This window comes from Chloroherpetonaceae bacterium, assembly GCA_025056565.1.
GTDB lineage: Bacteria > Bacteroidota > Chlorobiia > Chlorobiales > Thermochlorobacteraceae > Thermochlorobacter.
Map to the genome: position 1 here is coordinate 57,672 of JANWWA010000010.1, position 56,549 is coordinate 114,220.

Consider the following 56,549-nt stretch of genomic DNA (forward strand, 5'->3'; position numbering starts at 1 on the left):
AGCAATCGTTGGCTCTTGAGCAAAGCCGTCATCGAGTTTTAAGACCACGCTGTATTGTCCGGGCTTGGTGTAGATGTGAGCAGGGTCGGTTTGCATAGATGTCGTGCCATCGCCAAAGTCCCAAAAAAATTTAATTGCGTCGCCATCGGGGTCGTAGCTACGCGAGCCATTGAAGAGAATCGTTTGACCAGTGCAAGCCATCACAAGTGAATCGACAACCGCAACGGGTGGACGGTTGATGAGCACTTTGATTGTCTCACGCGTTCTGCTATTCGGCAAGTTTTGTCCATCGTCCGCTGTAAGCGTAATGAAGTGCACGCCGTCGCTCGGCGCATCCCAAAAAAGCACGGCTCCGTTTTGCTTCGTGCCGTCAGGGAAAAGCCACTCAAACGACAGTGCGTGCTTATCAATGTCATAGCTTCTTGATGCATCAAGCAAAATGCGCCGAGTGTTAGAGCGAATGATGGTTTCGGTTACAATGATAGGCGCACTGTTGATGAGCAGCTCACCCTGAACCGATTGCTGGCTATTGGTAAAGCCTTGACCATCGCTGACCGTAAGCGTGAAGCGCTGCAACCCTGTTTTGCTGAAAGCTTTTTTGACGACAGCACCTTTGATGACCGAGCCATCTGCAAATTGCCAAACAATCTGGCGAATCTTCCCATCTTTGTCAAATGAAGTGGAGGCGTCAAATGTAACAGGTTGATTCGGAGCGGCAACTTCCGCAGAGAGCTGATACTGTGGCACAGGAGCGTAGTTGAGGTGAATTTTCTTCGTAGACACGCTTTGCGCATCTTCAAAGCCAGAGTCGTCTCGCACGACAAGTCGCAAGTTATGGTCGCCTGACTCTGCGATGACAATCGTAGCGGTGTCGCCCTCAGCGACTTTCTTGTCATCTACAAACCACTCAAACGAGGTGATTTTACCGTCGGGCGCAAAACTTTTGCGACCATCAAGAAAAATTGGTCGATTCGGCTCAGCGACGCTCGGAGCTTCAAATTGTGCGGTTGGGTAGCGTAAAAGTCGAAACGTATGCGTAGTGCGCTGAATGCTGTTAGTTTGCCGTCTGCCATCGTCAACGGTAAGCGTAATAGTGTATTGCCCACTTTTTTGAAAAGTGTGCACAACTTCAATGCCCTCCGCTTTTGTGCCATCGCCAAAGTCCCAAAAGTATCGGAGCGTAGTGTCGTCGCCATCTGTAGTGCCACGAGCGGAGAAAGTTTGTTTGGCAGCAGTCGATTTTTCCGCTGCATCAATTTTAGGCACGGGTGGGAAGTTAATGTGAATCTCTTGTGAAAGCGATTGAATGGAGTTTGATACGCCGTGCCCATCATCAGCGGTGAGTGTAACAGTGTAGTCGCCGGGCTGTGCGAACTCAACAGTTACATCGCGTCCCTCAAAAGTCTGACCGTCGGAAATGTCCCACGAATACGAGAGAGTGCGGTCATCTGCATCAGTTGAAGCAGCTGCAGAGAGCCGGATTTTGTCGCTGGGTGCAGCTAAGGCAGGTAGCGAAAAGCGTGGCACAGGTGGTGCATTGACGCGATAACGCACTGTGGTTTGATACGATGAATTAGCTACGCCTGTCCCATCGCTGACGCGTAAAGTCATAGCATAATTGCCATATCGCTCATGCAAAACAGCCACGCTATCCTTCGTGGGGTCGCTGGCAATGCCTGCACCTAACCACTCGTATCGTAGCGAATCACCGTCGCTATCGCGAGCGGCTTTAGCTGCAAAGGTAACAGTTTCCTCTGCGGCAAATTCTTTGGGGTAGTCAATTTCCGTGTATGGCTGCGAATTGACTGTCAGGACAAAAGTGTCGGTTGCTGCTACGCAGGGTGAGTTAGTGGCGTCATCAAGAACGCGCAAGACTACTTGGTAACGATTCGGCTCAGCGCTCGAGAGGCGCAAGCGTGGCTCTTTGCTACGAATACCGCCATTGACAAACCACTCGTAGCGAAGTTTGCCACCATCAGGGTCAAAAGAATTTTCTGCGGAGAAAGTGGCGACTTCATTCGGCGCAATGATGCGTTTATCACTGCTGATTTTGGCAACAGGTGCTTGGTTAATGCGCACGCTGAAAGGCTTGACCCATCGCTTGGGAAAATAGACCCCTTCTGTAGGAATCCAAAGTTCTGCCGTATAAGTGCCGGGCTTGCCAAAGGCGATGCGAGCTGTGTCTCCCACAGCACGCTGAGTGCTGTCAGGCAGTTTTGCAACCCAAGTAAGAGGTCTAACAAGACGTTTAGGCAGCGTCCTATCGCTTAGGCTGAAGCGCACTTCATCGCAGCGGTCGCCCGGCATTTGCTGAATTGTAACGCTTGGTGGCGATTGAATCTTGGAAAGGTTCGCTTGCAAGTTCCAGAGAACAGGCTCTTTTGCGCCAACAACCGTGAAGAAGTTGTAGCGACCTGAGCGCGTAACGGAAAGCCCCCAGTGATTGGGTTCGCCCGAAATGACGGGCTGCCAAAAAGATTGGGCTTCTGAAAGCCGGGCTGAATGGCCGAAATCATCTTTGAGCACAATCAGTGCGCCTTCTTCACCTTCCAGCAGAAGTAGGGGCGGAGGTTCACTTTCAAAGTAAGGCTTCAGTTGCACTTCCTGTGTAAGCCCCAGATTGATAGTGCCGATGGAAAGGTCAATTGCAATTAGTTCCCACTGTGTGCTTTGCTTTGAGGGCTCTGAAAGTTCTGTGGCAGTAAGTTTGAATGCATTCACATCATTGCCATCAGGAGAAACGCTGGCACGCACAATGTAGCCAAGTGAGTCAGGCTCGACTTGTGCCAAAAGCTCCCAACGGTTACGGTATCGCTCTTCATCTAAGACAGAGAGCACAGCGATAGGTTTTGCTTCTGCATTTGCTTGTGCAATGAGACGCTTGCCATTGAGTGTATAGAGGTCAGCAAAGCGAAAGAGTGAAAAGGTTGTGCGCATGTCAATTTTGCCATAGATAACATCGTTGCTTTTGAGCGAAAGCGAAGCATCAAAAATGCGAATTGCGGCGGCATTTGCGTTGGGTTTAGGCTTTATCCAGTAGTCAAAGTAGGGGCGGTAGAGACCACTGATGTTGTTGGGAGTTTTTCCAGCGATGTGCAAAGTCAGTTCTTGCGCAAAGCTTACTGATGTGCTGAGCACCGAGAGCGCCACTATGATGAAAAGAGTTTGCCGCACACTCATTTGACGAAGTAAGTTCGAATGATGATGGGTTCTTTGGAGTCAGGTGATTCAAATGACACAGTTAGGGTTTGGTTTGGAGTAGGCTCAACTGAAATAGCCCAATTGCCTTTTGAGTCGGCGATGGCTGAGTAGATTTTCCCGCTGTGCGTAAGATGCAGCGTTAAGTTTGGATAAGCCAAGCCACGCACCTGAATCGGCAAGCCTTTGGAGAGCAAAGTGTCAGTATTCACGATGCACGACCACGAAAGTTCTCGCAGCTGTTCTATGCGAATTCGCTTTATTCTGAGAACGAGATTGCGGCGATTTTGTGCAGCATCGAGCGCAGAAAGTTGCACTAATTTTTCAGCCAGAGTGTCTAACTGAACTGTGAATTCAAATGTGCCGTTCGGCATCGTGGTGAGCAGTTCGCCATCTTTGAGTAGTGTACTATTCGGTTCGGTTTCACCGCGAAGTGTGAGGCGATTGAGCGTTGTGTAGCGCAGCAATGTATCACCCAGTTGAGTCGGAAAATCCTGAACGAAGAGGAAAGGAGGCTCGGTATCAGGGCTGCGCAAAATGCGGTAAGTGGGACTATCAGCGCCGCGCAAGCCCAGTCGGTCAATTGCTTGAAGGCGCACAAAGTGCGTCTCGTGGGGCAAGTTTTTGAGCTGAAGCGACAGCGCAGTTGTGAAATAGGCCTTCACATGTCGGCTAAAATCGCTCTCGGGACTCACCTCAATGTGATACTTTGCGGCGCTTGGCACGGGATTCCATTGAAGCGTAAGTTCATTACGAAAAATGACAGTGTCTAGGCCATTCCATCTTAGACGTGGCGCAGGCAGAAGTTCCACAGGGGGAAGTGGCTCTTTGCCTTGAAGCACCACAGTGCCTTGATTTTTTTGGAGTGTAACGAGCATCTTGCCGGCCTGCACTTGCATAGTGCCATCGTAGTTTGCAATGCGTGCGATGCGTACAATGCGTGCATCACTGACGCTAGCCCAAAATTTGCCTGAATTGACAATCGCTTCGGAGCTGCCTGCATTGAGCTTGAACATGCCTGCTTCTTGGGCTTGCGCCGAAAGCTGAGAAAGCAAAGTGCCTTTAACCAGCACCACATCTGCGCGCAGCGTTTTGTCTAATCGGTCAATGCGAGCAGTGCGCACAATTGCAGTGGTGTTTTCACTCACGAAAAGGGTGCTGCCATCAACAAAGGCAAGCAAGGCAGAGCTTTGTGCAGCAGTGCGAATGCCATCAGATTCAGCCAAAAGATCGCCTTCCGAAGCTGGTTGCCACACTCCCAGCAAGCCTTTGCGCTTGTCTACGGTGCCCGCTTTCTTTTTAAGTTTGGCTTCAATCGCTTCGGTGCGGCGCGCTTCCACCGTTGAAGAAAGCTCTGGCAAGAGCGAAAGGAATTTCTCCCCTGCAGAGAGAGCTGGTTCAAGCTTGCCATCAGAGACAGCTTTGTCGTGTGCCTGAAGCGCTGCGCTTGCCGCAGAGAACTCCGCTTCTGCTAAAACGGGTGCGCCGCGCTTGATAAGTTGGCTGAGCGTTTGGCGTTCCAGATTCACTTTTCGGCGTAGCTCTGCAAAGGGCTTGAGCGCTTTCTGTGCAGAGGCAGGAAGGCGAAATTCATTGCGAATCAAGTATCGCTCCGATAACCCTACGACCAGTGGCCACGCTGCAGAATCTCCAGCCACCTTTTGCGAGACTTGCATAAGGTCACTGGCTTTGAAGACAAAGCCACTCTCGCGTGGTTGGGCACCTAGCCATACCGCAAGAAACACAAATGCAAGGGTGCTACAAAGATGCCGTAACATCATTTGTGCTCTGCAGCAAATTCAATAGGTTCAGCGGCTTTAGTGGCTTCGACGGGCAAGGTGATGGTAAAGCGAGAACCGATTTGTGCGTTTGACTCCAGCGAAATTGTGCCGCCGTGTCGTGAGACAATTTCTTTCACATATGCTAAACCCAACCCTGTTCCAATTTCCTTTAGGTGCTTGTCGCTCTGCACGCGATAAAATTTTGTGAAAAGCTTGGCTTGCGCTTCAGGTGGAATGCCGTAGCCGTAGTCAGTAATAGAGAAAACAACGCTCTTTGGTGTAGCACGCAGTTCAAGTTCAATTGTGCGGTTTGGGTCGCCGTATTTAATGGCGTTGGTCATCAGGTTCTGAATCGCTTCAGCAATCAGCTCTTCAGATGCGTAGATAGTGGGAATATCGTCATCGCACTTGAAGGCAAATGAAACTGATTTCTCTTCTGCCTGCGGACGCAAAAGGTCAATAAGCATTCGCACAATATCGGGTAAATAGACAGGCACGCGCACGATTTTTTGTCGCCCTGACTCCAAGCGCATCACATCAAGAAAGCGATTGACCAGCTTTAGGAGCTTGTGGCCGCTTTGATGAATCAGCGTGATAAATTGCTGCTTAGACTGCTCATCAAACCCTGAAGGTTGCATTAGAAGGTCGGAAAAGCCAATCACGCTATTGAGAGGTGAGCGTAGCTCGTGCACCACGATGTTGAGTGTTTCTTCTTTGATTTTTTCCAGCTCGCGCTCTTGAGTGAGGTCGTGCAAGATAATAAATGAGCCTAACAAGATTTTTTCCTGCGAGTAGAGTGCAACCGCTTGCGCGCGATAGACTTCGGTTGTCTCGCCTAAAGTGATGCTTATCTCGCGTTGGTCTCGCACAGCTTCAAAGTGAGCGGCGTGCTCGGTCTGCGTGCCATGTTTGACCACCGTGATAGCAGAGTGCTCAAAGAATGCGGTGCGTGTGGGTGGCTCTTGAAATCCTAAGCGCTGGCAAAGCTCAGCAAACCGTGCATTTTGAAACGTAAAGCGGTCGTCGCTGCCTGCAATGCCAATCAAGTCTTCGCTGTAGGTCATTAGCAGCTTGGTTTTCCACTCTTCGAGAATAATCTTCTCGACGTTCATTTTTTGGTATCGGTCGAGCGTTTTGCGCATTGCCTCAATCGTTTGCGAGAGTGTGTGTAGCTCGGGCAGCGCAAACAGTTCAATCTTATGAGAGAAATCCAGTGCCTGCATAGGTCTGACGGCTTCCACAAGCTGCTGAACAGGCTTTGTAACTTGTGCAGAGGCGAGCCAACCTGCAATAAACATCACAGCGCAGACCACTGCAACAAAGACCAGTGAAAACCACATTAGCTGCGCAGCTGGCGCTAGCACAACTGCCTCTGGAAGAACGACCGCAAAGTAAAGGGGCACAGTTTTAAACGGTGCAACGGCAATCAGATAGGGCTTGCCTTGAATGCGCAAGGTGCGAGATTCTGCAACCAGTGCAGGGCGCAAGTCAGCAACAGAGGGAAAATCTGCTGTGCTGGCTAACTGCATCAGCACATCTGCTTTGCTTAGAAAGAGGGCATACTTTGCTTCTTCGCTGAGCGGAAGCGAGAGCAAGGTGCGTACGAGATTGGTGGCATCGAAGTATGCCGTAAGCAAGTATGGCTTTTGTGCCAGCGTGGCTTGCTTCTGGAGGGCGAGCACAAAGCGAACTGAATCGACACGGTGAAAAGCCACTAAAATTGAAGCATCGGACTTTGAGGGTTGCCAGTCTGTTTGAGCAATCACATAGTTCTCTTTTGCGTAGGCACTGCTGTGTGCATCTAACTCATCGCCTGTCTCAAGCGAACGCACAAGGACGCGAATAAGCTCGCTGTGAGTGCCAATCTGGTCTTTAAGCGCCAGTTCGAACTGCTGCGGACGCGATTCAAAGAGAAAGACAAGATACTGCGTAGTGCGCAGCCATTCAGAGAGGTCTCTATCGGCGGCTTCAATTGCAAATCGCTGCGCCTCGCTGATGATGCTGGTGCGCTCACTTAGCAATGCGCGATGATACTGCGGCAGCACAAACGCATACACAAAAACCAGCGATGCAAACAGGAGCAAAGAAGAAACAGCAAAAACGCGAGCACGCAACGAAAGGCGAGAGAAGAGCGATAAACTTCCTAAAGCCACCACCGTTCGACCGTTAGCTGTTTAATTTCGCCGCACAAATTAAGCAGATTAAGCAGTCCTTACAAAATAAGCAACTGACTGCTACCCTGCGCCGCCGAGAGGGTAGGCAAGCGATTTTAACGGTATCATTTTCCGCGTGACCAGTCGGGCAGCGTGCCCAGTGAAATGTCGAAGACAGAAGGGGCTAAAAGAAACACCAGAGCAACGATGATAAGCGTGAAAAGCATATTGAGCCAAAAGCCAGCTTTGGCCATCTCTGGTGCGCTAATAAGCCCACTGGCATACACGATAGCATTTGGCGGCGTGCCTACAGGAAGCATAAAGGCACAGCTCACACCGAAGGTTACGGGAAGCAAAAGTAGATACGGGTTTTCTCCCATTGCAGTGGCAACAGGCGCAACAATTGGCAGCATAGTTGCTGCAAGTGCCGTGTTGCCAATTAGCTCAGTGGCAAAAATAGCAGCCAGCGCAACCAGCAGAACGACGACCAGAATCGGTGCAGTGCTTAGACCAGCAAGCGACTCACTGGCAGCTTTAGCTAAACCTGATTTCTGGATGGCTTGCGCAAGGCTGATGCCACCACCAAAGAGCAAAAGCGTGTCAAACGGCAATTTTTGTGCCTGCCGAAGGCTCATAACAAATTCCCCTTGCTTGAAGTCTACAGGCACAAGAAACAGTAGCAGCGCACCGAGCATAGCAATGCCCGCATCAGAGAGATTGAGTTTTGGGAATGCAGCAGACACAAGTGGCTCAAATATCCAGAGTAGCGCCGTGATGCCAAAAATGATGGCGACTCGCTTCTCGCCCTCTGTCATTTTGCCGAGTGCCCTTAGCTGTGATGCTATAAGATGCTGACTGGTGCGCAGGGGTTCTTTGGGTAGCCTGAAAATGAATTTTGTCATCAGAAGCCATGAAAGTGGGAGTGAAATGAAGACAAGAGGGATGCCAACTAATGCCCACTGCGCAAAGCTGACCTTGACGCCGTAGGTTTCGTTCATATAGCCAGCAAAGTATGCGTTAGGCGGCGTGCCAACCAGTGTGCCCATTCCACCAATGCTGGACGAGTAAGCAATGCCCAACATCATGGCTGTAGCGAAGTTTGTTCGTGTGGATTTGCTGTCTTCCTCGCTAAGCACAAGGTCGACAACTGATTGACCAATCGGCAGCATCATCAAGGTGGTTGCAGAGTTACTAACCCACATTGAAATCAGAGCCGTAACCAGCATAAAGCCGCCGACGATTGTGATAGGCTCAGGTGGAATTTTGGAGAGAATCCAGAGCGCAATACGTCGGTGCAAGCCTCGTTCTTCAATAGCTAACGCAATGAAAAATCCGCCCATAAAGAGAAAGATGATGGGATTGGCATATGCTGCCATTGCATCTTTGGCACTGGCAATATCCAGCATCGGCAGCAGCACTGCAGGCAAAAGCGCCGTCGCAAAAATTGGGATGGCTTCGGTAATCCACCACATCGCCATAAGCAGCGTAAGAGCCGCTGTTTTCCACGCTGCGTCGCTCACTGTGGTAGGCTTTGGCAAAGAGAGCATCAGAACGAAGGTCGCAATGCCTAACAGTAAGCCAATGCGTTGCCGCAAACTGTATTGCACTAAGACTTCTTGCACGGTAAAAGTCAGGTTATGGCCCAGTTTCTTCTTGCAGCGATTCAAGTGCCATGCGCGCTGTCTCATTGCTGGGGTTGAGCGAGAGAGCTTTTTGATAATCGGCTTCGGCATCTTTGTAGCGCGCAAGAGCACGAAACGCTTCAGCACGCCGAACATATACTGCATCGTGCTCTCTGAGCAAAAGTGCGCGTGTGTAGTCCTCCACAGCAAGGTCAAAGCTCTCCAGTCTGAAATACACTTCTGCACGCAGGAAAATAGCCGCAAAATAATCGGGCTTTAAGCGGATGGCTTCGCTAAGGTCATGCAGCGCGCCAATAAGCCGCTGGTCAGCGACGAAAAACTGTGCCCACGCATAATACTCTTCGGCAGAGCTGGGCAACTTTGCGGGGGGAAGCGGTCGCCACACTTCGCCTGAGGGTTGAATTTGACGTGCATTTGGGCTAAGGTCAGGCACAGGAATACCTAGCGTTGCAGTGGTCATTTGCGGAGCTTGTGCCGCAGGATTGGGAGGGCTGTAGCCCGATGGCAACTGTGCATTGCGTGCCGCATAGATGGCTTCCTCACGAATACGATTGAGGTTTTCGGCTATCACTTGCTCTTTTGTGGGCAAAAGCGAAATAGGCACTTTGACCAGTTCCAAAATCCACCAGTCTTTCGGAGGCGGATAAAAAGGCTTGACTTTTTTAAGCAAAGGCATCTCGCTCTGAATCACCGAGGGAGAAAGGCGTTTGGGTTTAAGCCATTCACTCTCCAGCGGCTCGGTTTGAAGCAAAATGCGCTTTGGCTCTTCAGGCTTAGGCGGTCGCACTTGCGCCCAAACGCTGGAGACGTGGCAAGCTGCAATGAGCAGACCGGTAATGGTCGCTACTACACTGACTCTCATCGGCGCAATCTCGTCTGGTTTGAGTGCCTTTCACAAATTACAATTCTTCTGCAACTACGCAACGCATGGTCGCTATGCACCTGTGTAATCACAAGAGGGCAGAGACTTTACTTCATCATTTGAGTGGCGAGCGCAAAGATGCCTTGTTGCAGCAAGGTTGAAATTGTGCTTATCTTGTACAAGACGCTTGATGGTCTGAACCACGATGCATGTGGCTAAAGCGCTTGGCTATTGTTGAAGCAATAGAATCCCATGACCGAACAAAAATGCCTCTCGTGACCGGTGCGAGCAAATTATCCCTAACGCGATCGCAGTGGCATAGCGTTGAAATGGATAACATATTTCTCCATGAAATGAAAAGCACTAAGGATTGCCTTGTTACTTTGCTCCGGCTGAGTGAACTGGTAACGCTGTGCATGGCATATCCAACGCTTCAAGCTGTGTGTGGAAGATGCAGTATCGTTTTGCGCTGCTGTTAGCAGCTATTTTCTCCTTTTCGTGTGCGCCGCCTCCACAAACGCCATACCTGCGCGACCTCCTGCCTGAGCTGCAGCTCATTGCAGGCAGAACTGATTCTGTGCTCATAAGTGACCTGTTCTATGCAGAGCGCTACGATGCGGAGTTTGAACCACACCCTCACATTCAGATTGCTTACGACACGGCTTCGCGCTGGCTGGTGCTTACGCCACAGATGGATTTTGAAGGCTACACGCTCCTTGCGTTTCGACTCGGCGCAGCGATGTATCGCTTTCCTGTCAAAGTCAAGCGACTGGTTGAACATACTTTCCGCTATGTGCCAAAGGGTGTGGCAAAGCAAGTCTCTGTGATGGGCAGTTTCAACGACTGGAATCGCACTTCATTGCCCATGCAGAAAACGCCTGATGGCAGCTTTGTGCTCACCTGCCGTTTCGATGAAGGGCAGTATCAATACAAGTTCGTGGTAGATGGTGAGGAAATAATTGATGAACAGAATCCGCAAAAAGTGCCGAATGGCTTTGGCGGCTACAACTCAGTGCTTAGCATTCCGCCACGTCGCACGGAAAAAGCCTATCTCCACATTGCTTCAATGAAGCGTAAAGGTGATGAGACCGAGCTGGCATTTGTCTTCGAGCGCGACAGTGCCTCAGGCAAATTGCTCTCGCAACACATCATCGCTTTGATAGATAATCAACTGCTGGGAGCGCGTCAGCTAACAATTGTGGAGAATCGCATTGTGGTGCGGCTCAGGGGAAGCGACTTAGTGGGCGAAAAAGTGTTGCGCCTGGCTGTCTCGCAAGACGGAGTTTCAACACCAATGCAAACCGTGTTTCTGCTTGACGGTCTGCCAAAGGGCGCGCCTGAATCCCGTCGCCCCAGAACGGCAAATCTGGCGCGCGAAAACACCGCCAAACCCTTTAACTGGCACGATGCGATTATCTACTCCATCATCATTGACCGCTTTGCAAACGGTGATTCGTCCAACGACCGGCCACTTGTGCATGACAGCCTTTTTGCGCCAGCAAATTACTTTGGCGGCGATTTTCGGGGCATCATTCAAAAAATTGATGAAGGCTACTTTGATTCACTGGGCGTCAATGTACTCTGGCTTTCACCTGTCAATAAACACCCCGACCGTGTGCACCGTGAATACCCGCCGCCGCATCGATACTACACAGGCTATCATGGCTACTGGCCAGTGAGTGCCACAGAAGTCGAGCCACGATTCGGTGATATGGAATTGCTCCGACGCCTCGTTGCCAAAGCGCATCGGCGTGGAATGAAAGTCATTCTGGATTTTATTGCGCATCACACGCACATTGACCACCCCTTCTATCAAGCTCACCCTGAGTGGTTTGGCACGCTGGACTTACCAGACGGCAGGAAAAACTTGCGGCTTTGGGACGAACATCGCTTGACGACTTGGTTTGAACCGTATTTGCCATCGTTTAACTACGCCTCAAAGCCAGCACTGGACACAATGTCTAGCAACGCCGTTTGGTGGCTCAAGCAAACCGATGCCGATGGCTTTCGACACGATGCGGTTAAACACGTGCCAAATGACTTTTGGCGCATTGCGACAAGAAAAATCAAACAAGCGATTCAAATCCCAGAAAAGCGGCGTATTTATCAAATCGGTGAAACCTTTGGCAGGTACGAGCTTGTAAAGTCCTACGTCAATAACGGACAGCTTGATGCGCAGTTTAACTTCAACTTGTTTTACACAGCACGGCGCGTCTTTCTTTCACCAAGTGAATCGTTTGCCTCACTGGAAGCAGAACTGCGCCGAACCTTTGAAGTCTATGGCACGCAAAACTTAATGGGCAATTTGATGGATAGCCACGACCAAGTGCGCTACATTGCGCTGGCGGACGGGGACCTTGACCTGAATGAGCGCACCCCGACAGGACTATCGGCACAAGACGCTGCATGGCTCTCGCCGCCAAAAGTGGATTCGCCGATAAGCTATGAGAAAACAAAACTCTACCTTGCTTACCTGCTGACTATTCCGGGCATTCCAACAATCTACTACGGCGATGAAATCGGGCTAACTGGTGCAGCCGACCCTGACAATCGTCGCCCAATGCGTTTTGGCAATCAACTCAGTGAGCTGGAGCAAAGTATGCTTGCCAGCGTAAGACAGCTCATTAAGCTGCGTGCAGCGCATTCGGCCCTGCGATACGGCGATTTTCAAACGCTGCTGGCAAACGAGTCGTGCTTTGCGTATCTGCGCTCTGATTTCAATGAACGGGTGCTTGTGGTGCTAAATAAGTCTAGTGTATCGCAACCTCTAACAATCCACTTGCCACGTCTCTACAAGGCGACAAAAGCCGTAAATTTGCTAAGTGGTAGCGAGCTGGAGGTAGCCGACAGCAAACTGTCGCTTGCGTTACCAGCGTTTGGCTACGCCGTGCTATCAATTGAGTAAGAGCGGCAAAAATGCCGTGAGCAATTCTCTAAGCAAAACGGTTCGTCCAAGCCTTGAAGAAAATCATCATTGCCATAGATGGGCCGGCTGCATCGGGCAAGAGTACGACCGCCAAAGCACTCGCAAAGCGATTAGGCTACACCTACATTGACACAGGCGCAATGTATCGCGCCATCACACTCAAGTTCTTGCGCTCACCTTTTCTCGACGAACTTTTTTCAAATGAAGCGCGTCTGAGGGAACTTCTGGACAACACCAATGTGCACTTGGAGGGAGAAAAAGTGTTTCTGGACAACGAAAATGTCTCTGACTTGATTCGAAGCAATGAAGTGTCGCGGCTGGTCAGCAAGGTGAGCTCACTCAAGCTGGTGCGCGACAAGCTCACCGAGTATCAACGCAGAATTGGAGCAGCGCGAGGGGTTGTGATGGACGGGCGCGACATTGGCACGGTGATTTTCCCCGATGCAGAGCTTAAAATTTTTATGACAGCGAGTGTCAAAGAACGTGCAAGGCGCCGCTACGAAGAACTCTTGGAAAAAAGTCCAACGGGCAGCTTGAACATCTCTATTGCTGAGCTTGAAGAAGAAATTGCGCAGCGTGATAAAGCCGATGCAGAACGCCCGATTTCTCCAATGCGCCAAGCCCCCGATGCAATTGCACTGGATACCTCCGACCTTTCGATTGACGAGCAAGTAGATTTCATCTATCGCCACGCTATGCGCCTCATTGGTGAGCACAGCTAATCTGAAAGCAGCAGTTTGCAAAAGCACCAGAATCTTGTAAGTTGCTAAGACTTTAACCACACTGTAACGACCAAAGGAGGCAAGGCAATGTTGTGGCAAGCGATTCCAATGATGATGGCACTGGTGCTCTGCACATTTTTCCCGTCACTGGAGGCAAGGGATATTCGCGTCTCAAATGTCAGGCTGCTGGTGCAGTCGCCCGCATCGGAAAGCCCCTACACGGTGGTAATGTTTGACCTGTCGTGGAAAAACTCGTGGCGTGACGAGATTAACTGGGATGCAGCATGGGTATTCGTCAAGTATCAAACCAATGATGGTATTTGGAAACACGCAACGCTATCGGTGCATCCAGAGCATCACTTTGTGCCCGATGCATTTGAGCTATCCACCGTGCCCGATGCAAAAGGCGTCTTCATCTACCGCAGAGCAGAAGGACAAGGCGATGTGGTAATTCCAGACGTGCAGTTACGGTGGTTAAATCGTGAAGACCGAGTGACGGTTCGACCGAACTCTGCAGTGAGAGTGTTTGCGCTGGAAATGGTGTATGTGCCTGAAGGACCATTTCAGATTGGCGATGGCTCGCTGTTTAATGTGGCAGGAAATTTTACCGACCCATTTCAGACGGTCTCTCGCCCGAAGCCCGAGCGCAAGGTAATGACATTTCGAGGACTAAGTCCTGCGCCCACGCGTCCAGAAATGCGAGAGTCGCTGGTGATGACCGCCTCAGGCATTCAAGATGCCTCACGCGTGGAGATGCGTGAAATTAGCCGTCCTGCCCGCATTGAAAGCGAGCGCGAGCTGCTATTCGGTAATTCTACGGCTGATAACTTTGGAAACAGCGATGGGAAAGGAATGCTCATTAGCGACGATGTACCACGCACTTATCCCAGCGTCGCTATCCCTGAGCATTTTCCGAAAGGCTTTGCCGCATTCTACTGCATGAAGTATGAAATTAGTCAGGGCGAGTATGCGGCGTTTCTCAATACGCTCACCGATATTCAAGCTGCTAACCTCGCTCCAGAGGGCAGCGAAGAATATCGCTACACGATTTATGCCGAAAACTTCAGCTTCAAGGCGAAGCGACCAGAACGCGCATGCAATTACTTAGAATGGAAACATGGCACAGCGTTTCTGGATTGGGCAGCCCTGCGTCCTATGACGGAATTGGAATACGAAAAGGCGGCACGTGGCACACGCACCGCAGTCGCCAACGAGTATGCGTGGGGGCGGGATAACCCTGTTGCAGTCGAGAAAATCATTGGCGAAGAAGACGGAACGGAAAAGTTCTATCCAGAAAACGCAAACTGCAATTTTGGAATGCGCTTCTTCGAGGGAGGCGATGGCGGGCGTGGTGCCTTGCGATGTGGATTTTGCGAGAAAGGAAATCTGGGACGCAAAGAACCCGGTGCAAGCTACTACGGCATTGCAGAACTTTCTGGTAACCTGTGGGAGCAATGCATCACAGTCGGCGACCCGCAAGGACGGCGCTTTACAGGCTTGCACGGTGATGGTGAGTTAGATTACGCCGGCAATGCCAACGTAGAGCGGTGGGCCTCGGGCGTGAATGGAATGGGCTATCGCGGCGGTAGCTGGAGCAATCAATCGTTTCGGTTGCGCATCTCAGACCGACAAGTCGCAGTAGGCGGCGCCGTTGCAAACACAACCGTTACCGCCGCAGCACTGGGTTTTCGGGGGGTGCGCACAGCGCCACCTCGCTAAAAGACAACGAACCGCACCACCGATGAGCTTGACACTTGCACATATCCAAGAAGCGGCACAGCGCATTGCACGATATGTGCATCGCACGCCTGTGCTGACCAGCCAAAGCCTGAATGCAATAGTGGGCGCACAAATCTTCTTCAAGTGTGAAAATTTTCAGAAAGTCGGTGCCTTCAAGTTTCGTGGTGCATGCAATGCTGTGTTTTCACTGTCGCCCGACGAAGTTCAGCGCGGTGTAGCCACACACTCCTCAGGCAATCATGCAGCAGCACTGGCACTGGCAGCTAAACTGCGTGGCACAGTCGCAACAATCGTGATGCCCAAAACGGCACCTGCTATCAAAAAGGCTGCAGTAGCAAGCTATGGTGGACGGATTATCTTCTGCGAGCCAACACTTGCCGCACGCGAAAGCACACTTGCCGCAGAAGTAGCGCAGAGCGGTGCAACAGTGATTCACCCCTACAACGATGAGCGCGTGATAGCTGGGCAAGGTACTGCAGCTTTAGAACTGCTGGAAGAGGTGCCTAACCTTGATGCCGTGCTGACGCCAGTAGGAGGCGGCGGTTTACTCTCTGGCACGGCCATCGCCGTTACGGCACGCTCACCTAAGACAAAAGTCTTTGGCGTTGAACCTGAAGGTGCAGACGATGCATATCGCTCGTTCAAAACGGGGTATATTCAACCATCGCTGCAGCCAAAAACTATTGCAGATGGCTTGCTCACTTCATTAGGCGATAAGACTTTCCCTATCATTCAAGAAAAAGTAAGCGACATTGTAACGGTCAGCGAAGAAGGCATTGTGTCGGCAATGCGGCTCATTTGGGAGCGAATGAAGATTATCGTAGAGCCGTCGTGTGCCGTGCCATTTGCAGCGCTGCTGGAAAGACGCCTTGACCTTCCAGGCAAGCGCGTGGGAATTATTCTCAGCGGTGGCAATGTGGATTTGGACAAGCTGCCTTGGCAACATAGCGAGCCTGCAACCTACGGCTTTGCCGTAAGCAGTGTGGTTAATCGATAGAAAGACCTTGCGCCGCTAAGCACAGCGCTTTCGTCTGAGAGAATGCTCGGTGCAAGCAGTTTGGCAAGTTTCAGGAAAGGCAGGGTGCGAAGTTGCATAAGTATCTCAGACTTGCGCGCGCTATCTAGTCGCTCAAACGCATCTGGACGCCAATCCCAGAGGTCAGCTTTCGCAGCAAAGAAACCTGCTGTGGAGAAAGTATCGAAGTGCTTATCTAAGCGCTCAAGGTAGGTGGATAAATGCGTTCCAGCTAAAAGAAGTGAAAAAATGAAGTAGTGCCCATACCAGAACATGGTGCGATAAGTAAAGATGTCGGTTTTACCGAAATGCTTGGGAAAGTCGAGCATCACATATGGGTAGCCTTCATAGTTTTCACCTTTGGCAATTTGCCCACGCACAAAGTCCGTTTGTTCAGGGCAAAGAATGTGCTCAGGTTCAAGTTCAGCCAAGAGCGCATGGCGCACGCGCTGCATTAGGTCTTTGAGTTTTTCAGTTGCTTGGTGTTTCAGCTCAAATGGAGTGCGGCTGGAAACCAGTGCCAGTTCCTCAGGCGTGAGCATATCGTTCAAAAGTTCAGTCCAGTAGGTATGCTTCAGGAATGAGGTTGCCAATGTTGAGAATAAGACGCTCATCAAAGACTTTCTTAATGCGCACCATTTCCTTGATGCCCTCTTCGCCAAACATCATGACCAGATACTCTGCTTTGATTTTGCCGATGCCATGTTCAGCTGAAATCGTGCCGCCAAGTTCAAGTGTCTTTTGAATGAAATGGCGGTAAAGAGTGTAGGCACGTGCAGCTTCCTCTGCATTCTTAGGCAAGATATTGAGGTGCAAGTGCGAGTCGCCAATGTGACCGAAAAGAATGTAGTCCAAGTTGTGCCTGTGGCAGCCTTGACGGTATGCACTGAGCAGTTCAGGGAATCGGGCGTGTGGCACAGCCATATCGGTCGAGATTTTTCGCTGCCTAAAGCGGGCATACCATTCATTGACAAGCACCGGCAAAGCATGTCGGAAGGCGCGGAGTTGCTGCTGTTCGTTAGGCGTGAGTGCAATCCAGCTTTGCTCTAAGAGCGCGGAGTGAGTCTCGAGCAGATGATACCATTCAGCAAGGAGGTGGTCTTCAGTCTCTGCAGTCGTTTCTTGCTCAAAGAAGATGGCGCCAGTTGCATGGGGTGGAATGTTTGGATACTTTTGGCGAAGGAAACGAAGTGAGTGCGCGTCAAAAAACTCAATTGCTCGAGCTGAAATACCTGCTTGCGCTTGTGAGCGCGTGCGAGCCGCCTCGACAAAGCGCAAGAGATGGTCGTCATTGTCAAAATAAACCAGTGCGCTGAAAATTTTTTCGGGCTTTGGAATCAGGCGAAGGTCAGCTTCCAAAATCACAGCCAGCGTGCCCTCTGAGCCGATAAAAAGGTCAATGAGGTCCATCTCTGGTTTGCTGTAGTAGCCTGCTACGTGCTTTGAAGTGTGGGGCATGGTGTAGGCTGGAATCTGAAATCGGTAATGCCGACCGCGCGGCGTCTGAAAGTCTATCCAGCCCGATGCATCGGCGAAAATCTCGCCCCGTCGCACCTCGCAAATTTCTCCGTCCGCAAAAGCCAGTTTCAGACGTTGCACATACGGACGAGTTGGACCGTATTTGAATGTACGCGCACCTGAGGAGTTGTTTGCGATGGTTGCACCGATAAAACAATATCGCTCAGTAGGGTCAGGTGTGTAGAGTAAGCCAAGTTCATCGGCAGCTTGCTGGACATCGTAAAGAAGCGCACCAGCTTGCACCGTAGCCAGTCCAGAGCCATCAGGAAATTTTTGGATATTAAGGATTTTGTTTAACCGATGAAAGGCAAGCGTGTAACCACCAAATGGAATCCGACCGCCTGTTGTGCCAGTGCCGTTGCCTGAAAGTGTGAGGCGAATGCGCTTCTGCCAGCATTCGCTGAGCAGCTCAGCGACCTCGTTATAGGTTTCGGGCAAATACACTGCTTCGGTATGACCGCCTTGCAAGACACTGGTGTCTTCCAAGAATGATTGAATCTCAGCTGGGTCTGTTTTGACGACCATTATTCTAAATGCGAGTTGACTCCATCAAAGTATTAGCTTGCACAGAACGAAACCCTGTGTAGCCCCAGTGCCGTTCCGCAAGTTCCAGCACGGTAAAAGCCATACCGTGCCTTATCTCTGGCTTGGTGAAGATTTGACGCAATGCTGTGCCGCGCTCGCCTGTTATCTCACCAGCAAACTCAATGCCATGCCGTTCCAGCGCAGCAATGGCTTTCTCAATGTCGGCAACATTAACCGCAATGTGATGCAAAATCTGGTCGCCAAAGGTCTCGACCCACTTGGGAATGACGCAGCCTTTGCCGCGCTCGCCGTCGTAGGCTTGGTCAATGAAGACGGCAGGCAAGCCCGGACGACGATAAACCTTTGCCCACCATGTGTCATACTCGACAATACCTAAGTTAATATCTTCCAGAAAGCCAGCTGATAAGAATTCTTCTGCACGGCGCTCCACATCTGTGGTGCGAATAGTAATGTGGTCGATGAGCGGTCGCAAGCCAATGCCAATATCTTCCAGAAGTTGATTGAGCGTGCGAGCTGCGGCGTTATTGTCCAGATACTCTGCAACGTAGCGCTCTACCAGCGCCTCAGCAGTGCGAAAGGCGTCGTGCGGCATTGTGTTGAGCGGGTTTAGTTGAACAAACTGCTTAAGAGACAAACCAGCGTAAGATACGGACAAAGTATGAGAAAAGAGCGATAGGCCCAAAGTGAATCAATCACTTTGGGTCTGGAGAATGAATGCGCACAAATGTTACATCGTAGCACGTATTTTTACACTTGAACACTAAACACAGACGACAATGAAGCCTGAACTGCTGGAAACTTTCGAGAACAAATTTCCTGACCGTGATTACACGATTGAAATTGTCAATCCTGAGTTTACATCGGTCTGTCCGAGAACTGGCTTACCAGACTTCGGCACGGTTACAATTCGCTATGTGCCCGACAAACTCTGCGTAGAGCTAAAGTCGCTCAAATACTACTTTCTCGAGTATCGGAACGCAGGCATTTTTTACGAGAACGTAACAAACACAATTCTCGATCACCTGCAAGAAGTCTTAAAGCCACGCGAGATTACCGTCATTACAGAGTGGCGAGCGCGTGGTGGAATTACAGAGAAAGTAACAGCTGAATACAAGGGCAAGTCCAGTCGTCATCGTCCGGCAGGATTTGTAGTCGAGTCGCGCTCACAAGCGTAGGAGAGTGAGGCGCATATTCTGCAGTGTTACGGGCGGATTACATCGGCATAGAGGTGAGCAGGGCTACCCACCTCTACGCATGTGGGCAGGCTCAGAGCAAGCCACGCTCGTGTGTCCAGCGAACAAATTCTGTTTTAAGCTGCTCAAAGGAATCCAGCACGAAGAGCACATCTTGCAGGTGCCAAACATCATAGTCTTGATGAATCACCCGTGCGACCTCAAAGGGGTAGATAGTTACTTTGCCAGACAGAGCGTGCTCGACTTCTTCGCTGGATGAGAGTGCGCCCGAGCCAAAAATTCTGACCTGACCGTCCTCATAGATGAGGCCAAACTCAACTGTGAACCAATGCAGGCGTTCAAGATAGATGCGGTCTTGTCCTTCTGCACGCAGAGCCGCTTTGCCAAAGAGCTGGTAGAAGTCGGCAAAGTCGGGGTGTGTGAGCATGGGTAGGTGCCCGAAGACATCGTGGAAGAGGTCAGGGGCAGGGGTATAGTTAAGTTCATGTCGTCCACGAATGTAGTCGGTAGAGGGAAAGATGCGCTCGGCTAAAAGGTTAAAGAAATCACGCTCATGCAAAAGTCCCGGAATGCGAGCAACTCGCCACCCTGTTGCTTTCTGCAACTGGCGGCTGAGATTAGCCAGCGCAGGAATCCTCTCCTCACTTAAACCCAGCAGGGAAATGCCTGTTAAAAAGTCACGGCAAGCGCGCCCCGGCAACAGTGCACACTGACGAGTGTAGAGGAATCGCCAAATGTCGTGTTCCTCGTCGGTGTAGGCAGGGTATGCGATTTCATCGCCAATAGGCGGTGGGCCGTCCAAATGCTGGGGAATACAGCGTGGGTCAAGTGCACCGTCCTTAGTAGCTTTCTCATATGCGGAAAGTGGCGCGTCGTTGGTAAAGGCAGGTTCGCTCAGTGAAGCCGTCATACTGAAATCCCCCAAAGAGTTTTTGTGCGCAAGATTAAGACTTGCGCAAAAGCAAAATTATAGGTTTTGAAAATGAAATGAAAAGCACCGTGTGAAAAGAAAAGTGAAATCCAATCCCCCATAGAGACTGCCGCATAGTTGTATCCCTGATGCTTAGACGTAGCGGCAGCGATAAGTGGACAAACCTGACTACACTATTAGCTCATGGCAGTGGCTGAAAACTAACAACTAACAGAGGCACTGCTTGGGACTTCAAACGCTGCCTACATTACCTTTTAGTTACGCACTTGACAAAAAGAAAAAAAAACTTATTTTATGCAGGCAAGCAACAAAACAACAAAGTCGAGTCCAATTAGCTGAGAACAGTGGGAAGGTAGCTACGATGTTTTTACCCTTCCGCTTTTCCTACCCAGTTCAATGACAGTGCTAAGAGCACGCTGCAGGAAAATTCTTTTTTGGCAGTAGGATAAGACTGCAAGCGTCTGCATACTAGCGGCAGGCTTGAAGTGTCGCATTGCCTGCGTAGACCTATGCAGGTGAAAGATCTACATTGCCACCTGCAGAGGACACCAAGGGCAAGGCTTTTGCACGAGGACGCGATTCCTTGTCTCGTGTCAGGATGTATTCTTCAAGCAATTAAGTGAGGTGAAGTTGCTTTTTTTAACCAAACAATGGAGGAGAAGATATGCCAAATCCAACCAGTCAATCTCAGCAAGAAACCATCGACATGTCAGCAGAGCTCGAGGAGTTTGAGCGCTCGGGTCAGCTTTCGCAAGAACAGCTTCAAAGCTATTGGCGGGAGAACCGCAACCTTGTGCTCACGCTCCTTGCAATATGGGCAACCGTCACTTTCCTTGTGCAAGCAATCGGTTCAGTCCTCAACAATGTGGTGATTCTGGGCTTTCCACTGGCTTACTATATGGGCGGGCAAGGGGCACTCATCATTTTTATCGTGCTCATTTACATCTACGCCAAGAAAATGAATGAATTAGATGCAAAGTATAACCTGCAAGAAGAGGAGGACGAGAAATGAAGCTCAGAAATATCTTCACGCTCTACACCGCAGGCTTCGCTGCTCTAGTCATCATCGTGGGCTTGCTGGAAGCAGCAGGCGTGTTGCAGCTGCAGGGTATTAGCTGGATTTTTATGGGCTTTTCCGTGCTGGTCTATGCGATGATTGGTTTTATTACGCGCACCAGCGACCCATCGGAATACTATGTGGCAGGACGGGGCGTCAATAGCATATACAACGGTATGGCAACAGGCTCCGACTGGATGAGTGCTGCATCGTTCATTTCAATGGCAGGGTTGCTCTTCGCACTGGGGCACGCTGGACTAGCCTACATTATGGGCTGGACAGGCGGCTATGTGCTCTTGGCACTTTTGCTTGCGCCTTACCTGCGCAAGTTTGGGCAATACACCATTCCTGACTTCTTAGGCGCGCGCTACGAGGGTAATCTGGCGCGCACAATAGGCATCATCTGTGCAATTGTAGTCTCTTTCACCTATCTCACGGCGCAGCTTACCGGAGTCGGACTGATTGTCAGCCGTTTCATTGGGTTGCCACAGGATGTCGGCATCTATGTAGGGCTAGCGGGCGTTTTGGTCTGCTCTTTTCTTGGTGGAATGAGAGCCGTAACATGGACGCAAGTTGCGCAGTATATCGTGCTCATTATTGCCTACCTCATCCCAGTAATTGTGCTCTCGACAGTCATCTTCAAAGTACCGCTGCCACAGCTCACTTACGGACAGGTGCTGCAGAGCATTACGGTGATGGAGAACCAGATTGCAGGTCGAGAGAATCCAAATTTGGCAAGCATTCCAGAAGAGCGACTAAATAAGCGCATTGACCCAGAGAAGGAAAAAGAGACACGGGCACTTTGGGCAAATGATGTCAAGGTGCTGACAGCACGGCTTTCTAATCCTGATTCGGCACTGCAAGCAATGCGTGCCGAAATTGACGCTCGCCTTGCAGCACTAGCACCCGAAGCAATCGCAGCAAAGAAATCTGCTCTCGAGAAGGAAAAAGCTGACCTAAGTGCACTGTTAGCTGCCGCAGCTCAGCCAATCGATGAAGCAAAGCGCGCAGAACTCACTACGCGCCTTGCTGCAATTGATAAAGAGTTAGCCGCACTGACACCCGAAGCAGTAGCAAAAGCCAAAGAGAAGGCAGAAAAAGACAAGGCAGCATTGCCGAAAGATGTTGAAGATGCCAAGACCAAGTGGAACGCTGCGCTCACGACGGCGAAAGCACAAGCCACACCACCAAAGCCGTATCTGGCAATTCCTGAGGGTATTGGTATGGTAAATTTCTTAGGTCTGATTTTCTGCTTGATGTTAGGCACCGCAGGGTTGCCACACATTCTAACGCGCTACTACACCACGCCGAGCGTCAAGCAAGCGCGCTCCTCCGTAGCATGGTCACTTTTTTTCATCTTCCTGCTTTACTTCACTGCGCCAGCATATGCTGCGTTTGCGAAGTATGAGGTTTTCATAAACCTTGTTGGCACACCAATTGCAGAACTCCCCAGCTGGATTGCGCGCTGGAAAATTGTCGGTCTGTTCGATGTGGTCGATAAAAATGGCGACGGCATCGTGCAGTTTGCCGATTTTGTGGTAAAGTCGACAGACTTTGTAGTGCTGGCTACTCCTGAAATTGCAGGGCTGCCGGGCACTATCACAGGTCTTGTCATGGCAGGTGGCTTGGCAGCCGCGCTCTCTACGGCTGACGGTCTCTTGCTCACTATTTCTAATGCGATTTCGCACGACCTCTACTACAAGATTATCAACCCACAAGCCTCTGTAAGTGCCCGCGTTTGGATTTCAAAAATTCTGTTAGTGCTAATTGCCTTAGGTGCAGCGACATTTGCGGCGTTTGTGAAACTACCTGTGATTGCAAACACAGTTGCATGGGCATTCAGCTATGCAGCCTCGTCAATCTTCCCAGCACTGGTGCTGGGTATCTGGTGGCGACGCACCACTGCAGCAGGTGCTATTGCAGGAATGATTGTGGGTCTGGTAATTTCCATCTACTACTCCTTTGCCCACTTCAATGGAGCAGCCAACTGGTTCGGTATTGACAACCGAAGTGCAGGGCTATTTGGCGTGCCCGCTGCATTCTTGGTAATGATTGTCGTCTCACTCCTAACCCCAGAGCCAAATAAGAAACTGCAGGAGTTTGTCTACAGCGTCCGCTTCCCCAAAGGTGCAATGAAAGGCAAAGAAGTCGAAGCCATCGGCGCAAAGGCTTAATGAACGTTTCGGTGCAAGGCGTGCTTTGCGGGCACGCCCTGCACTACTTGTTCACTTAGAGAGCCTGTTCATTCCAACTTAACTATGAAACTATAGGGAAAGGAGAATAAGTATGAATCGACTGGGTCGCAGCGTACTAGCGCTAATCTGTATTAGCCTTGTCTCTACTCGAGCCTTCTCGCAAGGCTCAGAAACATATGGCGCTGGTGCACGCTTCAACCTTGATTCGCTGGGCACCAAGTATATCCGCTTGATTACATGGGTGCAGATTTGGACACGCTATCAAGAGCAAAACCCCGGCACAATTATCAATGGCGTACCCTTTGACTATTTCTTCGACATTACCATTCGACGTGCGCGTTTTCTTGCATATGGTTCTTTTGGCAATGGAAGTCTCTTTATGTTTCATGTAGGTATCAACAACCAAACCTTTATCAATGCACAAACAGCTGGCAATGATCCCACAGGTCCAGCTAAGCGACCACAGATTTACATTCACGACATCTGGTATGAACAGCGCATCATTCCTGAGCTATACATCGGATTTGGCTTAAACTACTGGAAAGGGCTTTCACGAATGACCAATGCCAGCACACTGAACTTTATGGGCATTGATTCACCCATTTTTTCTTGGCCTACTATTGATGCCAGCGACCAATTTGTGCGGATGCCTGCGATTTACATTAAGGGTCAGCTCTTTGAAAAGCGCTTGGACTATCGCTTTGCGTTAAATCAACCGTTTAAGCCTGGGCCGGGACTAGCGCCTGAAACCAGTACGATTACCGCCGATGGCAGAACAACTGCTGGGCAGCTGACAAATGTTGCAAACTATAACCCCTTCTTTATGCAAAAGTCCCTTGAAGGGTATGTGTTCTGGCAGTTCTTTGATATTGAATCGCAAATTTTACCCTTTATGGTCGGCTCATATTTGGGCACAAAGAGGGTCTTCAACATTGGCGCAGGCTTTTACTATCACGGTGATGGAATGTCGACGCGCAAACCACCTCTGTCTCGCACGGCTGGTGTGCAAGCGCTCACAGCCGACTCGCTTAACACACACCCAATTGCGCTCTTCGGCATTGATGCGTTCTTGGAGCTGCCTTTTGGCGAAGGCGCAGGACGCAGTTCGCTGACTGCCTACGCACTCTTTGCGCGCTACGACTTTGGCCCGAACAATGTTCGCTATGTTGGCATTATGAATATGGGGTCTGGGTTTAGCCCACAAACTTCAACACCTGAACAGCGCATTCCGGGACTGGTTGGCAACGCTTATCCGATGATTGGCACAGGCAATCACCTCTTTGTGCAAGCTGGCTACACCTTCCCAAAGACCCCTATCGGCAAGTTTATGCCCTACTTTATGTTTACCTACTCGCAGTTTGACCGTCTCAAGGACCCGATGATTTTGCCTGAGTTGGGTCTAAACTATTTTGTAGATGGACACCACGCCAAGTTTACGCTGCACTACCGACTGCGACCAACCTACCGCCAAGAGGTCAATCCACCTTTTACAGGACCAGACGGCCTGCCTGCAATTACACGTGACGGCAGTAAGAACGAACTCATTTTGCAATCAATGGTGTATTTCTAACCTATTTCGTCAGAGAGAAACCAAAAAACGCAGAGGGAAGTGCAGCATGCTGTGCTTCCCTCTGTTTCATACAACCATAGAAGGGAGGAAGCATAATGGGAAAGATTTTTTTTCTGCTGCTTGTAAGCTGGGCTGCATTTGGCTGCGCAACTACGCGTATTGCACCGCCACGCCCTATCAAAATCGCTTGCACCAATCTGTCCAAGTCCGAGTTAGTAAAGTTAGTTGTGGCAGAATTGCGAAAAGATAACTTCGTAGTTGAAACAGCCGATGAAGAAAAAGGTCTGGTAGAAGCAGAGCGGCAAGTTGCCTTCATCGGTATCGGGGAAAACACACTTGTGCTCGGACCATATGCAATGAATATTGCCTACCAAAATGATACAGTAGTGGTTAATTTCGAGACGGTGCGTGTAGGACCTGATGGAAAAGTTGTTTCAATTGAGGCTTGGGACGAGCGCAATGCCAGTAGCTATGACCTAAAGCACTTGAAGCCTGTGCTAACCGCAATTCGGAACGCTTGTCAATCAAGGAATCAATAAGACGGCTCGCGGAGATATGCCTAACCTAAGGGCAGGAGGTAGGTGTGGCAGAGACCGTCTTTGCATCATGTAAGAAAATGACGAAAGTTGGGTTAGTGATTGCTGTAGCGCTCTTAGGCGCCTGTGCCTCTGCGTCGCTACCTAAGCCAATCAAGTACTGGTGCGCACAGTCTGCACCAACTTTTGTATCCAGCGCAGTTAAAGCCTTTGAAGCTAATGGCTATCAGGTGCGCTCAACTGATATTGCGCGTGGCGAAGTGACGGGCTTTAAGCCAGAGAAAATTTTTATGATTGGCGACTCGCCAGTCAGGGCAGGACCATATCTGGTGACGGCGCGACTACACCGTGACACAATGACCGTGCTGGTCTTCACGGTCAAGGAAGACGGTGTAACACCAGAACGGAGCTGGGATGAGACGGCAACAGACGAGTTTGAAAAAAGCCAGTACATGCCGCTGCTGAGCGACCTTAGGGCACTCTGCCGACCACCGGCGCCATAGTCGGAAAGCGAAGACGTGCACCAGTGGTAGTCCAGCGCTTGCGCACGCGCACGCTGTCGAAGCCCAATGCAAAGCGGTCGGCATATCGGAACGGATAGGGAGCACCACCATTCCACTTGTCGTAAGGTGAAGCATGAGGTTGCCTGAGGTAAAACGCACTGAGGAAGTAGCGACCTTCAGGTAACTCGCTGAGCGTGAAAGGCACGACGGCAACGCCCGTTGCATCAGGCTGCACCCGAAGCAAAGTCGGATAAAAACGGTTCTCACCTAAAAGCTCCGCTTGCAAGAGTACAGTGCCAGCGCTGTCGCAAATCAAGTTGCCTTCTAGTGTGCCAAACTGCTCTTCTGAGGCAATTTGAAATCGCCTGGAGATGACGGTATCTTTTGTGGGTAAGTTGCGAGCGCTGAACAGGCGGGAGTGGTCAATCGTAAGCCGATACCATGCGCCAAGAGCAAAACCGACCTCTGGTTGCAGCTCAGCACGCTTTGCATCAACGAAAAAGAGGCGATAAGGTACAGGTTGAAATACGCCTGCTATTTGCTGCTCAAGTGTCAAAGCTGCCTGAAGTGAAGCACGGTTAATCGGGGCACTGAACTGCAGCAACAGGGTGCGTCCGCGTGCCGATGGTGTAAATTTTTCCAGCACATTTTGCGTGCTATCGGCAAACGGCGGTTGCCAGAGCGCAATGGTGGTATCAGGTTTTTCACTACCGTTACATGCTGCCAGAAGTGAATCGCCCGAGATGCCAAATTGATCTTTAACGCCCACCGCTCGAATGCCATAGAGATGGCGCTCACGGAGCGAGTCCGTAACCAGCATAAGGTGTTCTCGACCGCCTTCCACCAGAGCATAGAAATCATAGACCGTTATGAGCGACTTTGCAGTAGAATCAAACACAATAAACTGCGTCGGCAGGAGGCTATCTAATGCCAGATTGCGGTTGAAGCGCAAAGCAAGGGTGGTAACACTGCGCGCTTCGGCAACTTGTAACTCCAGTTTTGCCGTATCTGGCTCTGAGGTCATTCGCATCAGCACATTTTGCATGCCTGTGCGAACAGGGTGAAAAGGCACAGCAAAAGGCTCTTCGGCAAAGTCGTATCGGCGGTTTGGGACCTTATCTTCAATCGCAATGAGGCGGTAACGACCTTCAGCAAGATAGTTAAGCTGAAAGTTTCCTGCTGAGTCGGTTTGTGCAAGGTAATCGGGCTTTTGTGTGGCAGGGTTCAGTGTGTCAGCATAAAGGGAGTCGTGTTCAGGTAAGAAATAGGCCAGAACCAACGCACCCTTCAGCGGACGATTATTTTGCCCGAACACTCTCCCTGCAATCGTGCCCGAGTCAATACGGTCTCCAGTTGAGAAGGCGAAGGTATAAGATTTTTCAAGCGCATTGCCACGCGTGTCTCTAAGGTCGCTGGTGAGCGTATAGGTGTAGGTGCGGTTCGGTTTGAGTGTGTCGTAGATGAGAATTTCAGCTTCTAGACCACTGCCACGGATTTCAATATCTTCCAGCGCAGGTGAAAAAAAGACAGCGGCACGAAGCGACTGCATATTGACAAACTTATTGAACTCAATCACGATACGGTTGCCAGAGAAGCGCGTGGTGCCAGAGTCAGGGTAGATTTTCACAATCTTGGGCGGCGTACGGTCTTCAGGGCCACCTTGAGGGGCAACTTCGGTGGCACAGGAGGCGAAAAGAAGAACAATTGGCCAGAAAGTATGGTAAGAAATGCACTTAAGGCAAATGTGTAACTTCACAGAAGCGTTGCGACTAAGCGAATTTTTTGCTACCTTCGAGGCTCATTTAGCCTTCGAAACCAGATTGATTATGAATATACGCAATGCCGAAAAAGCTTAAAATTCTCTTCGTGGCAGGCGAGGTAGTCCCGTTTGCCAAGACGGGAGGACTTGCCGATGTAATGGGGTCATTGCCTCAGGCAATTGAAAAGTTCAACAACGAACCCCGCATTATGATGCCCAAATACGGCGTCATCAATGACCGAAAGTTTCGCTTACACGATGTCCTGCGCCTCAAAGACCTCCCAATCCCTATTGGCTCTAAGACAGAGATGCTGAGTGTCAAGGTCACGGCATTGCCATCCAGCAAAGTACAAATCTACTTTCTCTACAATGAAACTTACTTCAAGCGCGATGGGCTTTATGTCAGTCCGACGACGAAGAAAGACTATCAAGACAACGATGAGCGATTTATTTTCTTTAATCGAGGCGTGCTGGAAACGCTAAAAACGCTGGGCTGGAAACCCGATGTGATTCACTGTAACGACTGGATGACGGCGCTCATTCCTGCCTATCTCAAGCTGGTCTATAAAGATGACCCCTTCTTCAAGAATGTAAAGACCGTCTATACTATTCACAACATAGCCTATCAAGGTGCCTTTCATAAGAGTGCGCTCTACAAGGCAGGCTTTCCAGAGTCCGAATTTACGCCAGAAGGGCTTGAGTTTTACGACAGTTTCAATTTTATGAAAATCGGCATTGTGTATGCCGATGCGATTACAACCGTTTCTGAGAAATATGCCGAAGAAATCCGCACCGATGATGAACTGTCGTGTGGAATGAAAGGTATTCTGAACAAACGCAAAAAAGACCTTTACGGTATTTTGAACGGCATTGACGAAAGCATCTGGTCGCCAGAAAACGATAAGCTCATTGAGAAAAACTACAATGCGGATGACTTGGCGTCGAAATTGGAAAACAAGAAAGCTCTGCTGCGCAAGTTGAAGATGCCTTACAACGAAAAGACGCCCGTCATTGGCATGATTTCCCGCCTTGTTGACCACAAAGGTTTTGATTTGGTCATTGAGGCGTTTGACAAGATAATAGCACTGGATTTGCAGATGGTGCTCTTGGGCACAGGCGAAAAGGAATACGAAGACTTTTTCCGTAAGATGGCTGCAAAGTATCCTGAGAAGTTTAGTGCGACCATTTCATTCAACGATGAACTGGCGCACCTAATTGAAGCAGGCGCTGATATGTTCCTGATGCCTAGCAAATATGAACCCTGTGGAATGAATCAGATGTATAGCTTGAAATATGGCACTGTGCCAATTGTGCGTGCTACAGGCGGTCTATACGATACGGTAAAGCCATACAAGAACGGCAAAGGTAATGGCTTTGTGTTTGAGAAATACTCTGCAACCGATATGCTGAAAGCCATCAAAGAAGCACTGGAAGTCTACAAAGACCAAAAAACTTGGGTCAAAATCGTGCAGAACGGAATGGCAACCGACGTGTCGTGGGAGCGCTCAGCAAAGAAGTACGACGAACTGTATCGAAAGCTGGTCGAAAGCAAGTAAGAAAAGCACAGGCACGATGGAACGCATTAAAGCGCTGTTTTTAGACCGTGATGGCACGATTATCTACGACGAATTAGGTGGATACATCAAGACGATTGAGCAAGTAAGAATCGTGCCACGTGCTGAAATTGCGCTGGCTGCAGCCAAAGAAGCAGGTTACAAGTTGGTGTTGGTTAGCAATCAAGCAGGAATTGCGAAAGGGATTGTAACGGAGGCGCGCGTCGAAGAAATTAATGCATATCTCCAAGCTAAACTTCAAGAAAAAGGAGCGGGCTTAGACTTGTGCTACTATGCGCCAGCTCACCCAGACTATCCACACCCCAAATACGACCAATATCAGTCATGGCGAAAGCCCAATACAGGAATGGTGGAGCAAGCTATCAAAGATTTTGAGGCAAAAGGTTGGATACTCGACCGCAGCCAGTCATATTTCATCGGCGATAAGCAAGTCGATATTGAATGCGGCTTGCGAGCAGGCTTGCGTCCTATTTTAGTAATGACTGGCTACGGTGAGCAAGAGAAGTGCCAGCAAAAACAAACCTTGCCAGAATTTGTTGCACAGGATATCTACGAAGCAATTTTAGGATATGTGCTCAAAAAGCAACCTTGTCCTGCCGAATAACTACGCTCTAAACTCAACTGAAAAGGAATGCAAACTGAAACAATTGAGAGAGATTACGAGCGCGCCGCCAAAAGCGAGATAAACAACGTGACGCATCAACGCTGTATGGTCGCATATGAATTTGCGCGCGACTACATTCAGGGCAAAACGGTGCTGGACATCGGCTGCGGCAATGGCTACGGCACGGCAATCCTCGCAAAAGAGGCAAGGGAAGTGACGGGCGTGGACTATAACAAAGCAACGGTGGAAGCAAACATAGTGCGCTATCAAGACTTGCTGAATGTGCGCTTTGTGCAAGCAAAAGTGCCACCACTGCCGTTTGAGACGGATAGCGTGGAAGCAATTACCAGCTTCCAGTTCATTGAGCACTTGCATCAGCGGCGAGAGTTTCTAAAAGAAGCCTTCCGAGTCTTGAAACCAAAGGGCGTGCTGCTGCTGACAACGCCGAATGTCAAGCGCACACTGGCAAGAAATCCATTCCATGTGCACGAATACACCTTCGCTGAAATGGAGGCGGAAATTGCAGCGGTTTTTCATCGCTATGAGCTTTTCGGTCTGAGTGGGAACGACAGGGTCGAAGCTTACTATGAAAAAAATGCTGAATGGGTGCGCAAAGTCATGCGATGGGACGTGCTTGGGCTACATAAAATCTTACCAGCCACGCTGCTAACTAAGCCATATAACCTCATCACGCACCTAATGCGTCAACGCTTGAAAGAAAGCGTTGCCCACACCACTGAAATTACCGTCGCAGACTTCCAAGTTGTAAATACGGACTTGGATAAAGCATTGGATATCTACGTGGTTGCTTACAAAATTTGAAACAAGCAATGCAGCAAAGAGGCAAGTGCAGCTGGAAAGCATTGCTGGTTATAGGCTGGGCAATCGGTTTAGCTGCATGTGGCAACGAAGACTTGGACATTGTAGGCACAGATGCACGTTTTTTGCGCCCGAACCAATTTCTCACGCTCAATACGGATACGCTGACGCTACTGAATTTTCAAGCTGACTCGGTCTCCACAGGGTCGTTGCTTGGAAGCCCAAGTGCGATTTTGGGTATTCAGCGCTTGCCAGATGGAAAAGAACTGCGTGCCACAGCACACTTGAAATTTTCCTACCCTTTAGCTGCGCTGGATTCCAGTTTCAACAACCGTCCGGGAGCTATTGTGCGCATCACTGATGTCTCGCTCATTTTGCAGCAAGTGCGTGCACAAGCCGATAGCGTGCCATCGCTCGCACCACTTGATGTGGAGATTTTCCGCTCCCCAACTCTCTGGAGTAGCAGCACCTTGCAAAGCAACACGCCCTTTATGGAGCGCGAGCGTTTAGCAAGTGTGCGTCTGCTCAAGGGAGATTCACTGAGCGTGGAAGTGCCTTTGCCTCGCTGGTATGGAGATTCGCTTCTGGCAGCGGCGCGGCGCGGTCAACAATTTTTGCAGGATAGCACCACGCTGACGCTTTCACTGGTGCCCCGTCAAGGCGAGGCGGTAATTACAATCAATGGATTGCTCTCTTTCCTGCGCCTATCGTTTGACTTGCGCACGCAAACAAGCATAGAGCGCCGCTCTGTCCTGATGCCTGTCTTCGATGCAGGCTACACAGGCAGCAAAAACTTTGAAGTCTTCGACTCCGATGCCATCTTTCTTGCACCCACGATAGGTGCGCGTAGCATTTTGAAGTTTCAGCTACCAATGTTGCGTCCGGGCGTATTGGTGAGCCGTGCAGAGTTGCTTTTGGTGCGCGATACGCTTTACACGCCTATTCAAATAGGCGATTATCAAGTAGGTGTCTCAAAAGCTACGGCGAATCGACAGAGCAGCAGCGAGGCGCCTGAACAACGAATGGTGATATTGCAGCGTAATCAATACCGTCTCTTGGTAACAGGCATCGTGCAACAGTGGGCAAATCAGCCTAGCACAAATTATGGGTTTCTCTTGCGAAGTATCAGCCAATCTCTCCCACCGAGCGAAGCAGGAAGCCTGAGCCCGCTGCGTTTCTTCGGTCCAGCAGCACCCGATTCACTACGCCCACGTTTGGTTGTAAGCTACATCGTGAGCAATTTTTAGAAGGCTTAGCGAAAGTGCTTTTGGAGCAGCATATTGAAAGAAGAGAGAAGCGTAGCGTGCAGCCTTTGCTTGCCACATGCAAGTATGTCCAAGTAGAAAGAAGCGTGCAGAGGCTCAGTTGGACTGGCTCAATGCACGCAAGCGCGCCAAGCCTTTTTGACCAATATCGCGCCGATACACTGCGCCCTCGAAGTGGATGTGCGAGACAGCTTCGTAAGCATCACGAATAGCCGTTTCCAGCGACTCATTCACCGCAGTAATAGAAAGCACTCTGCCCCCAGCAGTGTAAAGTTTCCCGTTTTCGAAGCGCGTGCCAGCATGAAAGACAAAAATCTCGCTGCTGGCATCTAAGCGACAGTCGCCATCAAAATGACATTGCCCTGTAATCACTTTACCAGTTTGATAGCGGTCAGGGTAGCCCTGCGAAGCCATCACAACTGTAGCTGCATATTTCGGCAAGGTCTCTATTACAGTAGATGCAAGAGTGCCATTCTGCAGAGCAAGAAGCAGCTGTAGGAAAGGTGTCTTGAGGAGTGGAAGAATGGCTTGTGTTTCAGGGTCGCCTAAGCGCGCATTATACTCAACAACCTTGGGGTCGCCGTTGCAAATCATCAAACCAATGTAGAGAAAGCCTTGATATGGGTAACCTTCACGGTGCATACCTTGCAAAGTAGGTTGGATAATGTGCGTTTCAACCTTGCAGAGCACATCAGGCGTAACGACTGGAGCAGGTGCATATGCGCCCATTCCGCCTGTGTTCTTCCCTGTGTCGCCATCACCAATGCGCTTGTGGTCTTGTGCTGTAGGCAGCAGCTTGTAGGTTAGCCCATCGGTGAGCACAAACACGCTGGCTTCTTCGCCGTCCATAAATTCCTCAATGATGACTTCACGACCAGCCTCGCCGAAAATTTTTTTCTCAAAAATGGCTGTGAGAGCTTCCAGCGCATCACCCTTATGATAAGCAACGGTCACGCCTTTGCCTGCTGCAAGACCACTGGCTTTGACAACAACAGGAAAGGTATGCAACTGCTCTACATACTCACGCGCTTCACGATGAGAGGTGAATCGCACAAACGGAGCGGTAGGAATGCCATGCCGCTGCATAAAGAGCTTGGCAAAGGCTTTGCTGGTTTCAAGCTGGGCAGCTTCCTGAGTGGGTGCAACAATAGGTAAGCCAGCTTGACGAAAACGGTTTCCAATACCTAATGCCAACGGTTGCTCCGGCCCGACAATCGTTAGGTCAATGCGATGGGAGTGAGCAAAAGCTACCAGCGCATCAATGTTGTCAGAAGCAATCGGCACCGCTTCAGCAATGCTGCCTAAGTTGCGAATGCCACCATTGCCGGGGGCAACAAAAATTTTTTCAACCTCAGGCGACTTGGCAACTGCCCACGCTAAAGCGTGTTCTCTGCCACCGCCACCGATAATCAAAACGTTCATTTTTAAGGTATTGCTTTGAAAGATACGCAAAGATACAACTTTTTAGAGGGCAAGCAGAGGCGAAAATCATAGCAGGCAGAGCCGAAATGGTCGCAAAGAGACGGCAACGGAATTCCGCCACAGGATAGGTCGTGCAGATTGCAGCTATGCATACTGAGTGAGCGGTATTGCACACAGCGCTATTGATAGGCAAGGCGTTTTATTCTAACTTCACAGCAAGGAAAGGTAAGCGATGAAAAGGATGAAAAGGAGAGTTCACCAGCTCTACCATGTAGCGTGGATTGCCGCATTTTGGGGGCTAGTGCTATCAGCGGCGTCGCTAAAAGATGAGTTGCCCAAGCCAAAATTTTCCCCTGATTCTCTGATGAAGCATGTGCAGGTGCTCGCAAGTGATGCACTGGAAGGACGTGCGGCAGGCACAAAAGGCGCAGACTCAGCAGCGGCATACATTGAGCACCAGTTTGTGACTTGCGGCTTACGTGCATTTCCAAGTGGATACCGCCAAGAATTCTGGGTGCCACTTGCCTTGAAGCTGGGCAAGCAAAATATGCTGACCTATGGCACGGCAACGCAAAAGCCAGTCAAAGCAAGGCTCGAAAAAGACTTTCTGCCGCTGGGTTATTCAAAGTCAGGTGCAGTAAGCGTAAAGGAAGTTGTGTTTGTAGGCTACGGGCTGTCGACAGAAAAGTATGATGACTATCGAGGCGTAGATGTAAAGGGCAAAGCCGTTGTAATGATGCGCCAGAATCCTGACGGCAATAACCCGCATAGCGAGTTCTATGAAGCATCTTCGCTATACCGCAAGCTCATAGTCGCAAGAGATAAGGGGGCAGCAGCAGTGCTCATCTTTTCAGGGGCAGCAGACTTTGAAGACGATGCACCGATTGAACTCACAAAGGACCGATTAGCCAGCGATGCAGGAATTGTAGCCGTAAGCATTACGCGGACACTGGCGGCAGCACTGCTCAACACCGATACGGAAAATCTGGCGCGCATCCAGAGACACATCAATGAAACGCGCCAGCCAAAGTCGTTTCGCATAAAGAAAACGCTTGCCATATCGGTTGAGCTGATACGAGAGAAGGCAAAAACAGCAAATGTAGTGGGCTACCTGCCTGCCACTGACTCGCTGGTGCGTGATGAGTATATCGTCGTAGGAGCGCATTATGACCACTTGGGCTACGGCGGTCCAGGAAGCGGATCACTCTCGCCTAATGAAAAAGCGATTCACTACGGCGCCGATGACAACGCTAGCGGCACAGCTGCTTTGTTGGAACTGGCACGCTACTACTCAATGCAGCAAAACCGCCCCAAACGTAACTTGGTCTTCATTGCTTTTGGTGCAGAGGAAATGGGACTCTTAGGTTCTGCCTACTTTGTGCAAAATCCACTCTTTCCGCTGGAGCAGATTAACCTAATGCTCAATATGGATATGATTGGACGAATGAAAGACTCCACACTGGCAATCGGTGGTGTCGGCACCGCTGCAGAGCTGAGCGAGCTGGTGGAAGCTGAAAATAGAGACGGTTTCAAGCTTAAACTCACCAAAGATGGATACGGTCCCAGTGACCACAGCAGCTTTTACAGCAAAGGTATCTCTGTGCTCTTCTTCTTCACAGGCACTCATGCTAACTACCACAAGCCCAGCGATACTTGGGAAAAGCTCAACTATCAGGCTCAAGCCCGTATTTTGGAATACATTGCGCGCATCATTGATAGGGTTGACCAGCGTGTCGTACGGCTGACCTTTACCAAAGCTGTCTCAGATAGCATCAGGGCACGCGCAAGCAGCGGAGGATTTCGTGTGTCGCTAGGCACGATTCCAAACTATGCAAAAGAAGTAGAGGGCGTAGAGTTAGACGGGGTGCGAGAAGGCAGTCTTGCCGAAAAGAGCGGATTGAAAGCAGGAGATGTAATCGTGCAATTTGGTGAAAGACAAATCCGAAACATCTACGACTATACCGAAGCCCTGCGTGAAACGAAACCTGGCGATGTCGTAAAAATTGTCGTAAAGCGAGATGGCAAGCCTATCTCGCTAACCGTTGAATTTCCAAGCAAGCAGTAATCGCCAGTCCTAAGATAGGATTGGCAAGGTGCTCAACCAGAAGGGAGGGGTGAGAAAATGAAAGCGTTAGGAGGAAGAAATATCAGGTGGAGATGGGTCGCCTCAGTCTTGGTAACAATGCTGCTGGGTTTTGCTGCCCTAAATGCAGCAGCACAAATTCGGCAGACCAACCTGCAAGTTCAGCCTGATTTTGAAGCAAACCTATTTAACTTTCAGGGCGAAAAAGGCGAGAGCATCCTCACGCTCTATGTGCGCGTCAAATACTCCAAGCTGACCTTCACAAAGAAAGAGGGCACATTTACCGCAATGTATGAGGTAATTGCCAGTTTTCTGGACGAAAAGGGCGCAATGGTTTGTGAAAAGCTCTGGACGGACACGGTCAGCACACGCGTCTACAGTCAAACAATGTCCAAAGACCTCTCACGCGAAATGAGTTTTAATGTGGAGTTGCCACCGGGCAAATATACCGCCGTCGTACAGTTCAGAGACAAGGAATCGGGACGCACCTCTGAGCAGCGCCGTGCGGTGCTGGTCAAGAACTTCAAGCGAGATAGGCCTACGCTTTCTTCAATTATGATTGTGCAAACAGAGTTCGACACAGCGGGGAATGTGAGCTATTTCCCGAATCTTTCCTCTGTTGTACCACTCAATGCCAAAGAGCAGGGACCGCAAATCTACTATGAGATTTACAATACCAACCCAAAGTATGAAACACTGGTGCTGAGGTATGCAATTAGTCATCGCACACGGCGCGACCAAATTGTAGAAGTCTATCGACGCGGCGTAACCTTAGCTGGCGAGCGCACGCGCGTGCTCGACACCATCAGCAGCCAGAGAATCGGTGGCGGAGATTACACACTCTCAATTGGCATTGAAGAGGGTAAAGAGCTACTCGATGAATCCAGTATCACATTTCTTACGCGCATACAAGGCACAAGCTTCTACATCAAAGACCTTGACAAAGCGATTGAGCAACTGGAGTATATCGCCAGTTGGGAGGAAATCAGCAAAATGCGTGAAGCCAAAACCAATGACGAAAAGCTGCGGCTCTTTAACGAGTTTTGGAAACGATATGACCCATCGCCGGGCACAGAAGAAAACGAGTTGCAAGCCGAATACTACGCACGAGTGGAATATGCAAACCAAAACTTTACTGGCTATGGCGAAGGCTGGCGCTCCGATATGGGACGCATTTTTATCAAGTATGGAATGCCTGACTTGATTGAACGCCAGCAGCAGGCATTTGGTCAGCGTCCATATGAGATTTGGGAGTATCAGCAGCACAACCTGCGCCTCATCTTCGTAGATGTCTCAGGCTTTGGCAATTATCGCTTGCTGCGCCCTGAATGGGATGCGCGCAATCGCATTCGTTAGCAGCACAGAGTCTAACTGTGCAACTCTCACGAAAAATACCTTTGAGGAAAGCCAGCACCTTTTCATATTTGAGCAGAGTTCTACTACCGAAAGTGTATGTATCGCAGCTGCATTACAAACTTACATATCTGCAAAGCCAAATGCTGCCAAAACGGCGTGTGGGTCGATGCTGAAGAGGCAAAGCGCATTGAGGCACAGGTGCTGGCTCGTCCTGAGTTAGCAGACTTGCATGGTAAAGTTCTCTGGAGCGAAGAAGATGAAGATGCAGACTACTTCCCTTCAGGAAGAGGCGTTGGCACAGCACTTAAGACGCCCGATGGACCGTGCATTTTCTTAGGCGAGGACTACAAGTGCCGCATCTACGAGTTCCGACCTCACTTTTGCGCCGATTATCCGCTGATGCATCCTGTCGCTACCAGCAAGCAGCCAGTGATGATCGACAATATGTTCGAGTCTATGCCTGAATGCATCTATCACGATATGCTCAAAGCCACGCTGAAATCGATTGAAGAAGAGAAAGCAGCTGAAGCAGCAGCGATGCAAGCTCAGCAAGGGACTACGACTTAATCATCAAGGTGTTGACACGACGGAGTTTCTTGCGTGGAGCAAGCTCGCTGTCATAGACACGCTTAATGCCATCGCCAAGTGCTTTCTCAATGTCACGAATGTTAGAGACAAGTCGCATCATACCTTGAATTTCAACTGAAGCGGCTTGGTCAGTGCCCCACATCGCTCGGTCAAGCGTGATATGACGCTCTACGAATGTTGCACCCAGTGCAACAGCTGCCCAAGTTGGAGCAAGCCCCGTTTCATGCCCAGAGTATCCGATAGGACACATTGGAAACTTGGCTTTCAGAGTGTGAATGACACGCAAGTTGAGTTCCTCAGGCGGGCAAGGGTAGGTAGAGGTCGAGTGCGCAATGAGGAGATTATCGGTGCCCAAGAGTTCAACAGCAGCTTCAATTTCTTCCATTGAAGACATTCCCGTTGAGAGAATAATTGGTTTGCCAGTTGCGCGCGTTTTGCGCAAAAGCTCAGCATCGGTAAGCGACGCAGAGGCAATCTTGTAGCAAGGTGGGTCGAACTGCTCAATGAAGTCGACGGCTTCTTCGTCCCAACACGAAGCAAACCACATAATCCCGCGCTCTTTGCAATGGCGGTCAATTTCTGCATACTGTTCAGCGTTAAACTCGACCTTGTGCCGATATTCAATGTAAGTAAGCCGCCCCCAAGGTGTATCGCGTTCAATATGCCACTGGTCCTTGGGCACGCAAAGCTCGGGCGTGCGCTTCTGAAACTTAACAGCGTCACACCCCGCTAAGATGGCGCCATCAATTAGTTTTTTAGCCAGCTGAACCGAGCCGTTGTGATTGATGCCGATTTCAGCAATCACAAAAACTGGCTCACCATCGCCGACTTTACGGTGTCCAATTTGAACAGTTGCCATACTTTCCCTGAAAAATTTGGTTAGATAGCCCTGAGATAGCTTGAAACCCGCCTCTCCCTCCGAGAGACTAAGTAGTGAAAGTCCAAAGTTAGGCGTTTTTACCTGAAATTTACTAATCGTGATAGGCGTGCAGTAAAGTGTGCGGTCAAGTTCACCCGCAATTCAGAGACTGTGCAGATTGGTGAGAGAACTTAGCGCTGCGGACTTGGCATAGCAGTGAAACTTTCTTAGCTTTCACTTTGTAGAAAGTCAGTGATTCTGCTCACGGAGGTTACCCATATGTCTCGCGCTCGCCTTCTGCTGCTTTTGCTGCTGCCTGCACTCATCTTAACAGGTTGTTACACCCAGTTTTTTGCCGATGAAGAGGTCTACCAAGCAAGCGAGCGTAATGAAAAAGCAATGCAGTCTGAAGGCACAACGATTGTAATTGATGAATACTTTGCACCAGCGCCTTATTTTGGCTCACAGTGGTTCTGGGGAGACTTTTGGTATGAGCCATGGTTTGATCCATTTTTTGCGTCGCCTTGGAGGTCAGTTGGCATAGGTTGGTGGGCGCCGTATTGGCGATGGAACGGGAATGCTTACTGGGGCTGGGCGCCCTACTGGGCGTGGTCTGGCTGGGTCTGGAATCCAGCTTGGGTGTGGGGCAATCCAACTATCGGCAATTGGGTGTGGGTGCCAAGTGTTGTAACGCCATCGGTGCAGCTAAGACAAGCACGAGTGGCAGGTAGGTTGCGGTTCGCAGTACCTGAGAATGATGAGACGATACCGCCGCCGAGTGTGGTAACACCCCCTGCAAACGACAATAGTGTGCAGCGTCGGCTAAGCTCAGAGTCCAGCGCTGTGCCAGCAGGTGCAATGCCTCTTGAAAAGACGCAGAAACGCACCAGACGCATTGAACCAGACAGCTATGCGCTTCCTTACCAGCCCACACCAAGCACAGCCTCTGAGCGCAAAGGTGCACCTTACCCACATCTATTTAGGCAAGAGTTGCGCACTCGAAGTGGCTACTACGAAACAAGCGGCTCAGGGAGTGGGGCAGGTTTGCGAAGCAGTTCGTCAAGTGGAAGCACAGGAGGAAGCACACGCTCATCAGGTCGAACTCGTGAATAAAGCGTGCTTTGATATGAAAGTGAAGGTTGTGCAAGGACTTTTGCTGCTCTCTATGCTTGCAGTAACGGGATGCATAGGCTACACGATGTGGTCTCACCCTGAGGTTGAAGTCTATGATGAAGCACTGCAAGCATATATGCTTGAGAGGGTAACCGTAACAGCAAATTGTCGAAGTTGCCACAGCAATCAGCATGACCAATTTGGCACATACGCACAACTCTTTTTTCAGCAAGATTCGCTGTCACTCTCGAAGAAAGACACCCTTCGTACTTGTCTATCCCCATCTGAGCTGCGCGGTTATGAGAACTACCAGCATTCGGACTGGGGGAAATACTACTACGCCGTGTGGTGGTTCAATCCAATCGTAGTTGAACAGGCATCTAACGGCACGATGGAAATAATCAATCTGACGCCCTCTCTGACTGAGCGACTGCGACAAAGCCCACTAGTGAGTCGAAGGCGCTGGGACGCAGTGCCAAACAGCACGGACACTTCGGCAAGCACCCGCACCTCGACGGCAGCGCCACCCACAAAGGCTGACCCGCCTACTCAGGGAGAGCGACGCACTACATCTGGTGAGGGCGCAAACACGCGTGCCAATCAAAATGAGTCCTCTGCTGACCCAGCCACTCGTGAATCAGGACGAACCCGCAAGTAAAGCAATGCAATGCAAACTGCGCAGACTATGATGCGTATCCGAGTTATCCTCACTGCTCTAATGCTCTGCAGCGCGGTGCAGTTCGCATATGCACAAAATGAGTTAGATGCTTTACGTCAAGCCCAGACCAGCTATGGAGTAGGTGCAAGGGCTATTGCGTTAGGGGCTGCTTACAGCGCTATTGCAAACGATTACGCAGCCACGCTCTTTAATCCTGCGGGGCTGGGACAAATCAAGCGCCTTGAAGCGAATCTTGGCTTTGATTTCTTTCAATACAGTGCGGACGCACTTTACCTCAATGCTTCCAACAGCGCAACGCACTCTGGCAATGGGCTAAACAGTATTGGCTTGGTCTTTCCCGTCCCAACCTATCGGGGCAGCTTTGTCTTGGCTGCAGGCTACAATCGGCTGCGCAATTTCCGAGCGGCACAAAATGCGACGGCACTGAATCCATCAGGTAGCATTAGCGATTGGTTTTTGACCTTTACGCCGCGTTTTGATGCGCAAGGTCGGATTCAGCTCGTGGATGTAGGGGCATTAGCATTCAATCACTACCTCATAAACGACCAAAATGGTCGATACGTCAATCCCGTTATCAATCGAGGGCAGGTGCTGCAAAGCTCATCGCTACTGGAAGATGGTAGCAGCAGTGCATTTGTGCTATCAGCCGCAATTGAAATTGCGCCAGCTTTGTTTATAGGCGGCACGCTAAACCTGCTCGGCTCACGCTACACATTTAATCGGGATTTTACAGAACGCGATGAACAGAACCTTTATCCCAACTTCATTTCACTGACGCTCTCTGAAAACTTTGAGACTGAAGCCAGAGGCATCAGTGTGAAAGCAGGAATGCTCTATCGTGCTGACCAGCACTGGCGACTGGGCTTGACGATTGAATCGCCAACATCGTTAGAGCTGAAAGACCGATTCAACACGCGCTTGCAGACGCGTTATGAGCGTCCACCCAATGGCGCAACGCGCAATACCTTCGACGACGCTTTACCAACTGGGGAGTTTGAGTATCGCTTGCAGACGCCATGGGTGTTTGGTGCCAGCATTGCGTTTGAGAGCAGTTTCCTTACGATAGCCACCAACTTGAACTATCGCGACTGGACACAACTCTCCTACTCAAGTGATGATGCATCACTTGCACGTGTCAATCGCGTCATTCTATCTGACCTGCAAGGTGCATTTGGAGCAGCCATAGGCTTGGAAATTCACCCAAGTGCTTTCCCTTTGCGCCTATGCGGCAGCTACGCTGTTGAGCAATCACCTTTTCGCTACCGTCTTTCAGAAAATCCAAATGAGAAAATTGCAACCTCGCTGGCTGATGTACGCCAAACATTTGGCATAGGGGTAGGCTTCCTAATCCAGCAAACGGTGGCAATTGATATAGCTTATCTCGTTACGACGCAAACGGCTCAAGGGCGACTCTACAGCGGCTCTCGCATCGTTTCGGAGACAATCCGCAACACAAATGTGATAATGACGGCAAGTTTCAGATTCTAAGGCAGTAATTGGAATAGGAGTAGCTTTGAGGAGTCTCTCCCACTTTTTCTAAATGAGCATTCACAGCGATAGCTATCCTGCACCTCACTTTTTAGACATTCTCCAAAGAAGCAGAAAAGCATTGCAGGAAAAAAGGATTTCGCTAAGTTGCGCCCGTTCAAAACCTTAACCACACAAAAGCGATGCAAGAAGTTTTTCTTGTAAGTGCCGTACGAACCCCCATTGCAAGCTTTCAAGGTGCATTTGCTACAAAGAGTGCAACTGAGCTGGGGGCGATTGTCGTCCGAGAAGCAGTCAGGCGGGCTGGCATTACTCCAGAAGAAGTGCAGGAATGCATTATGGGAAATGTGCTTCCTGCTGGATTAGGGCAAGCCCCTGCGCGACAGGCAGCAATTTTCGGTGGGCTGCCTGTTACGGTCGAGGCACTCACGATTAACAAAATGTGTGGCTCTGGACTGAAAGCAATTATGCTCGCTTCGCAAGCAGTGGCACTGGGCGATGCAGACATTATTGTCGCAGGCGGAATGGAATCTATGACCAACGCACCCTATCTCTTGCTCAAAGCACGAAGTGGCTACCGATATGGCAATGGTGAATTGATTGACAGTATGCAATACGATGGGCTGTTCGATGTCTACAACAAGTTCCTGATGGGAAATGCAGCAGAACTCTGTGCCAAAGAGTGTGGTATTCCACGTGAAGCCCAAGATGAATTTACAGTGCTAAGCTACACACGTGCATTGAAGGCTCAAAAGGAAGGCTGGTTTAATGATGAAATTGTGGCCGTAGAGTGGGAAGAAAAAGGCAAAAAGATGGGGCTTGCCGAAGACGAGGAGCCAAAAAACTTCCGACCTGAGAAGATTCCAACGCTAAAGCCAGTGTTTGAAAAAGATGGCACAGTTACAGCTGCAAATGCATCTAAAATTAATGATGGAGCCGCAGCAGTGGTGGTAGCCTCAGGTGAAGTGGTGCGCAAAAAAGGTCTGAAAGCCTTCGCAAAGGTAGTCGCATTTGCTTCTGCAGCGAAGCGACCAGAACACTTCACCACCGCCCCGATTGATGCAATTCCAAAGGTGCTGCAAAAAGCTGGAATGAGAATGGATGATATTGACTTGTTTGAGGTCAATGAAGCCTTTGCCGTAGTAGCACTGGCTGCAAAGAAAGCACTTTGCATTCCCGAAGAGAAGCTCAATGTAAATGGCGGGGCAGTTGCGCTGGGACATCCAATCGGGGCAAGTGGTGCGAGAATTCTCACCACACTCCTCTATGCTCTAAAGCATCGTGGTTTAAAACGAGGGCTTGCTGCAATCTGCTTAGGTGGTGGAGAAGCCTGTGCAATGATTGTAGAACTTGTCTAAACAAGCACTTGGGAAAACTTTTATTAAACAAAATTCTTTTACTATTGCGCAAATAAAGGCAAGAAAAGCGCGGTAAATGCATCGGATTTTTGAAAAGGATTTTACAAACACCTCAATCTTCAACCAAAACTCTAAGGAGGACAAACAATGGCGTTAATGATCACAGAGGAGTGCATCAACTGTGGCGCATGCGAGCCAGAGTGCCCAAACACTGCGATTTATGAGGGTGGCAAGAACTGGACGCTCTTCGGAGAGACATATGCGCCGCTAAGTGACTCTATCTACTACATTGTGCCCGACAAATGCACGGAGTGTGTTGGCTTCCACGAAGAGCCACAGTGTGCCGCTGTCTGCCCAGTTGACTGCTGCGTTGCAGACCCAAACTTCCCTGAAACCAAAGAAGAGCTTCTGGCAAAGAAAGAGCATCTTGAAGCCGATAAGAAGATGAGTAAAAAGTAAGTCCCGCTCTGTGCAAAGAAAACACAAAAAGCGATTCCACTTTCTGGAATCGCTTTTCTTTTTTTAAGGAAAACGCCCAAAAACAGGGGAACATAGCTTAGTGGTCCCTGTAGGACTTGAACCTACGACCAAGCGATTATGAGTCGCCTGCTCTAACCAACTGAGCTAAGGGACCGTTAAGGAGAGAGAGTTAAAGATAACGCTCAGGCAGGGTTTCTACAAAGCCAGCAAGAGTATTGCCGAATGAATGCGAACAGTGTAGAAGCGTGATGTCTGAGCGTGCCCTTAGTTTTGGGCTGGCAAGAAACTACTCGTCCCCGAGAGAAAAACAAGGATAAACTCACCTAACGGAAGTGAGGCGGTTTTCATAAATTTGCCGTTTTAAGCAAACAATGAGTCTTGATGAGTACTACACTGCTTTTCTGAAAGGTATTGAGGAATACAACGAGGCAAGGTTCTTCGAATGCCACGACACTTGGGAAGAAATCTGGCACGAGATATACGGAAGCGACAAAAAGTTTCTCCACGGTTTGATTCAGACCGCAATCGGGTTATATCACTTTACGAGTCGCAATCCGAAAGGGGCACGCTCAATGTTTGCCAAAGCGTTTGCAAAGCTGGAAGGCTACCAGCCAAGCTATCGTGGCATTGCGGTCAGTGCTTTACTGCGCCATATTGAACGGTATTGCATACCAGTGATTGAGCAGATGGAGCGAGGTGAAGCCGTTACGCTCACGCCAGATATGTTGCCAAAACTATACTTGCAACAGTAAGTATGTCGCTCAAAATCTACAACACGCTCAGTCGCCAGAAAGAAGTGTTTGTGCCGCTGGTTGAAGGACGCGTTGGAATCTATGTGTGTGGTCCGACCGTCTATGGGCACTCGCACATTGGGCATGCTAAGAGCTATGTGTCGTTTGATGTGGTTGTGCGCTGGTTAAGACATCTGGGCTACAAAGTCAAGTATGTGCAAAACATTACCGATGTAGGACACCTGACGGATAACGCCGACGAAGGGGAGGACAAAATTGCCGAGCAAGCCAAGCGTGAAAAGCTCGAGCCGATGGAAATTGCACAAGCCTACACACGCTCGTTTTTTGAAGATATGGACGCACTGGGGGTCTTACGCCCTAACATTTCACCAACGGCATCAGGACACATCCCAGAGCAAATTGAGCTAATCAAGACCTTGATTCAGAAGGGATATGCTTACGAAGTAAATGGCAGCGTGTATTTCAGTGTCAGTGCCTTTTCAGGCTATGGAAAACTCTCTGGTAGGACAAAGCAAGAAGAGTTAGAAGCGGGCACACGCGTGGCAGTGCGCAGTGAAAAGCGCAACCCCAGTGATTTCGCTCTGTGGAAGAAGGCTGAACCGGGACATCTGATGCGGTGGCCATCACCTTGGGGGTGGGGATATCCCGGATGGCATATTGAGTGCTCTGCAATGTCAATGAAATACTTGGGCGAGACATTTGACATTCACGGCGGCGGCATGGAAAATCAATTTCCACACCACGAGTGCGAAATTGCGCAATCTGAAGCGGCAACAGGCAAACCTTTTGTGCGCTACTGGATGCACAACAATATGGTTACGGTAAATGGCGTCAAGATGGGCAAATCGCTGGGTAACTTCACCACTATCAAAGATGCACTGCAAAAGGTAAGCCCACTAGTGCTGCGCTTCTTTATTTTGCAGTCGCACTACCGCTCCACATTAGATTTCTCTGATGCAGCACTTTATGCAGCAAAAGCGGGTCTGGATAAATTGCACGAGACCTACGCTCGCTTGCTAAATGCACCCGAAGGCACAGGCGTGCTCGAGCTCAAGCGCTTTGAACAAGCTTTCCATGAGGCAATGAATGATGATTTTAATTCCCCTGTAGCCATAGCAGTGCTCTTTGACCTTGCACGTGAAGTGAATCGACTACTGGACGGAGAAGGACTATCACCAGAAAGCAAGGCACAAACAATCGGTTTCTTCAATTGCTATGGTCGTGAAGTGTTAGGTATTTTGCCAGCATCGCCTGTTCAAGCACATCACGCATCAATGCAGACCTTGCAGAAGGTCGTAGAACTGGTGTTAGACATTCGTCAAGCGTCGCGTGCGAAGAAAGATTTTGCCACCAGCGACCTCATACGCGACCGACTAAAAGCAGCAGGGATTGAAGTCAAAGACACTAAGGACGGCACAGTGTGGCGACTGATGCATTGAGGGAAGGAAAGTTCAAGGCACCAGAACAGGAAGCGAACTTTCTGCCAAATTGTGCACACTGAGGATTTTTGCCACCCTCCAAAGGCTGGCGCATTATGCTGGATTAAGTTTCTTGCGCAGTTAAAACCCGCACCACAAATGAGCAAGGACGACGCACAGAAAGAAATCCTTAGGTTGCGCGCTGAAATCGAGCAGCACAACTACAACTACTATGTGCTGGCGCAGCCTACAATTTCCGACTATGAATTTGATAAGCTGATGGAACGGCTCATTGAGCTGGAAACCAAGTTCCCTGAGCTAATTACGCCTGATAGCCCGTCCCAGCGTGTAGGTGGCACGATCACGAAAGAATTTCCCACCGTTGTGCACAAACGCCGAATGCTGTCGCTATCGAACACTTATTCTCCCAGTGAGCTGCAAGAGTTCTATGAACGCGTGGTCAAAGGCTTAGCAAGTGAAGGCATCAAGGAGTTCGAGATGACAGCTGAGCTGAAATACGATGGTGTGGCGATTAGCCTAACCTATCGTGAGGGCCTCTTTGTGCAGGGTGCAACACGTGGTGACGGGGTGGTCGGCGATGACATTACGCAAAATCTGAAAACTATTCCAACCATTCCACTGCGGTTGCGTCGCAGCAGTCGCTCGGCACTTGCAGAGACGCTTCTCTCGACAGAAGTGGAGGTGCGCGGTGAAGTCGTAATGCTAAAACGCGACTTCGAAAAGCTTAATGCGCAGCGTGCAGAAACAGGCGAACCGCTTTTTGCAAACCCACGTAATGCGGCAGCAGGTACCTTGAAGCAACAAGATAGCCGTGAGGTGGCAAAGCGACCACTGACCTTCATCGCCTATCAGCTTGATAGTGAGGCACTGCCAGACAGCGTAACGCACTTTGAGCGGCTGGAACTCCTGCAAGAGTTAGGCTTTTACCTTGCTGAAGGAGCAGTGCGCTGCCGCTCAATGGGGGATATTCAAGCCTTTTTAGACAAGTGGGAGACGCAGCGTGATAGCTTGCCCTTTGAAATTGATGGCGCTGTGCTCAAGCTCAATGACCTTCGGCATCGCACTCTACTCGGTGAGACGCTTAAAGCCCCACGCTGGGCAATTGCCTATAAATTTTCGGCGCGGCAAGCTGAAACCACACTCTTAGGCGTCACGTTCCAAGTTGGGCGAACAGGTGCAGTGACGCCAGTTGCAGAATTGCAACCGGTGCGCTTAGCAGGCTCAACCATTGCACGCTCAACGTTGCACAACCTTGAAGAAATTAAGCGCCTTGACCTCTACATCGGCGATACGGTGGTATTGGAAAAGTCAGGTGATGTGATTCCGAAAGTGGTGCGCGCCATTCCAGAAAAGCGCCCTGTGAATGCGGTGCCAATCGCAGCACCGACGCATTGCCCTGAGTGTGGCACGCCGCTTGTTCAGCCGCCTGACGAAGTCGCGCTATACTGCCCGAATGAAGAACACTGCCCTGCACAAGTGCGCGGACGCATTCTGCACTACGCCTCTCGCAATGCGATGGATATTGAAAATCTGGGCGAGGCAATTGTGCGACAATTGCTCAAAGAAGGACTGATTGAAGATGCAGGCGACCTTTACTTTCTGGAAAAAGCCCGACTCATTACACTGGAGCGATTTGGCGAAAAATCAGCTCAGAACCTTTTAGATGCGATTGAGCAAAGCAAGTCCCGCAGCTTTGACCGTCTCATCTACGCCTTGGGCATTCGCCATGTAGGAGTGGCAACTGCCAGAGCCTTAGCTCAGCGATTTCCTTCAATTGCAGCACTGCAAGAGGCATCGCAAGCAGAGTTAGAGGCTGTGGAAGATGTGGGAAGCGTAATTGCAGAAAGTGTCTATAACTTCTTCCGAAGAGAAAGCACAAAGAGACTAATTGAGAAGCTGGCGAAAGCAGGAGTCCGTTTGCAAGCTGACCAAGCACAAGTGCCCAAGGTGGTCAGTGAAAAAATCGCTGGCAAAACGTTTGTCTTTACAGGTGCGCTGTCTGTAACGCGTGATGAAGCCACGAGAATGGTGCTGGAACGGGGTGGCAAAGTAGCAAGTTCGGTCAGTAAAAAAACGGACTATGTCGTAGCAGGAGAAGAAGCTGGCTCAAAACTAGCAAAAGCAAAGGAGCTCGGAATTAGGGTTCTCTCCGAGCAAGAATTTATGCAAATGCTGGAGTGAAGACGACTTTGCTGCATCGAAAACAAGAAGGGGCTTCAAAAAGAAGCCCCTTTCTTACACCACGGCAGCCTGATTTACTTAACTAACATCATTTTCTTTGTCTCCACGAAGCTGCCAGCCTGCAGGCGGTAGAAGTAAATGCCACTGGCAAGGTTCGTGGCGTTAAAGGTAACCTGATACCGACCTGCCTCTTGGCGTGCGTTGACCAGCGTGGCGACCTCACGACCCAGCATATCATAAACTTTCAGCACTACATTCGTAGCGGTTGGCAGCTGGTAGCTAATTGCCGTGCTGGGGTTGAATGGGTTTGGATAATTTTGTGCCAGTTCAAAGGTGCGTGGCAAGCCCGCATCCACTTCAACGATGGGGCTGTATTCAAATGTACCGTCAAAGTCAATTTGCCTAAGGCGATACTGCACCGTGCCAGAGGCGGTTCTATCTACGAAAGAGTAGGACTGGGCTTCAGTGGTTGTGCCTTTGCCCTTGACGAAGCCAATTTTCTCCCACACAGCTGCATCTTGACCAGCGCGTTTTAGGAGACGCTCGACTTCGAAGCCAGCATTGTTTTTCTCAGAGGCGGTTGTCCACTCGAGCTTGACACCGCGAGCATCTGGCACTGCAGTGAATGAGGCGAGTTCAACAGGCAAGGCATTCGCAAAGTCGCGGCTGCCGATAGCCAATTCAAAGAAGTCGTTAACAGGCACCGTGCTCACAAAATGACCATTGATGACTGTGCCGCCAAGGTCTTGCCAATCGCCATTTGGTGTCGTGCGTCCAAGCCAGCGAATTGAAGCGCTATTCAGCACGCCTTGCAATGCCGAGAGAGGCACGCTAACGGTGGCGTTCTGAATGGTAGCGCCACCATTGAGCACACGCCAGTAGTATTGGCTTAGCACGACAATCCCACTAGGCAGAGCGCCACCACTTGGGGCAGCTTGGATATACTCTACGGTAATAGGCGCAGCAGCCAGCACATTTGCTCGAATGGTGAGATTCGTGCCGTCAAAGACCATTGTGCTCGGCGCAGCGTGATTGACAGCAGGCACAACGCGAGCTGTAGCTACTGTGCCGATGATGGACGAGGTAAATCGGTAGATGGTGCCGCTTGTCGGGAAGGCAGCAGATGAGCGGTTGCTAACCCCCGTGGTCGTCGAGCCTGTTACGCCGTCCATAAAGTCACCCGGCCCTCCAACTGGTCCTTTGATGCCAATTGAAGCGGACGAGGATGAATTAGCAGGCTGTCCGTTGGTCGGGCCGTAGATGAACTCTATGACATTGCTGGTTTCATAGAGTCGGATTTGGAAGTTTAGACGGAGCGCTGTTGCTGGTGGTGCATTATAGTAGTCACGCACATTCTCGAATTGAATAATGACAACACGATTAGGGGCGGTGCCAGAGACCGCAGTTCTGACCGCTGAGGTGGGTGAGGCATCGACAAGCAAATCGTCCCACCATGGAGCAAGGACGTTAAATGGAGCAGACGTTGTGAATAGATTTTCATTGAAGTAAGATGTAGAAGCAGTTCCGAAATTCACAAAGCCGTTTGTGCAGATATTAAGGCTCGTGTAGCTCGTGCCCAAGTAGTTGAAGCTGAAGGGCAGCGCAACAGTGACCACTCCATCGTCAGGGTTCGAGAAAGAAATTGGTGTTGTCGTAATCGGTGTGTATGTGGTAGATGCAGAGGAGCGGGTGTAGACACTCGACACAGTGCCGACAAAGCTGAGAGTTGGGCTAGTCGCTGAAGCTAACCCAGAGGCGCTCGCAAGCAGTGAAGCCGAACCAACTTGGTTGTAGGTGATACCACTAATTGTAACTTGCGTTTGACCTGCAGGAATTGTGCCTGTGAGCGTGCCCCCGAAAGTGCCCGTACCCGTAGCCCGCGAAAGGGTTACTGCTACAGGGGTGTTAGATATTGTAGCTGAGCCTGTGTTATCCCTCAGTTCTACACTCACGCTGAACGGTGCTCCAACTGGAATCGGTGCAGTCGGCACTGCAACAAATGCTAGTTGCGTGGGTGGGGCTGGTACTGCTGTAGCGATATTGTCCAGATACAAGTTATTTCCAAAGTCATTGACGCCAATGAAGGCGATGCGCACTGTGCGACCTGCAAAGGCACTAAGGTCAATCCACTCTGTGCGCCACTCTGTTGCAGTAGGCACAAATGAAGATGTAGTCGAGGGTCGTGTGGCTAAGTCGTTTCCACCCTTGTAGTAAATTACATTTGGGTATGTCCGCCCGCCGTCCGTAGAGACACGAATTTCTAGCGTATCAGCGTAGCCAGGATAGACAGCATATGCGACATCGAAGCGCAGGAATGCACCAGACGGCACAGTGAAAGGTGTGCTAATGAGTGCGTCAAACTGCCCCCTTGCTGAGTAAGTGTAGAAGTTGATAAAAGCAGAGCCAGGGTTAGTGCGTCCAGTGGCGTTGCGTGTCCATGTGATGCTATTGTCAGGGTTAAAAATCTCCCAACCAGTGGGCGGGAACTCCGTTGGCACGAAGTCCACATTAGCCAAGCCAACAGGCGGTGGAACTACATTGAAGGGGGCGCTGGTGACACTCGGCAAGCCAGTTGCGGTGGCACGAAGACGCACACCATTTTCCACACGGTTATAAATCAAGCCAGAAATCGTGCCTGTTCGCTGACCCACAGGAATCGTAACCGTGCGGTTGCCACTCACTGTGCCCGTTCCAGCCGCAGGTCTGGTGTCGATAGTAACGGTAACAGGTGTAGTAGCGGCTTGCGGAACGCCAAACGCATCCCTTAGTTCTACGGTTGCGCTGAAGCCAACATTTGCAATCGGTGATGCAGGCGTGATGTTAGTAATAGCAAACTGCGTAACTGGGCGGCGCGGAACAAAGCGGTAGGTGATTCCGGCAGTGGGTAGAACATTGTTGCGATGATTGAAAGTCGAAAGTGAGCCTGTGCCACGACGGAAAGTAGGACCGGTCCATGCGACTGCAGAAGTTTTTCGTGCAATCGTGGTTTGCAAAACTGAGGCATCCAAATGCTTAATACCTACTCCAAAAGCCTTAAACAATGCTGGGTTTGAAGACGGGCTGAAAGTTCCATACACGAACTCAATGATGCCATTTTCATACAGCCGAATCTGAAAATTCATATTGTTATACTGCTCTGGGTGATTCTGGTTAAGCAACGTCGAAAACTTCGCTTTATCGCGCACGTTTTTGAACTGAATGATACAGACACGATTGGGAGCTGTACCAACAGTATGCACGCGATACTCTGCTGGCAGAGTTCCGCCTTCCAAGTCGTGGTTCATCACGGAGAGAATGTTGATGTCAGCAGGATGTGTGCTAGTCAAGGCCCCACCGTTCCCATCTTCATCAGCTGGATCCGTAATGAAAAGATTGGCGCGAGAGGGTGGGGCATTACCCAGTTTAATGAAGCCATTAGTGTTCAAAACAAACTGCGTGAACGTTGTACCATTGAAGTTGAAGGGAAAGCCAATGTTCTGTGGAGCTGAATTGGCGTCATCATTGTTCGCAACGGAGATAGCGTCTCCACTGCTTCCTAAGTCTGAGTATGTGCCTTGAATGATTTGCACGTCCTCGGGTGTGTAGAGCAAAACAGAGCGTACCAGTGCAAAGGGACGACCAATTTCGGTGACGACGCCAGCACGAATGCGAATCGCATAGTCATTACCATCTGGCAAAGAAGTTGGAGGCGTAAAGGTAAAGCTGCGCGTAGAAGCAGGCAGATTGCTTGCGATCTCAAGCACAGCTGAGCGACCACGCAGCAAGTCAATACTGATTGGGACATCTAAATTACCAACGACAGACCAGCGAATTGTAGTCGGTTGACCTTTCAGGACGGCAGTAGCAGGCTCAGTAATGTTGATAAGAAAGCCAAGCGCTGCTAAGATTGCCTTGCGCGCATTCACTCTGCCATAACCCATCTCTATGTTCCAAGTGCCAAAAGGACGGTCAGGCAGGCTCGCATAGCTATAGAAGCCAGCTTTGTCTGTCGTGGATTGCAGAATCGCTTCCAGTTGCTCCACGCGAAGTGATGGACGCACTGAGGCAATCATTCCCACAACGCTTGCCGCAATAGGGCAAGAAGCAGAAGTGCCGCCAAAGAAGGTCACATCGCCCGTGCTATAGCCAGCAGTGCCTTGGCGGTCAATCGTTAAAATCCCTGTGGCGATGCCACTAAAGTCGCCGGGCGCAACGATGTCCAAGTCAGTGCCAAACTGCGAATAAGAAGCGCGGGTGTCAGTGTGCGTCGAAGAGCCGACTGCAATCATATTGGCTGCACGAGCGGGATATCCAACGGTGCTTGTGCCGCCGTTCCCTGCTGAAAAGAGCACGACTGCCCCCAAGCGACCCCGAGACTGTGAGCGTACTGCATTGAAACTGGCTTCTTGCGCAGCACTGGGTACGCCACCGCCCCAGCTGTTAGAAAGCGCAACTACACCGGGCGTGTTAATCACCCGTGTGGCCATACGGGTAATGTCCAGTTGCGTAAAGTTGAACGAACCGCCAGTCGGTGCAGTTGAAGCAATGTCAATAAGCAGCAATCGCACATTTGGTGCACCGCTGGCAACCAAAAATCCGTTATCCGTTCGAGCGCCGATAATACCAGCGCACGGCGTGCCGTGATTGGAGTCGGCATTTCTAGGCAGAGCAGGGTTGGCTTCATCAAAGGTGCGGTATGAATCTACGATTTTGCCAACCAATTCAGGGTGGTCGAGGTCATAACCCCCTGCATCGGTAATGCCGACGACAATGGTCGAATTTCCAAAGGTCAGAGCCCATGCACCCAACGCATTAATGTCAGCACCTAAGACGCCACCGGTCTGACCCGTGTTATTCAGCCACCACTGCTGTGGAAACAGTGGGTCGCTGACCTGCATCAGGCTGGAGTAGTCAGGGCGAGGTTCAGCTTGCGGCTTTGGGGCTTTTTGGCGAGGGGCATCAGGTTCAGACACATCTGGAATCGTGCGCGTCTCATCGGCAATGCTACGAGCGATGCCAGCCATCGTTTCCTCTCTAAGGTCGGCAGTTGGCAGCACTGCACGGTCACGAGGAGCTGGAACAGCTGAGGGGGATTCATGAATTTCGTAACCAGCTTGGCGCAGCATTTCTTTCTTTATGCGCACACGCTCCTCTGGGCTAAGGTCTTTGCTGCGCTCCAGAAGCATTAACGGGTCAGTCTTGTCAGGTGTCTTTTGCTTTGGAGTTTCTTGATGGAGATACCCACGCATCGTGAAGTTGGGCTCGGCATAGTTAAAGAGCTGGCTTTCTTGCAACAGGTTGGCAATCTCAAACACATTGGCGCTGGGGTCAACTTTTGCATAGAACTGCTCTTGGTCACCAAGTTCGTAGCGTGCAAAGATGGAGACCCCAACTTTGCGTAGCAGAGCTGTTACTGCAGGGTCATCAGGTGTTTTAGGAGAGAAGACAATTTCGTTGGTCACCCATACCGTATCTCCGGAAGCGGCTTGGTAAGCTGGATAGACAGACTCAACATCGGGATTGCGCTTTAGTTCTGCAATCACCTCGTCCATTGTGCGTTGGTTGCGCTGATTGGGCTGCAAGGTATAACGCACAGTATTGTAGGCAGAAATGTCCGTTTCTTTGGGCTCCATCAGCACGGAGGCTAGCCGACGTGAAAGCTGTCCAACTCTCGCCTTCTGACTGGCTGGAACGGATTCACGATATTTTACCATCACCTCAGAGGTCAGGGGCGAGAGATACATTTTCTGCCCTTTGTAGTAGTAAAATGGATTCTCTTGGGCTTGGGCGAGAAGGGCAAAGAAAAACAGTGGCAGCAGTAAGACGTAATTTTTCCTGCAGTGCTTCATAGTAATGGTTGGGTTATTTGTGATTCAAAAAAGCCCTCCTTAGAGAAGGTTGTTTTGTTGATAGGAAAATATAGCAATTTCTCTCAAAAGTATATTATGCCAAATTAGGCATAGCTAAAACCTAAGAGTAGTGGCAAGGCGTAATAGCCGCAGCCCATCTTCTCTGAAGAGAGGAGAGACAAGCTGGCCCTCAGTCAGAATCGGGAGCAGAGTGCAGCAGTTGGGGGGTGTCATCAGAGGATAAACTTGTGGGTAGTATGTTCTTCTCATTGAAGGGTCAAGTAGCCGTGCAGATGAGAAACTAAGGGGAGCGCCCTTGCTTGGCATGGCAGCACTGCAGCGTTGTATCCCAGTTGCGCTCACACCTTTCTTTGTGGCTTAGGTAGAGCTTTTTATATTTGAGGCGCTTTGAACTTAACTAACAAGCGATGCGTCGCTGGTCAGTGGGCAATAGGAGTGGGGACAGTGAGCAGCCAGCGGCAGGTAAAGCATCGCGCTGATTGCTATGGACGCAAGCAGTAATCGTGCTTCAAACGAGCCCGAGCCAACTTTGAATCACGCTGTGCCGCCGCAGCCAGCGGTTTCATCACCAGCAACCGATGGTCAAGTCAAAGTGGTCGTTGTAACATCGGTAATGCTGTCATTTATCTCTTTTTGGCGTGCGGCAGCGATTGTATTAGGTGATTTAGCCTCTACGGCGTATTACATCGGAGGCATCACTGAGCGGGCAATTGGCGAAGCCGCCCCGTATTTCATCTTTGGCGTGATGCTGTTTGCCTTTGCGGTGCGCCTCGTCTACATTGAGTCGTGCTCCATTTTCACGCGCGGCGGAGTGTATCGGGTGGTGCGTAATGTGCTGGGCGAGGGTTTTGCGAAGGTGGCTGTCTCCGCCCTAATGTTTGACTATGTCCTTACAGGTCCAATCAGCTCAGTATCCGCAGGACAATACCTCTCTGGTTTGATAAATAGCTTCCTTCCGAAACTGGGGATTCATGCCGCAATTGATGTGCATTTTTCCTCACAAGCATTTGCGATTGCAATCATTACATACTTCTGGTGGGTGAACACCAAAGGGATTACGGAATCATCGACCGCTGCACTGCGCATTATTCAAATCACAGGGGTAATGATTATAGTGATGCTGGTGTGGTGTGGCTACACGCTCTATGTGCGAGGCGTAGAGTGGCCGCGGTTTCTCATTTCCTTCAATGAAGAGTCGCTAGGATTTCTGACCCACACGAAGCTGGGTGAGCAGTTACTTTCTGGCAAGACATTGGGGCTGATTGGCATTGTGATTGCATTAGGGCACTCTATGCTGGCAATGTCAGGTGAGGAGTCTTTGGCGCAGGTCTATCGCGAAATCGCAGCGCCAAAACTCTCAAACCTCAAGCGAGCAGCCGTTGCAATCTTAATTTTTAGTGTAACCTTTACGGGTGTGTTCTCTTTCCTTGCCGTGATGATTATCCCTGACGAGGTGCGTGTGACACAGTATGCAGATAATTTGCTCTCAGGCTTGGCGATGCATGTAGAAGCGCCCGAATCGGTGCGACTGGGCTTGCAAGCATTTGTGGTGCTGGTTGGCTTTTTGATTCTCTCAAGCGCAGTGAATACGTCATTTGTCGGTGCAAATGGCGTGCTGAATCGTGTCGCAGAGGACGGCATTTTAGCAGACTGGTTTCGCAAGCCGCACCCTGTCTATGGCACCAGCTACCGAATGATCAATATGATTGCGCTATTTCAACTAACGACGGTGGTGCTGAGTCGTGGCGATGTCTATGTGTTAGGGGAAGCCTACGCATTTGGCGTAATCTGGAGTTTTGTCTTCAATGCATTTTCAATGCTGGCGCTGCGTTTCAAAGACCGGCGCCCAAGAGAGTTTAAGGTGCCGCTCAACATCAAAATTGGCGATGTGGAATTTCCTGTGGGGATTCTACTGGTGCTACTAGTGCTGCTTACGGTAGCAGTGGCGAATCTATTTACGAAGTCGGTAGCAACGGTGTCGGGCGTGCTCTTTACGATTTTCTTTCTCATCTTGTTCAGTGTCTCAGAGCGACTGAATCGACAAGCAAAATTGCGTCGCTTAAAGCAGCAGAGAGAGCTCTCAGCGGAAGACTTAGAGACGCTGGAAAAGTTCAATCAAGAAAATGGCTGGTCTATTACGCCAGAATCAATTGGCTCAGAGAAACCGCGTCGGGTACTGGTCGCAGTAAAGCGATACACCAATTTGGAGCACTTGGATAAGTGCCTGGAAGTAACGGACACAGACACAACGGACATTATCGTGATGACTGTGCGTGTGATGCAAAAGGGCAGCATCGCTTCGTTCAACACGGAGATGACAAGCGAGGAACGCAAACTTTTTACCGAAGTCGTCAACCTTGCCGAAGAATACGGCAAGCCGGTGATTCCTATCATTGTGCCCGGCTACAATGCCTTTTTCAGCATTGTGCGTACGGCTAAAGAGTTGGGTGCAAGTGAAGTCTATCTAGGTGAATCGCAGCGATTTAGTATGGAGACGGAGCTGGAAGAATTAGCCATGATTTGGGGCTACGAGCGACCTGATGAACAGCACAAAATTATGTTTCGCGTCTTCGATAGCGAGCTGCAAAAAGTCGAGGCAGAGCTGTGATGTGCCCTCTTGTGCAAGTCAAAGCAAGTATCGGGAAGAGCCCTCAAAATCTCTGGTTTTGTGCAATGTGCGCTACTTCGCCCTGATGCTCGGTGCTTGAAAGCCAAGACGCTGCGTTAGCGGAGCAAAAAAGCAGCAATGGCAAGACAAATGACCCCCGCACCCAAAAGAATGGCAGCGAAGG

At 50.2% G+C, this 56,549-nt stretch carries 39 protein-coding genes and 1 tRNA gene (1 of these 40 only partly in view); 26 read left to right on the forward strand and 14 right to left on the reverse strand.

Features of this window, described 5'->3' with window-relative positions; all coding sequences use genetic code 11:
• The 5 genes from NZM05_08815 to NZM05_08835 form a co-directional block, all read right to left on the reverse strand.
• Nucleotides 1-3,174, reverse strand: the 5' portion of a protein-coding gene (locus tag NZM05_08815) for a PKD domain-containing protein (protein ID MCS7013711.1). It extends 1,596 nt beyond the left edge of the window; the window shows 3,174 of its 4,770 coding nt (coding positions 1-3,174); the start codon lies at nucleotides 3,172-3,174; its stop codon lies off the left edge, out of view.
• Nucleotides 3,175-3,176: 2 nt separating this feature from the next.
• Complete coding sequence (locus tag NZM05_08820; GenBank protein ID MCS7013712.1) at nucleotides 3,177-4,979, reverse strand: FecR family protein; 1,803 nt, start codon at nucleotides 4,977-4,979, stop codon at nucleotides 3,177-3,179.
• The gene (locus NZM05_08825) at nucleotides 4,976-7,063 is read right to left on the reverse strand and encodes an ATP-binding protein (protein ID MCS7013713.1); all 2,088 of its coding nucleotides are present in this window, start codon (nucleotides 7,061-7,063) and stop codon (nucleotides 4,976-4,978) included. The genes NZM05_08820 and NZM05_08825 overlap by 4 nt, the downstream gene beginning before the upstream one ends.
• A 194-nt stretch (nucleotides 7,064-7,257) precedes the next feature.
• Entirely contained in the window at nucleotides 7,258-8,820 is a 1,563-nt protein-coding gene (locus NZM05_08830) for a DASS family sodium-coupled anion symporter (GenBank protein MCS7013714.1), read from the reverse strand.
• A complete protein-coding gene (locus NZM05_08835) occupies nucleotides 8,768-9,637 on the reverse strand; it encodes a tetratricopeptide repeat protein (GenBank protein MCS7013715.1) in 870 nt (289 codons plus the stop codon). The genes NZM05_08830 and NZM05_08835 overlap by 53 nt, the downstream gene beginning before the upstream one ends.
• A gap of 451 nt (nucleotides 9,638-10,088) precedes the next feature.
• Between NZM05_08835 and NZM05_08840 the strand changes: the two genes are divergently transcribed.
• From NZM05_08840 to NZM05_08855, 4 genes are all read left to right on the forward strand, one after another.
• Nucleotides 10,089-12,542, forward strand: coding sequence for an alpha-amylase family glycosyl hydrolase (locus tag NZM05_08840; GenBank protein ID MCS7013716.1), 2,454 nt, complete (start codon nucleotides 10,089-10,091; stop codon nucleotides 12,540-12,542).
• Between the two features lie 53 nt (nucleotides 12,543-12,595).
• Complete coding sequence (gene cmk, locus NZM05_08845) at nucleotides 12,596-13,285, forward strand: (d)CMP kinase (protein MCS7013717.1); 690 nt, start codon at nucleotides 12,596-12,598, stop codon at nucleotides 13,283-13,285.
• 87 nt (nucleotides 13,286-13,372) lie between these two features.
• Nucleotides 13,373-15,004 carry a hypothetical protein gene (locus NZM05_08850; GenBank protein MCS7013718.1) on the forward strand — a complete coding sequence of 544 codons (1,632 nt, stop codon included), beginning with the start codon at nucleotides 13,373-13,375 and terminating at the stop codon, nucleotides 15,002-15,004.
• Between the two features lie 22 nt (nucleotides 15,005-15,026).
• On the forward strand, nucleotides 15,027-16,022 hold the full coding sequence (locus NZM05_08855) for a pyridoxal-phosphate dependent enzyme (protein ID MCS7013719.1): 996 nt from the start codon (nucleotides 15,027-15,029) through the stop codon (nucleotides 16,020-16,022).
• Here NZM05_08855 and NZM05_08860 read toward each other — a convergent pair.
• Genes NZM05_08860 through NZM05_08870 form a run of 3 tightly spaced genes read right to left on the reverse strand, consistent with a single transcriptional unit; the run spans nucleotide 15,986 to nucleotide 18,696 of the window.
• Complete coding sequence (locus NZM05_08860; protein MCS7013720.1) at nucleotides 15,986-16,633, reverse strand: hypothetical protein; 648 nt, start codon at nucleotides 16,631-16,633, stop codon at nucleotides 15,986-15,988. The two genes, NZM05_08855 and NZM05_08860, sit on opposite strands and share 37 nt — an antisense overlap.
• The gene (locus NZM05_08865) at nucleotides 16,596-18,083 is read right to left on the reverse strand and encodes an FAD-binding oxidoreductase (protein MCS7013721.1); all 1,488 of its coding nucleotides are present in this window, start codon (nucleotides 18,081-18,083) and stop codon (nucleotides 16,596-16,598) included. The genes NZM05_08860 and NZM05_08865 overlap by 38 nt, the downstream gene beginning before the upstream one ends.
• A 4-nt stretch (nucleotides 18,084-18,087) precedes the next feature.
• Nucleotides 18,088-18,696 (reverse strand): VOC family protein, encoded by a 609-nt coding sequence (locus NZM05_08870; GenBank protein ID MCS7013722.1) that lies wholly within the window; start codon nucleotides 18,694-18,696, stop codon nucleotides 18,088-18,090.
• Between the two features lie 184 nt (nucleotides 18,697-18,880).
• On the opposite strand from NZM05_08870, the gene queF reads away from it, so the two are divergent.
• Nucleotides 18,881-19,279 (forward strand): preQ(1) synthase, encoded by a 399-nt coding sequence (queF, locus tag NZM05_08875; protein MCS7013723.1) that lies wholly within the window; start codon nucleotides 18,881-18,883, stop codon nucleotides 19,277-19,279.
• Nucleotides 19,280-19,370: 91 nt separating this feature from the next.
• Here queF and NZM05_08880 read toward each other — a convergent pair whose 3' ends face one another.
• Nucleotides 19,371-20,207 (reverse strand): phenylalanine 4-monooxygenase, encoded by an 837-nt coding sequence (locus NZM05_08880; protein ID MCS7013724.1) that lies wholly within the window; start codon nucleotides 20,205-20,207, stop codon nucleotides 19,371-19,373.
• 685 nt (nucleotides 20,208-20,892) lie between these two features.
• Between NZM05_08880 and NZM05_08885 the strand changes: the two genes are divergently transcribed.
• From NZM05_08885 to NZM05_08905, 5 genes are all read left to right on the forward strand, one after another.
• Nucleotides 20,893-21,240: a DUF4212 domain-containing protein gene (locus NZM05_08885; GenBank protein MCS7013725.1), complete on the forward strand. Its 348-nt coding sequence runs from the start codon at nucleotides 20,893-20,895 to the stop codon at nucleotides 21,238-21,240.
• Complete coding sequence (locus NZM05_08890; protein MCS7013726.1) at nucleotides 21,237-23,459, forward strand: cation acetate symporter; 2,223 nt, start codon at nucleotides 21,237-21,239, stop codon at nucleotides 23,457-23,459. The genes NZM05_08885 and NZM05_08890 overlap by 4 nt, the downstream gene beginning before the upstream one ends.
• Before the next feature lie 112 nt (nucleotides 23,460-23,571).
• Nucleotides 23,572-25,050 carry a hypothetical protein gene (locus NZM05_08895; protein MCS7013727.1) on the forward strand — a complete coding sequence of 493 codons (1,479 nt, stop codon included), beginning with the start codon at nucleotides 23,572-23,574 and terminating at the stop codon, nucleotides 25,048-25,050.
• A gap of 95 nt (nucleotides 25,051-25,145) precedes the next feature.
• Nucleotides 25,146-25,589 (forward strand): hypothetical protein, encoded by a 444-nt coding sequence (locus NZM05_08900; protein MCS7013728.1) that lies wholly within the window; start codon nucleotides 25,146-25,148, stop codon nucleotides 25,587-25,589.
• 77 nt (nucleotides 25,590-25,666) lie between these two features.
• Nucleotides 25,667-26,089, forward strand: a complete 423-nt coding sequence (locus tag NZM05_08905) for a hypothetical protein (protein ID MCS7013729.1) — start codon at nucleotides 25,667-25,669, stop codon at nucleotides 26,087-26,089.
• On the opposite strand, the gene NZM05_08910 is transcribed toward NZM05_08905, so the two are convergent.
• Nucleotides 26,058-27,845 (reverse strand): Ig-like domain-containing protein, encoded by a 1,788-nt coding sequence (locus NZM05_08910; GenBank protein MCS7013730.1) that lies wholly within the window; start codon nucleotides 27,843-27,845, stop codon nucleotides 26,058-26,060. The two genes, NZM05_08905 and NZM05_08910, sit on opposite strands and share 32 nt — an antisense overlap.
• A gap of 83 nt (nucleotides 27,846-27,928) precedes the next feature.
• Here NZM05_08910 and glgA point away from each other — a divergent pair, with 83 nt between their 5' ends.
• The 4 genes from glgA to NZM05_08930 are packed head-to-tail and all read left to right on the forward strand — an operon-like array spanning nucleotide 27,929 to nucleotide 32,092.
• Nucleotides 27,929-29,404, forward strand: a complete 1,476-nt coding sequence (glgA, locus tag NZM05_08915; protein ID MCS7013731.1) for a glycogen synthase GlgA — start codon at nucleotides 27,929-27,931, stop codon at nucleotides 29,402-29,404.
• A 16-nt stretch (nucleotides 29,405-29,420) separates the two neighbouring features.
• Nucleotides 29,421-30,026: an HAD family hydrolase gene (locus NZM05_08920; protein MCS7013732.1), complete on the forward strand. Its 606-nt coding sequence runs from the start codon at nucleotides 29,421-29,423 to the stop codon at nucleotides 30,024-30,026.
• A 27-nt stretch (nucleotides 30,027-30,053) separates the two neighbouring features.
• Nucleotides 30,054-30,848 (forward strand): class I SAM-dependent methyltransferase, encoded by a 795-nt coding sequence (locus NZM05_08925; protein MCS7013733.1) that lies wholly within the window; start codon nucleotides 30,054-30,056, stop codon nucleotides 30,846-30,848.
• An 8-nt stretch (nucleotides 30,849-30,856) separates the two neighbouring features.
• Nucleotides 30,857-32,092: a hypothetical protein gene (locus NZM05_08930; protein MCS7013734.1), complete on the forward strand. Its 1,236-nt coding sequence runs from the start codon at nucleotides 30,857-30,859 to the stop codon at nucleotides 32,090-32,092.
• 114 nt (nucleotides 32,093-32,206) lie between these two features.
• Here NZM05_08930 and purD read toward each other — a convergent pair whose 3' ends face one another.
• Nucleotides 32,207-33,532: a phosphoribosylamine--glycine ligase gene (purD, locus tag NZM05_08935; protein ID MCS7013735.1), complete on the reverse strand. Its 1,326-nt coding sequence runs from the start codon at nucleotides 33,530-33,532 to the stop codon at nucleotides 32,207-32,209.
• Between the two features lie 241 nt (nucleotides 33,533-33,773).
• Between purD and NZM05_08940 the strand changes: the two genes are divergently transcribed.
• The 3 genes from NZM05_08940 to NZM05_08950 all read left to right on the forward strand — a co-directional run bounded on the left by NZM05_08940 (nucleotide 33,774) and on the right by NZM05_08950 (nucleotide 37,538).
• Nucleotides 33,774-35,597: a M20/M25/M40 family metallo-hydrolase gene (locus tag NZM05_08940; GenBank protein MCS7013736.1), complete on the forward strand. Its 1,824-nt coding sequence runs from the start codon at nucleotides 33,774-33,776 to the stop codon at nucleotides 35,595-35,597.
• Nucleotides 35,598-35,714: 117 nt separating this feature from the next.
• Nucleotides 35,715-36,971 (forward strand): GWxTD domain-containing protein, encoded by a 1,257-nt coding sequence (locus NZM05_08945; GenBank protein ID MCS7013737.1) that lies wholly within the window; start codon nucleotides 35,715-35,717, stop codon nucleotides 36,969-36,971.
• Between the two features lie 96 nt (nucleotides 36,972-37,067).
• On the forward strand, nucleotides 37,068-37,538 hold the full coding sequence (locus NZM05_08950) for a YkgJ family cysteine cluster protein (GenBank protein MCS7013738.1): 471 nt from the start codon (nucleotides 37,068-37,070) through the stop codon (nucleotides 37,536-37,538).
• Here the strand turns inward: NZM05_08950 and NZM05_08955 are convergent.
• Nucleotides 37,528-38,418 (reverse strand): N-acetylneuraminate synthase family protein, encoded by an 891-nt coding sequence (locus NZM05_08955; protein ID MCS7013739.1) that lies wholly within the window; start codon nucleotides 38,416-38,418, stop codon nucleotides 37,528-37,530. The genes NZM05_08950 and NZM05_08955 overlap by 11 nt on opposite strands.
• Before the next feature lie 252 nt (nucleotides 38,419-38,670).
• Between NZM05_08955 and NZM05_08960 the strand changes: the two genes are divergently transcribed.
• The 5 genes from NZM05_08960 (at nucleotide 38,671) to NZM05_08980 (ending at nucleotide 43,515) form a co-directional block, all read left to right on the forward strand.
• Nucleotides 38,671-39,531 (forward strand): hypothetical protein, encoded by an 861-nt coding sequence (locus NZM05_08960; protein ID MCS7013740.1) that lies wholly within the window; start codon nucleotides 38,671-38,673, stop codon nucleotides 39,529-39,531.
• Nucleotides 39,532-39,544: 13 nt separating this feature from the next.
• Nucleotides 39,545-40,189 carry a hypothetical protein gene (locus tag NZM05_08965; GenBank protein MCS7013741.1) on the forward strand — a complete coding sequence of 215 codons (645 nt, stop codon included), beginning with the start codon at nucleotides 39,545-39,547 and terminating at the stop codon, nucleotides 40,187-40,189.
• A gap of 27 nt (nucleotides 40,190-40,216) precedes the next feature.
• The gene (locus tag NZM05_08970; GenBank protein MCS7013742.1) at nucleotides 40,217-41,698 is read left to right on the forward strand and encodes a hypothetical protein; all 1,482 of its coding nucleotides are present in this window, start codon (nucleotides 40,217-40,219) and stop codon (nucleotides 41,696-41,698) included.
• Nucleotides 41,699-41,880: 182 nt separating this feature from the next.
• Complete coding sequence (locus tag NZM05_08975) at nucleotides 41,881-43,056, forward strand: thiolase family protein (protein ID MCS7013743.1); 1,176 nt, start codon at nucleotides 41,881-41,883, stop codon at nucleotides 43,054-43,056.
• A gap of 147 nt (nucleotides 43,057-43,203) precedes the next feature.
• Nucleotides 43,204-43,515: a YfhL family 4Fe-4S dicluster ferredoxin gene (locus NZM05_08980; protein ID MCS7013744.1), complete on the forward strand. Its 312-nt coding sequence runs from the start codon at nucleotides 43,204-43,206 to the stop codon at nucleotides 43,513-43,515.
• Nucleotides 43,516-43,616: 101 nt separating this feature from the next.
• Here NZM05_08980 and NZM05_08985 read toward each other — a convergent pair.
• Nucleotides 43,617-43,690: transfer RNA gene (locus tag NZM05_08985), tRNA-Ile, on the reverse strand.
• Nucleotides 43,691-43,907: 217 nt separating this feature from the next.
• Here NZM05_08985 and NZM05_08990 point away from each other — a divergent pair.
• From NZM05_08990 to ligA, 3 genes are all read left to right on the forward strand, one after another.
• The gene (locus tag NZM05_08990; GenBank protein ID MCS7013745.1) at nucleotides 43,908-44,288 is read left to right on the forward strand and encodes a DUF309 domain-containing protein; all 381 of its coding nucleotides are present in this window, start codon (nucleotides 43,908-43,910) and stop codon (nucleotides 44,286-44,288) included.
• 2 nt (nucleotides 44,289-44,290) lie between these two features.
• The gene (gene cysS / locus NZM05_08995) at nucleotides 44,291-45,727 is read left to right on the forward strand and encodes a cysteine--tRNA ligase (GenBank protein ID MCS7013746.1); all 1,437 of its coding nucleotides are present in this window, start codon (nucleotides 44,291-44,293) and stop codon (nucleotides 45,725-45,727) included.
• Nucleotides 45,728-45,865: 138 nt separating this feature from the next.
• A complete protein-coding gene (gene ligA / locus NZM05_09000) occupies nucleotides 45,866-47,908 on the forward strand; it encodes an NAD-dependent DNA ligase LigA (GenBank protein ID MCS7013747.1) in 2,043 nt (680 codons plus the stop codon).
• Nucleotides 47,909-47,982: 74 nt separating this feature from the next.
• Here the strand turns inward: ligA and NZM05_09005 are convergent, their stop codons facing one another.
• Nucleotides 47,983-53,736: a S8 family serine peptidase gene (locus tag NZM05_09005; GenBank protein ID MCS7013748.1), complete on the reverse strand. Its 5,754-nt coding sequence runs from the start codon at nucleotides 53,734-53,736 to the stop codon at nucleotides 47,983-47,985.
• Between the two features lie 505 nt (nucleotides 53,737-54,241).
• On the opposite strand from NZM05_09005, the gene NZM05_09010 reads away from it, so the two are divergent.
• Nucleotides 54,242-56,365, forward strand: coding sequence for an APC family permease (locus NZM05_09010; GenBank protein ID MCS7013749.1), 2,124 nt, complete (start codon nucleotides 54,242-54,244; stop codon nucleotides 56,363-56,365).
• The last annotated feature ends 184 nt before the right edge of the window (nucleotides 56,366-56,549 follow it).

Coding starts and splice junctions, on each gene's coding strand:
- NZM05_08820 (MCS7013712.1), bottom strand. CDS start 4,979: ATGATGTTACGGCATCTTTGTAGCACCCTTGCATTTGTGTTTCTTGCG.
- NZM05_08830 (MCS7013714.1), bottom strand. CDS start 8,820: ATGAGACAGCGCGCATGGCACTTGAATCGCTGCAAGAAGAAACTGGGC.
- NZM05_08835 (MCS7013715.1), bottom strand. CDS start 9,637: ATGAGAGTCAGTGTAGTAGCGACCATTACCGGTCTGCTCATTGCAGCT.
- NZM05_08840 (MCS7013716.1), top strand. CDS start 10,089: ATGCAGTATCGTTTTGCGCTGCTGTTAGCAGCTATTTTCTCCTTTTCG.
- NZM05_08850 (MCS7013718.1), top strand. CDS start 13,373: ATGTTGTGGCAAGCGATTCCAATGATGATGGCACTGGTGCTCTGCACA.
- NZM05_08855 (MCS7013719.1), top strand. CDS start 15,027: ATGAGCTTGACACTTGCACATATCCAAGAAGCGGCACAGCGCATTGCA.
- NZM05_08865 (MCS7013721.1), bottom strand. CDS start 18,083: ATGGTCGTCAAAACAGACCCAGCTGAGATTCAATCATTCTTGGAAGAC.
- NZM05_08870 (MCS7013722.1), bottom strand. CDS start 18,696: ATGCCGCACGACGCCTTTCGCACTGCTGAGGCGCTGGTAGAGCGCTAC.
- queF (MCS7013723.1), top strand. CDS start 18,881: ATGAAGCCTGAACTGCTGGAAACTTTCGAGAACAAATTTCCTGACCGT.
- NZM05_08880 (MCS7013724.1), bottom strand. CDS start 20,207: ATGACGGCTTCACTGAGCGAACCTGCCTTTACCAACGACGCGCCACTT.
- NZM05_08885 (MCS7013725.1), top strand. CDS start 20,893: ATGCCAAATCCAACCAGTCAATCTCAGCAAGAAACCATCGACATGTCA.
- NZM05_08890 (MCS7013726.1), top strand. CDS start 21,237: ATGAAGCTCAGAAATATCTTCACGCTCTACACCGCAGGCTTCGCTGCT.
- NZM05_08895 (MCS7013727.1), top strand. CDS start 23,572: ATGAATCGACTGGGTCGCAGCGTACTAGCGCTAATCTGTATTAGCCTT.
- NZM05_08900 (MCS7013728.1), top strand. CDS start 25,146: ATGGGAAAGATTTTTTTTCTGCTGCTTGTAAGCTGGGCTGCATTTGGC.
- NZM05_08905 (MCS7013729.1), top strand. CDS start 25,667: ATGACGAAAGTTGGGTTAGTGATTGCTGTAGCGCTCTTAGGCGCCTGT.
- glgA (MCS7013731.1), top strand. CDS start 27,929: ATGCCGAAAAAGCTTAAAATTCTCTTCGTGGCAGGCGAGGTAGTCCCG.
- NZM05_08920 (MCS7013732.1), top strand. CDS start 29,421: ATGGAACGCATTAAAGCGCTGTTTTTAGACCGTGATGGCACGATTATC.
- NZM05_08925 (MCS7013733.1), top strand. CDS start 30,054: ATGCAAACTGAAACAATTGAGAGAGATTACGAGCGCGCCGCCAAAAGC.
- NZM05_08930 (MCS7013734.1), top strand. CDS start 30,857: ATGCAGCAAAGAGGCAAGTGCAGCTGGAAAGCATTGCTGGTTATAGGC.
- purD (MCS7013735.1), bottom strand. CDS start 33,532: ATGAACGTTTTGATTATCGGTGGCGGTGGCAGAGAACACGCTTTAGCG.
- NZM05_08940 (MCS7013736.1), top strand. CDS start 33,774: ATGAAAAGGAGAGTTCACCAGCTCTACCATGTAGCGTGGATTGCCGCA.
- NZM05_08945 (MCS7013737.1), top strand. CDS start 35,715: ATGCTGCTGGGTTTTGCTGCCCTAAATGCAGCAGCACAAATTCGGCAG.
- NZM05_08950 (MCS7013738.1), top strand. CDS start 37,068: ATGTATCGCAGCTGCATTACAAACTTACATATCTGCAAAGCCAAATGC.
- NZM05_08955 (MCS7013739.1), bottom strand. CDS start 38,418: ATGGCAACTGTTCAAATTGGACACCGTAAAGTCGGCGATGGTGAGCCA.
- NZM05_08965 (MCS7013741.1), top strand. CDS start 39,545: ATGAAAGTGAAGGTTGTGCAAGGACTTTTGCTGCTCTCTATGCTTGCA.
- NZM05_08970 (MCS7013742.1), top strand. CDS start 40,217: ATGATGCGTATCCGAGTTATCCTCACTGCTCTAATGCTCTGCAGCGCG.
- NZM05_08975 (MCS7013743.1), top strand. CDS start 41,881: ATGCAAGAAGTTTTTCTTGTAAGTGCCGTACGAACCCCCATTGCAAGC.
- NZM05_08980 (MCS7013744.1), top strand. CDS start 43,204: ATGGCGTTAATGATCACAGAGGAGTGCATCAACTGTGGCGCATGCGAG.
- NZM05_08990 (MCS7013745.1), top strand. CDS start 43,908: ATGAGTCTTGATGAGTACTACACTGCTTTTCTGAAAGGTATTGAGGAA.
- cysS (MCS7013746.1), top strand. CDS start 44,291: ATGTCGCTCAAAATCTACAACACGCTCAGTCGCCAGAAAGAAGTGTTT.
- ligA (MCS7013747.1), top strand. CDS start 45,866: ATGAGCAAGGACGACGCACAGAAAGAAATCCTTAGGTTGCGCGCTGAA.
- NZM05_09005 (MCS7013748.1), bottom strand. CDS start 53,736: ATGAAGCACTGCAGGAAAAATTACGTCTTACTGCTGCCACTGTTTTTC.
- NZM05_09010 (MCS7013749.1), top strand. CDS start 54,242: ATGGACGCAAGCAGTAATCGTGCTTCAAACGAGCCCGAGCCAACTTTG.